At 69.5% G+C, this 57,671-nt stretch carries 49 protein-coding genes (1 of these 49 only partly in view); 17 read left to right on the forward strand and 32 right to left on the reverse strand.

Features of this window, described 5'->3' with window-relative positions:
* The 5 genes in view from IEY84_RS14470 to IEY84_RS14490 are tightly spaced (each overlapping or abutting the next) and all read right to left on the reverse strand, a layout consistent with a single transcriptional unit that may run on beyond the window.
* Positions 1-770, reverse strand: partial view of an ECF transporter S component gene (locus IEY84_RS14470; RefSeq protein ID WP_183546716.1) — the 5' portion only. Its footprint begins 46 nt before the window's first position; the window shows 770 of its 816 coding nt (coding positions 1-770); its start codon is at positions 768-770; the stop codon falls past the left edge of the window.
* Entirely contained in the window at positions 767-2,347 is a 1,581-nt protein-coding gene (locus IEY84_RS14475) for an ABC transporter ATP-binding protein (protein ID WP_183546718.1), read from the reverse strand. The genes IEY84_RS14470 and IEY84_RS14475 overlap by 4 nt, the downstream gene beginning before the upstream one ends.
* Positions 2,344-3,453 carry a CbiQ family ECF transporter T component gene (locus tag IEY84_RS14480; RefSeq protein WP_183546720.1) on the reverse strand — a complete coding sequence of 370 codons (1,110 nt, stop codon included), beginning with the start codon at positions 3,451-3,453 and terminating at the stop codon, positions 2,344-2,346. Before IEY84_RS14480 ends, IEY84_RS14475 begins: the two co-directional genes overlap by 4 nt.
* Positions 3,450-4,112 carry a hypothetical protein gene (locus IEY84_RS14485; RefSeq protein ID WP_183546722.1) on the reverse strand — a complete coding sequence of 221 codons (663 nt, stop codon included), beginning with the start codon at positions 4,110-4,112 and terminating at the stop codon, positions 3,450-3,452. Before IEY84_RS14485 ends, IEY84_RS14480 begins: the two co-directional genes overlap by 4 nt.
* Positions 4,106-5,179: a prenyltransferase/squalene oxidase repeat-containing protein gene (locus IEY84_RS14490; RefSeq protein ID WP_183546724.1), complete on the reverse strand. Its 1,074-nt coding sequence runs from the start codon at positions 5,177-5,179 to the stop codon at positions 4,106-4,108. The genes IEY84_RS14485 and IEY84_RS14490 overlap by 7 nt, the downstream gene beginning before the upstream one ends.
* A 253-nt stretch (positions 5,180-5,432) precedes the next feature.
* Between IEY84_RS14490 and IEY84_RS14495 the strand changes: the two genes are divergently transcribed.
* On the forward strand, positions 5,433-6,068 hold the full coding sequence (locus IEY84_RS14495) for a glycoside hydrolase family 19 protein (RefSeq protein ID WP_183546726.1): 636 nt from the start codon (positions 5,433-5,435) through the stop codon (positions 6,066-6,068).
* Positions 6,069-6,078: 10 nt separating this feature from the next.
* Here IEY84_RS14495 and IEY84_RS14500 read toward each other — a convergent pair whose 3' ends face one another.
* The 6 genes from IEY84_RS14500 to ligA form a co-directional block, all read right to left on the reverse strand.
* Positions 6,079-6,843, reverse strand: a complete 765-nt coding sequence (locus IEY84_RS14500) for an NYN domain-containing protein (RefSeq protein WP_229788686.1) — start codon at positions 6,841-6,843, stop codon at positions 6,079-6,081.
* Between the two features lie 131 nt (positions 6,844-6,974).
* Positions 6,975-8,483, reverse strand: a complete 1,509-nt coding sequence (gene gatB, locus IEY84_RS14505; RefSeq protein WP_183546728.1) for an Asp-tRNA(Asn)/Glu-tRNA(Gln) amidotransferase subunit GatB — start codon at positions 8,481-8,483, stop codon at positions 6,975-6,977.
* Entirely contained in the window at positions 8,480-9,976 is a 1,497-nt protein-coding gene (gene gatA, locus IEY84_RS14510; RefSeq protein ID WP_183546730.1) for an Asp-tRNA(Asn)/Glu-tRNA(Gln) amidotransferase subunit GatA, read from the reverse strand. The genes gatB and gatA overlap by 4 nt, the downstream gene beginning before the upstream one ends.
* 79 nt (positions 9,977-10,055) lie before the next feature.
* On the reverse strand, positions 10,056-10,355 hold the full coding sequence (gatC, locus tag IEY84_RS14515) for an Asp-tRNA(Asn)/Glu-tRNA(Gln) amidotransferase subunit GatC (RefSeq protein ID WP_183546732.1): 300 nt from the start codon (positions 10,353-10,355) through the stop codon (positions 10,056-10,058).
* 67 nt (positions 10,356-10,422) lie between these two features.
* Positions 10,423-12,708 (reverse strand): glycosyltransferase family 2 protein, encoded by a 2,286-nt coding sequence (locus IEY84_RS14520; protein ID WP_183546734.1) that lies wholly within the window; start codon positions 12,706-12,708, stop codon positions 10,423-10,425.
* A 112-nt stretch (positions 12,709-12,820) separates the two neighbouring features.
* A complete protein-coding gene (gene ligA, locus IEY84_RS14525; RefSeq protein WP_183546736.1) occupies positions 12,821-14,953 on the reverse strand; it encodes an NAD-dependent DNA ligase LigA in 2,133 nt (710 codons plus the stop codon).
* A 259-nt stretch (positions 14,954-15,212) separates the two neighbouring features.
* Here ligA and IEY84_RS14530 point away from each other — a divergent pair, with 259 nt between their 5' ends.
* Positions 15,213-16,787 (forward strand): hypothetical protein, encoded by a 1,575-nt coding sequence (locus tag IEY84_RS14530; RefSeq protein WP_183546738.1) that lies wholly within the window; start codon positions 15,213-15,215, stop codon positions 16,785-16,787.
* Positions 16,788-16,806: 19 nt separating this feature from the next.
* On the opposite strand, the gene IEY84_RS14535 is transcribed toward IEY84_RS14530, so the two are convergent.
* The 6 genes from IEY84_RS14535 to IEY84_RS14560 form a co-directional block, all read right to left on the reverse strand.
* Complete coding sequence (locus IEY84_RS14535; protein WP_183546741.1) at positions 16,807-17,913, reverse strand: hypothetical protein; 1,107 nt, start codon at positions 17,911-17,913, stop codon at positions 16,807-16,809.
* A 169-nt stretch (positions 17,914-18,082) separates the two neighbouring features.
* Complete coding sequence (locus IEY84_RS14540) at positions 18,083-19,102, reverse strand: uroporphyrinogen decarboxylase/cobalamine-independent methonine synthase family protein (RefSeq protein ID WP_183546743.1); 1,020 nt, start codon at positions 19,100-19,102, stop codon at positions 18,083-18,085.
* Positions 19,099-20,217 carry a tRNA 2-thiouridine(34) synthase MnmA gene (gene mnmA, locus IEY84_RS14545; RefSeq protein ID WP_183546745.1) on the reverse strand — a complete coding sequence of 373 codons (1,119 nt, stop codon included), beginning with the start codon at positions 20,215-20,217 and terminating at the stop codon, positions 19,099-19,101. The genes IEY84_RS14540 and mnmA overlap by 4 nt, the downstream gene beginning before the upstream one ends.
* Positions 20,214-21,398, reverse strand: coding sequence for a cysteine desulfurase family protein (locus tag IEY84_RS14550; protein ID WP_183546747.1), 1,185 nt, complete (start codon positions 21,396-21,398; stop codon positions 20,214-20,216). Before IEY84_RS14550 ends, mnmA begins: the two co-directional genes overlap by 4 nt.
* A 66-nt stretch (positions 21,399-21,464) precedes the next feature.
* A complete protein-coding gene (locus IEY84_RS14555; protein ID WP_183546749.1) occupies positions 21,465-22,649 on the reverse strand; it encodes a glycerate kinase family protein in 1,185 nt (394 codons plus the stop codon).
* 38 nt (positions 22,650-22,687) lie between these two features.
* On the reverse strand, positions 22,688-24,124 hold the full coding sequence (locus tag IEY84_RS14560; protein WP_183546750.1) for an SLC13 family permease: 1,437 nt from the start codon (positions 24,122-24,124) through the stop codon (positions 22,688-22,690).
* 161 nt (positions 24,125-24,285) lie between these two features.
* On the opposite strand from IEY84_RS14560, the gene ppk2 reads away from it, so the two are divergent.
* Entirely contained in the window at positions 24,286-25,176 is an 891-nt protein-coding gene (ppk2, locus tag IEY84_RS14565; protein WP_183546752.1) for a polyphosphate kinase 2, read from the forward strand.
* Positions 25,177-25,191: 15 nt separating this feature from the next.
* Here the strand turns inward: ppk2 and IEY84_RS14570 are convergent, their stop codons facing one another.
* The 6 genes from IEY84_RS14570 to obgE form a co-directional block, all read right to left on the reverse strand.
* Entirely contained in the window at positions 25,192-26,010 is an 819-nt protein-coding gene (locus IEY84_RS14570; protein WP_183546754.1) for a phosphotransferase enzyme family protein, read from the reverse strand.
* Between the two features lie 296 nt (positions 26,011-26,306).
* The gene (locus IEY84_RS14575) at positions 26,307-27,581 is read right to left on the reverse strand and encodes an HNH endonuclease signature motif containing protein (RefSeq protein WP_183546756.1); all 1,275 of its coding nucleotides are present in this window, start codon (positions 27,579-27,581) and stop codon (positions 26,307-26,309) included.
* Positions 27,582-28,621: 1,040 nt separating this feature from the next.
* Positions 28,622-29,131 carry a hypothetical protein gene (locus IEY84_RS14580; protein ID WP_183546758.1) on the reverse strand — a complete coding sequence of 170 codons (510 nt, stop codon included), beginning with the start codon at positions 29,129-29,131 and terminating at the stop codon, positions 28,622-28,624.
* A gap of 9 nt (positions 29,132-29,140) precedes the next feature.
* Positions 29,141-30,115, reverse strand: a complete 975-nt coding sequence (locus IEY84_RS14585; RefSeq protein WP_183546760.1) for an endonuclease/exonuclease/phosphatase family protein — start codon at positions 30,113-30,115, stop codon at positions 29,141-29,143.
* Positions 30,112-31,230 carry a glutamate 5-kinase gene (gene proB, locus IEY84_RS14590; RefSeq protein ID WP_183546762.1) on the reverse strand — a complete coding sequence of 373 codons (1,119 nt, stop codon included), beginning with the start codon at positions 31,228-31,230 and terminating at the stop codon, positions 30,112-30,114. Before proB ends, IEY84_RS14585 begins: the two co-directional genes overlap by 4 nt.
* Before the next feature lie 98 nt (positions 31,231-31,328).
* The gene (gene obgE / locus IEY84_RS14595) at positions 31,329-32,891 is read right to left on the reverse strand and encodes a GTPase ObgE (protein WP_183546764.1); all 1,563 of its coding nucleotides are present in this window, start codon (positions 32,889-32,891) and stop codon (positions 31,329-31,331) included.
* 149 nt (positions 32,892-33,040) lie between these two features.
* On the opposite strand from obgE, the gene IEY84_RS14600 reads away from it, so the two are divergent.
* A complete protein-coding gene (locus tag IEY84_RS14600) occupies positions 33,041-33,895 on the forward strand; it encodes an LLM class flavin-dependent oxidoreductase (RefSeq protein WP_229788689.1) in 855 nt (284 codons plus the stop codon).
* 153 nt (positions 33,896-34,048) lie between these two features.
* Here IEY84_RS14600 and rpmA read toward each other — a convergent pair whose 3' ends face one another.
* Together rpmA and rplU are read right to left on the reverse strand one after the other, a co-directional pair.
* On the reverse strand, positions 34,049-34,306 hold the full coding sequence (gene rpmA / locus IEY84_RS14605; RefSeq protein WP_183546768.1) for a 50S ribosomal protein L27: 258 nt from the start codon (positions 34,304-34,306) through the stop codon (positions 34,049-34,051).
* A gap of 35 nt (positions 34,307-34,341) precedes the next feature.
* The gene (rplU, locus tag IEY84_RS14610; RefSeq protein WP_183547129.1) at positions 34,342-34,644 is read right to left on the reverse strand and encodes a 50S ribosomal protein L21; all 303 of its coding nucleotides are present in this window, start codon (positions 34,642-34,644) and stop codon (positions 34,342-34,344) included.
* A gap of 287 nt (positions 34,645-34,931) precedes the next feature.
* Between rplU and IEY84_RS14615 the strand changes: the two genes are divergently transcribed.
* From IEY84_RS14615 to IEY84_RS14640, 6 genes are all read left to right on the forward strand, one after another.
* Positions 34,932-35,711 (forward strand): DeoR/GlpR family DNA-binding transcription regulator, encoded by a 780-nt coding sequence (locus IEY84_RS14615; protein ID WP_183546771.1) that lies wholly within the window; start codon positions 34,932-34,934, stop codon positions 35,709-35,711.
* Between the two features lie 121 nt (positions 35,712-35,832).
* Positions 35,833-37,209, forward strand: a complete 1,377-nt coding sequence (locus IEY84_RS14620) for an ABC transporter substrate-binding protein (RefSeq protein ID WP_183546773.1) — start codon at positions 35,833-35,835, stop codon at positions 37,207-37,209.
* On the forward strand, positions 37,209-38,159 hold the full coding sequence (locus IEY84_RS14625) for a carbohydrate ABC transporter permease (protein ID WP_183546775.1): 951 nt from the start codon (positions 37,209-37,211) through the stop codon (positions 38,157-38,159). The genes IEY84_RS14620 and IEY84_RS14625 overlap by 1 nt, the downstream gene beginning before the upstream one ends.
* Positions 38,159-38,995, forward strand: coding sequence for a carbohydrate ABC transporter permease (locus IEY84_RS14630; protein ID WP_183546777.1), 837 nt, complete (start codon positions 38,159-38,161; stop codon positions 38,993-38,995). Before IEY84_RS14625 ends, IEY84_RS14630 begins: the two co-directional genes overlap by 1 nt.
* Positions 38,992-40,485 carry a mannitol dehydrogenase family protein gene (locus tag IEY84_RS14635; protein WP_229788691.1) on the forward strand — a complete coding sequence of 498 codons (1,494 nt, stop codon included), beginning with the start codon at positions 38,992-38,994 and terminating at the stop codon, positions 40,483-40,485. Before IEY84_RS14630 ends, IEY84_RS14635 begins: the two co-directional genes overlap by 4 nt.
* A 124-nt stretch (positions 40,486-40,609) precedes the next feature.
* Positions 40,610-41,509 (forward strand): type IV toxin-antitoxin system AbiEi family antitoxin, encoded by a 900-nt coding sequence (locus IEY84_RS14640; RefSeq protein WP_183546779.1) that lies wholly within the window; start codon positions 40,610-40,612, stop codon positions 41,507-41,509.
* Between the two features lie 17 nt (positions 41,510-41,526).
* Here the strand turns inward: IEY84_RS14640 and IEY84_RS26735 are convergent, their stop codons facing one another.
* The 4 genes from IEY84_RS26735 to IEY84_RS14660 form a co-directional block, all read right to left on the reverse strand.
* Positions 41,527-41,613: a hypothetical protein gene (locus tag IEY84_RS26735; RefSeq protein ID WP_229788708.1), complete on the reverse strand. Its 87-nt coding sequence runs from the start codon at positions 41,611-41,613 to the stop codon at positions 41,527-41,529.
* 348 nt (positions 41,614-41,961) lie between these two features.
* A complete protein-coding gene (locus IEY84_RS14650) occupies positions 41,962-45,501 on the reverse strand; it encodes an Rne/Rng family ribonuclease (RefSeq protein WP_183546781.1) in 3,540 nt (1,179 codons plus the stop codon).
* Between the two features lie 412 nt (positions 45,502-45,913).
* The gene (locus tag IEY84_RS14655) at positions 45,914-47,110 is read right to left on the reverse strand and encodes a winged helix DNA-binding domain-containing protein (RefSeq protein ID WP_183546783.1); all 1,197 of its coding nucleotides are present in this window, start codon (positions 47,108-47,110) and stop codon (positions 45,914-45,916) included.
* A gap of 39 nt (positions 47,111-47,149) precedes the next feature.
* Complete coding sequence (locus tag IEY84_RS14660; RefSeq protein ID WP_373292316.1) at positions 47,150-47,890, reverse strand: TIGR03936 family radical SAM-associated protein; 741 nt, start codon at positions 47,888-47,890, stop codon at positions 47,150-47,152.
* Positions 47,891-47,978: 88 nt separating this feature from the next.
* Here IEY84_RS14660 and IEY84_RS14665 point away from each other — a divergent pair, with 88 nt between their 5' ends.
* From IEY84_RS14665 to IEY84_RS14690, 6 genes are all read left to right on the forward strand, one after another.
* Positions 47,979-48,959, forward strand: a complete 981-nt coding sequence (locus IEY84_RS14665) for an endonuclease/exonuclease/phosphatase family protein (protein WP_183546787.1) — start codon at positions 47,979-47,981, stop codon at positions 48,957-48,959.
* A 41-nt stretch (positions 48,960-49,000) separates the two neighbouring features.
* Complete coding sequence (locus IEY84_RS14670) at positions 49,001-49,423, forward strand: GNAT family N-acetyltransferase (protein WP_183546789.1); 423 nt, start codon at positions 49,001-49,003, stop codon at positions 49,421-49,423.
* 56 nt (positions 49,424-49,479) lie between these two features.
* On the forward strand, positions 49,480-49,863 hold the full coding sequence (locus IEY84_RS14675; protein WP_183546791.1) for a RidA family protein: 384 nt from the start codon (positions 49,480-49,482) through the stop codon (positions 49,861-49,863).
* Between the two features lie 224 nt (positions 49,864-50,087).
* Positions 50,088-50,318, forward strand: coding sequence for a CopG family transcriptional regulator (locus IEY84_RS14680; protein WP_183546792.1), 231 nt, complete (start codon positions 50,088-50,090; stop codon positions 50,316-50,318).
* A 35-nt stretch (positions 50,319-50,353) separates the two neighbouring features.
* Positions 50,354-50,746 carry a GNAT family N-acetyltransferase gene (locus IEY84_RS27070; RefSeq protein ID WP_373292317.1) on the forward strand — a complete coding sequence of 131 codons (393 nt, stop codon included), beginning with the start codon at positions 50,354-50,356 and terminating at the stop codon, positions 50,744-50,746.
* Between the two features lie 31 nt (positions 50,747-50,777).
* The gene (locus tag IEY84_RS14690) at positions 50,778-51,359 is read left to right on the forward strand and encodes a hypothetical protein (RefSeq protein WP_183546796.1); all 582 of its coding nucleotides are present in this window, start codon (positions 50,778-50,780) and stop codon (positions 51,357-51,359) included.
* Between the two features lie 161 nt (positions 51,360-51,520).
* Here the strand turns inward: IEY84_RS14690 and IEY84_RS14695 are convergent, their stop codons facing one another.
* Complete coding sequence (locus IEY84_RS14695) at positions 51,521-53,491, reverse strand: TIGR03960 family B12-binding radical SAM protein (RefSeq protein WP_183546798.1); 1,971 nt, start codon at positions 53,489-53,491, stop codon at positions 51,521-51,523.
* A gap of 118 nt (positions 53,492-53,609) precedes the next feature.
* Between IEY84_RS14695 and IEY84_RS14700 the strand changes: the two genes are divergently transcribed.
* Positions 53,610-54,278, forward strand: a complete 669-nt coding sequence (locus IEY84_RS14700) for a class I SAM-dependent methyltransferase (protein WP_229788693.1) — start codon at positions 53,610-53,612, stop codon at positions 54,276-54,278.
* Between the two features lie 56 nt (positions 54,279-54,334).
* On the opposite strand, the gene IEY84_RS14705 is transcribed toward IEY84_RS14700, so the two are convergent.
* Positions 54,335-55,552 (reverse strand): S8 family peptidase, encoded by a 1,218-nt coding sequence (locus IEY84_RS14705; RefSeq protein ID WP_221208934.1) that lies wholly within the window; start codon positions 55,550-55,552, stop codon positions 54,335-54,337.
* A gap of 344 nt (positions 55,553-55,896) precedes the next feature.
* Entirely contained in the window at positions 55,897-57,576 is a 1,680-nt protein-coding gene (locus tag IEY84_RS14710; protein WP_183546801.1) for a S8 family peptidase, read from the reverse strand.
* Between the last annotated feature and the right edge of the window lie 95 nt (positions 57,577-57,671).

Here is a 57,671-nt window from a genome sequence, read left to right on the forward strand (position 1 = left end):
TCGGCGGGGGTGATCATGGCGCGGCGAGCGGCTCGGCGCAGGGTGGCGAGGACGGCCGGGCCGAGGAGGGCGACGGCCACGGCGGTGGTGATCGCGCGCATCGTGTCCCAGCTGCTCGTCGAGGTGACCAGGGTGTAGCGCAGGAAGGTCGCCAGGTTCTCGCCCACCGCGGCACCGGGATCGTAGGAGAGGTTTCCGCTCCCTCCGGGCACCGTGACCCCGGTCAGCAGCGGCCAGCCCTGCAGGTTGAGGAGGAGCCCATAGGCGTACGAGGCGAAGATCCCGTACGCCGCCAGCATGGCGATCTCGCGGCGACCGCCCGCGCGTGGCAGGAGGCCGGCGCCCATCGCGACCCAGGCGGCGCCGAGCATCTGATAGGGCAGCCACGGCCCGACACCGGCGGTGACCAGGGCGGCGACGAACAGGCTCGTGCAGCCCAGGACGAAGCCGAAGGCGGGACCGAAGACGCGGCCGCCGAGGATCAGCATGAAGAAGACGAGCTCCACGCCGCCGGTCCCGGCGGAGACGGCGCGCAGGACGGCCTCGATCGCGCTGAGCACACCCAGGACCGCGATCATCCGGGTGTCGATCCCACCCGCCGAGAGCTCGCTCAGGAGCACCACCAGCATCAGCGGCAGCAAGGCCAGGAAGATGAACGGCGGCTGCACCCGCTCGTAGCCGTGGAGCAGCAGCGGCCAGGCGAACATCATCAGCCCGGCCACGGAGATGATCGCGAGCAGGGCGGCCGTACGAGGTGAGAACCGGATCATCGCTCCCCCACCGCCTCGATGATCTCGCGCACGTGCAGCCATCCCGGGCCGAAGACCTTGCTCACCTGGGGCGCGAACGCGGGCGACTCGGCGGTCACGCTGCGTACGTCCCCGGCGGAGACCACCTCGCCGTCCGCGAGCACGACCACGTCGTCGGCGGCCTCAGCGACGAACTCCACGTCGTGGGTCGCCACCAGGACGGCCTTGCCCGCCCGGGTGAGGTCACGAAGGATCTCGGAGAGGGCGTGCTTGGCGGCGTAGTCGAGGCCGCGGGTGGGCTCATCGAGGAGCACGACCGGCGGGTCGGTGCTCAGGATCAGGGAGAGGGCCAGCGCGAGACGCTGTCCCTCGGAGAGGTCGCGTGGGTGCTGGTCGTCGGGGATGCCCGGGACGAGGCTGTCCAGGATCTCCCGGGTCCGCGGCCCGCCCGCGTCGCACTCCTCGGCCACCGTCTCCAGGTAGAGCAGGTCGGCCGCGGTCTGGGGCAGCAGCCCGACGAGCTCGCGGCGGCGGTCGGGGTCCAGGGTCGCCGGGTCCTGGCCGTCGACGTCGACCGATCCGGTGAGCCGCTTCTGGGTCCCCTGCAGCGTCCACAGCAGCGTCGACTTGCCCGACCCGTTGCGGCCCATCAGCGCCGTCACCCGTCCTGCGGGCAGGTCGATCGAGACGTCGTGCAGGACCGGCGTACGTCCTCGGGTGACGGTGAGCGAGCGGGCGCTCAAGCCGCCTGTGTCGAGCGATGTATCGAGCATGTCGAGATGACCGACACGGTCAGCAAGCGCCACACCCCGCGCCCGCCGCCTCGCATCCCGCACGGTCAGCGGCAGCGGCGACCAGCCGAGCTCGCGACCGAGCTCGACGAGCGGCGGCACGATGGGTGAGGTCTCCAGGATGTCGGCGGGGTCGCCGACGGCGACGGAGCCGTCGCCGACGAGCAGCGCGATCCGGTCGGCGAACGGCACGACCCGTTCGAGGCGGTGCTCGGCGAGGACGACGGAGGTGCCGAGGTCGTGGACCAGCCGGGTGACGGTGGCCAGCACGTCCTCGGCTGCGGTCGGGTCGAGGGCGGAGGTCGGCTCGTCGAGCACGACGACCCGCGGATGGGTGGTCAGCACGGAGCCGATCGCGACGCGCTGCTGCTGCCCACCCGAGAGGGTACGCAGGGACCGCTGTCGCAAGTCGGCGATCCCGAGCAGGTCGAGGGTCTCCTCGACCCGGCGCCGCATGGTCGCCGGCGCGAGCCCGAGCTGCTCCATCCCGTAGGCGAGCTCCTCCTCGACCGTGTCCGTGACGAAGCCGGCGACCGGGTCCTGCCCGACATAGCCGATGATCCCGGCGCGCTCGCGCGGCGGCGTACGGATGATCGAGGTGCCGTCCAGCAACAGATCACCCTCCAGCGCACCGCCGGAGAAGCGCGGCACCAGACCGGCGAGGACGCCGAGCAGGGTCGACTTCCCGGAGCCGGTCGGGCCGGAGACGAGCAGCAGCTCGCCCTCCTCGATGGTGAGGTCGACGTCCTTGAGCACCTGCTCGGAAGAGTCCGGCGGGGTGAACGTGATCCTTCGCAGCTCGATCATGCCGCTGCCTCCTCCTGGACGAGTGATGCCGGAACCGGCGCGGCGACGGCCGGGACCAGTCCGATGAGCACACCGGCCAGCGCGATCAGCGTGACTCCCGGGACGGTGCTCACCCCCGGATAGGCGATCGGGACCTGCTCGCGGGCGATCCACCAGCCCACCGCCCCGACCGCGATCCCGCTCAGCGCCACCACGATTTCCGGCCAGCGCCACCTGTCGGGGCGGTAGACGGTCCGCGTCACCCGGCGGCCCGCGAGCCTCAGCCCGCCGGCCGCGGCCCCGACACCGAGCACCAGCATGGTGGCGGCCAGCCAGCCGGGCGTGGTGCCGTCCAGGATCGCGTAGACGCCGACACAGAGGCCGACGAGCGAGACCAGCATCAGCACCGAGGTGATCCGCCTGGTGGCGTCCGGGATCCCGGCCGTACGCCCGTAGCCTCGCGTGTCCATCCCTGCTGCCAGCGCCATCGACCGCTCCAGGGCGTCCTCGAGCACCGGGACGAGGAAGCGGCGCAATCGCTTGACCTTTCCGGTGGCACCGGCGCGCAGACGTTGTGCGGCGCGCACCCGCTGCACCGACTCGGCCAGCTGGGGCAGCACGGTCACCGCGACCACGACCGCGGTGCCGACCTCGTAGAGCGCCGGCGGCAGCGACCGCAGCAGACGCTTCGGGTTCGCCAGCGCGTTGGCTGCACCGACGCAGATCACGATCGCCCCGAGCCGCATCCCGTCGTAGAGGCCGGCCAGCAGCGCCTCGCGGGTGATCGGACCGAGCAGCCGGATCCCCAGCACCCAGTCCGGAAGCGGGACCTCCGGCAGATCGATGAGCACGTGCCCCGGCACAGCGCCGAGGAGCACCCGGAAGAGCACCCGGGTCGCGACGATGAACAGCGCGAGGCCGACGTAGAGCCGGAACGACCTAGCCCACGGATGCTCGCCGCGGCGCGCAGCGACCACGACCGACACCACTCCCACCAGGAGCAGGAGGAGCAGCGGGTTGGTGGTGAAGGAGGCGTACGCGGCCATGCCGATCGCCCACACCCACCAGGCGACCGGGTGCAGATCACGCGGCAGGCGCGCGACCGCCGCCCTACGGAGCGTCCTCATCGCCGACGCCACCACACGAGGCCGGCGACGGCGAACAGGACGAGGATGCCTGCCGGCGCGACCCAGACGGGCAGCGGTTTCGGGGCGGAGGTCGAGTCGGCGTCCGAGTCTGCCGAGTCTTCCCGAGATGACTCCGGCGACGGGCTCGAGGGCGCCCCCACAGCATCCCCAAGCACCGTCGCCGGAGCGGTAACGACATCGTCGTCTATCCACGTGAACGCAACACCCTGCCCGGAAGTCACGCTGATTTCGGTAACATTTCTGGAGGCGTAGCTCCAGGCTCCGGAGTCGTCGGTGATCCACAGCGACCAGTAGGCGTCGGCAGGCGGCATCTGGGCGCAGCCCGCCTCCTCCGGTCGGCCTTCGACGCGGCAGACGACGCTCGGCATCGAGGTCACGAAGGTGAGCGGATGCCCCGCCTTCTCGAAGGCGTCGGCGCCGGTGTCCCCTTCCTCAGGGTGGACGCAGGAGACCTCGGGTCCGCCGCCCAGCGCGTTGGGCTCGACGACGACGGTCACGCCCGCACACGTCTCTGCAGCGGAAGATGCGGCGGAAGATGTGGCGGCAGGTGCAGCGGTGGACGCTGCTGAGGACGAGATGGGTGCGGTGGCCCCGGCGAGGATCGCCAGGGCCACCGAGACGGAGCGCAGGATCAGCACGAGCTCTTCGCGGTCGCGTCCTTGGGCAGGAAGACCAGCGACGGCAGCGCCTGGGCGGTCGCGAGGCGGTACATCCCCTCGGACTCCTTCGTCAGCCCCTTGGTGTTGCCTTCGGTCAGCGCGGCGTCGTCGTAGGCCACCGCCCCGGCGTCGTCGCCGCAGGTCACGACGTGGTCGGCGACCCAGGACGCCGCCTTCTCGGCGGCTGCGGTCTCACCGGCACGCCCGAACGCCCATCCGGCCAGACCGGTGGTGTTGGAGTTCGCGATGTTGCCGGTGGCCGCCTTGAGCGAGCCGTCCTCGGCCTGGGTCTCCTTCAGCCACTCCGCGCCGGCCTGGACTGCCTTCTCCGCCTCCGGGGTGGCCACCGTGGAGAGGGCGATCAGCGCGAAGGCGGTGGCGTCGGCGTCCGGGACGGCCTTCGGGTCACCGTCGCAGGTCTGGTCGGCGGCCTTGGAGTCGGGCGTGAAGGTGACCCGGAACCAGCCCTCCTCGCACTGCTGCCCGGCCAGAAACTCAGCCGCGGCCGCGGCCTTCTTGCTCTCGGCGTTGCTCAGCGCCCACACCGCGTACGACTGACCGATGGTGTTGGAGTAGTCGGCGGCCTTCTTGTTCTTGGGGTTGAGCTTGTCGGCGATGCGGCCGTTCTCGTCGACCGTGCCCTCGAGCTGCTTCAGCAGGCCGGGGTCGGAGGCGTCGACGTTCTGCTGGAGGACGAGGGCCTTCGCGGTCGCGCCCGCCGAAGTCACCGTGCCGAACCCGGGCGAGGTGTAGGCCAACTTGTTCTTCATCACGGCCTCGGTGATCGTCGCGATCTCCTCGTCGTAGCCGCCGATCTCGGCCAGAGCGATCCCGATGTCAGCGCTGAGTCCGAAGTCGTCGGTGCCGTACTGCGCGTTGTGGGCCACACCCTCCGGCGCCTGGGCGACGAGCCAGTCGGCCACCGAGGTGGAGACCTTCGCGTCGTAAGTGCTCTTCTCCCCCTCCTCGATGGTCTCCTCGCCGCAGCCGGCGAGCGAGGTGAGGGCGAGGGCGGCGGCGATCCCGCCGAGGACGGTCTTCTTCATGGTTCCTTCCGCGCTGTCGTCGGGAAGGCCCAGGGCCGACCCGCTGCTTTCCACGACAGCGTCAGGTCAGTACGCGCCAGTCAGCAGGTGCTCCGGCTCGCTCAGGCCACCTCGGTGTCCTGGGCCTACGGTTGCGGGTCAGCGCCGGGATTCGACCGGCTTCCCCCACCACGGCGAGTGTTGATTGAGGGGGCCATCCTATGCCGCGGGCGCTCCGCTTGCGGGATCGCGGTGGAGCAGTCACTCTGTCCCCATGCGCCACAGGATTCTCGGCCTTGTCGCAGCATCGATCTCGGCCACCCTTCTCGTCCTCGCCCCGACCACCACGGCCCGGTCGGAACCAGCCCGGACATCGGTCACGTACGCCGATCTCGTCGCCATGTTCGGGGAGAAGGTCGGTGACCGACGCACCGTCGAGGCCGGGCTCCCGAACCTCAACCGCACGATGACCGACGCCCAGATAACCACCGCCTACCGGCAGTCGGCCTACCTGACCACGCTCGCCCACGAGAGCTCCTTCCGCCACGACGCCAAGGGCGGCGACAAGCGGAAGTACACCGGCCGCGGCTACATCCAGCTGACCGGCGAGGCCAACTACACCGACGCCGGCGCCTACTTCGGGGTCGACCTGCGCCGCCGCCCCGAGCTGGCCAGGTCACTCGACTACAGCGCGCCGATCTCGCGGTGGTACTGGACCGTCGCCCGCGACATCAACCCGCTCGCCGACGCCCTGGACATGGGCAGGGTCAACGCGGCGATCGGCTATCCCCCGAACAAGAAGGAGGACGCCGAGCGCTGCCGCGACTTCAAGGCCGCGCTGAAGCACCTCCACGGGTCGGTGCCCAAGGGCGTCAGATGCGCCCGCCCGGCCGCCGCTGAGACCCGTTAGAGGACGTACGTCACTTCTTGGTGCGCTTGTCGCTGACCGCGATCGCCGAGGTGCCCTCGTCCTTGAGCTCGAACAGGTCGATCGCCTTGATCAGCTTGGTCCAGGTGGCGTACCCGTAGTTGCGCGGGTCCTCGGAGGACTGGTTGCGGATGCGGGAGACCACGGTGCCGACCAGGGCCCAGCCGTCGTCGTCGGCGGCCGCGGCGATGGAGTTGCGCAGCAGCTGGATCAGCCTGGCGTTGCGCTTCAGCGCCTGCCCGTTGGTCGCCGACGATGACTGCTTGCGGGTGCGCGCGGTCCCGGGCTCGGCGTCGACCTCGGTCTCCTCCTCGGAGCCGCCGAGCTTCTCCACCACGGTGAACCGGGTGCAGGCGCTCTTGAACGGCGCCGGCGTCTTCTCCCGGCCGTAGCCGTAGACCGCGCGGCCCTTCTCCCGCAGGTAGTGCACCAGCGGCGTGAAGTCGGAGTCGGAGGAGACCAGTGCGAACGCGTCCGGGATCGCCGCGTGCAGCAGCTCGACGGCGTCGATCGCGAGCGCCATGTCGGAGGCGTTCTTGTGCGCGGTCAGGTCGAACTGCTGCATCGGCCTGATCGCGGCGTCGTGCAGCTCCTCGATCCAGCCCTTGAGCTCGGACTTGGTCCAGTTGCCGTAGGCCCGCCGGATCGTCACCTCGCCGTACTCGGCCAGGTCGTTCAAGATGTCATCGATCTTGGAAGCAGGCGCGTTGTCGGCGTCGATGAGCAGTGCGATGCGGAAAGGCTCGGTCACGGTCACGCCGGACAGTCTGCCAGTGCACCCCATCGCCGAGTCGGCTCATCCTGACCAAAACCAACGCCGAGTCGGCGCGTCATGACGCGCCGACTCGGCGGAGTTTGTCGTCAGAACGAGCCGACTCGGCGTCGGTCCTAGGCGAGCTTCTCGAGGATCAGCTCACGGACGCGCTTGGCGTCGGCCTTGCCACCGGTCGCCTTCATGACCGCGCCGATGAGCGCGCCGGCCGCGGCCTGGTTGCCGCCGCGGATCTTCTCGGCGACTGCGGGCTGGGCAGCGATGGCCTCGTCGACAGCGGAGCCGAGCGCGCCGTCGTCGGAGACGACGGCGAGGCCGCGGGCGTCGATGATCTCGGCAACCGTGCCCTCACCTGCGAGAAGACCCTCGAAGACCTGGCGGGCGAGCTTGTCGGTCAGCGACCCACCGTCGACCAGCTTCTGCACCTCGGCGACCTGCGCCGGGGTGACGCCGACCTCGGCGAGCTCGACGCCGCGGTCGTTGGCGCTGCGGGAGAGCTCGGCCATCCACCACTTACGGGCGGCCTGCGGCGAAGTCCCTTCGGCGACCGTCGCCTCGATCAGCGACAGAGCGCCGGCAGCCCAGACGTCGCGCATCTCCAGCTCGGAGTAGCCCCACTCGACCTGCAGGCGGGCCCGCTTGTCGGCGGTGCGCTCCGGCAGGCTCGCCCGCAGCTCCTCGACCCACTCGCGCGAGGGCGCGACCGGGACGAGGTCGGGCTCGGGGAAGTAGCGGTAGTCGTCGGCGTCCGACTTCGCCCGGCCCGCCGAGGTGGTGCCGGTGTCCTCGTGGAAGTGGCGGGTCTCCTGGAAGATCGCCTCCCCCGCGTCGAGGATCCCGGCGTGACGCGACATCTCGAAACGTACGGCCCGCTCGACCGAGCGCAGCGAGTTGACGTTCTTCGTCTCGGTGCGCGTCCCCAAGGTCCCGGAGCCCTTCGGGGACAGCGACAGGTTGACGTCGCAGCGCATCGAGCCCTGGTCCATGCGTACGTCGGAGACACCCAGGCCCAGCAGGATCTCGCGCAGCGCGGCGACGTAGGCCTTGGCCACCAGCGGTGCCTTGGCACCGGTGCCGAGGATCGGGCGGGTGACGATCTCGATCAGCGGGATGCCCGCACGGTTGTAGTCGACCAGCGAGTAGTCGGCGCCGTGGATGCGGCCGGTCGCGCCACCGATGTGGGTGGTCTTGCCGGTGTCCTCCTCCATGTGGGCGCGCTCGATGTCGACCCGGAAGATCTCCCCCTCGACCTCGACGTCGAGGTAGCCGTCGTAGACGATCGGCTCGTCGTACTGCGAGGTCTGGAAGTTCTTCGGCATGTCCGGGTAGAAGTAGTTCTTCCGGGCGAACCGGCACCACTCCGCGATCGACCCGTTGAGCGCGAGCCCGATCCGGATCGCGCTCTCCACCGCCTTGGCGTTCACGACCGGCATCGAGCCGGGCAGGCCGAGGCAGGTCGGGCAGACCTGGGAGTTGGGCTCGCCGCCGAACGTCGCCGGGCAGCCGCAGAACATCTTGGTGTTGGTGTTGAGCTCGACGTGCACCTCGAGCCCGAAGGCCGGGTCGTAGCGCTCCAGCACCTCGTCGAATCCGACCAGGCCCAAAGAATCAGGCACAGCGGTCATCGGGCCACCTCCAGCTTGTCGATCGAGAGCACCGGACCGATGGCGCCCTCGAGGGCGGCACCGACGCGGTAGAGACGGGCGTCCTCCAGGACCGGAGCCAGGAGCTGTACGCCGACGGGCAGCCCGTCCACGTCGGAGACGCCGGCCGGGATGGAGATGCCGGGGGTGCCGGCCAGGTTGGCCGGGATGGTGGCCAGGTCCTGCATGTACATCGCCAGCGGGTCGTCGAGCTTCGCGCCCAGCGGGAACGCCGTCGACGGGGACGTCGGCGAGACCAGCACGTCGACCTGCTCGAAGGCCTTCTTGAAGTCCTCGATGATCAGCGTGCGGATCTTCTGCGCCTGACCGTAGTAGGCGTCGTAGTAGCCGCTGCTCAGGGCGTAGGTGCCGAGGATGATGCGGCGCTTGACCTCGTCGCCGAAGCCGGCGTCACGGGACGCCTTCATGACGTCCTCTGCGCTCGGGTCGCCGTCGGGAGTCACGCGGAGGCCGTAACGCATCGCGTCGAACTTGGCCAGGTTGGAGGAGCACTCCGCCGGAAGGATCAGGTAGTAGGCCGCCATCGCGTGCTGGAAGCTCGGGGTGGAGACCTCGACGACGTCGGCACCCAGCTTGGTGAGGATGTCGACCGACTCGTTGAACTTGCGCATGACGTCCGGGGCCCAGCCCTCGCCCGCGAGCTCCTTGATGACACCGACCTTGACGCCCTTGAGGTCACCGGTCGCACCGGCACGGGCTGCGTCGACGAGCCCGGTCACCGGGGTGGTCGTGGACGTGGAGTCGAGCGGGTCGTGGCCGCCGATCAGCTCGTGCAGCAGGGCGCTGTCGAGGACCGTACGGGTCACCGGACCGACCTGGTCCAGCGAGTTGGCCAGGGCGACCAGGCCATAGCGGGACACCGAGCCGTAGGTCGGCTTCACCCCCACCGTGCCGGTGACCGCACCCGGCTGGCGGATCGAGCCGCCGGTGTCGGTGCCGAGCGCCAGCGGCGCCTCGAAGGCGGCGACGGCCGCAGCCGAACCACCACCGGAGCCGCCGGGGATCCGGTCGAGCTTCCACGGGTTCTTGGTCGGGCCGTACGCCGAGTGCTCGGTCGAGGAGCCCATCGCGAACTCGTCCATGTTGGTCTTGCCGAGGATCGGCAGGCCGGCGTCCTTGATCTTCTTGACCACGGTCGCGTCGTAGGGCGGGACCCAGCCTTCGAGCATCTTGGAGCCGCAGGTCGTCGGCAGACCGATGGTGGTCAGCACGTCCTTGACCGCGATCGGCACGCCGTCGAGCGCATGCAGCGCGTCCCCGTTGGCCCGGCGCGCGTCGGAAGCGGCGGCCTGGGACAGCGCGCCCTCGGCGTCGATGTGCAGGAAGGCGTGGACGTCGCCGTCGACCGCGGCGATCCGGTCGAGGTGGACCTGGGTCAGCTCGACCGAGGTGGTCTCACCGGCGGCGAGGGAGTCGGCCAGCTCGGCGGCCGTCTTCAGAATGAGCTCGCTCATCGCGCTACCTCCGTGGGAACAGGTGAAGCGTACGGAGGCAGCGCGATGACGGCCTCATGGTTCGCTCGCTGACGCTCGCTCACTGCTCGTCCCCCAGGATCCGCGGCACCGAGAATCGCTGCTCCTCGACGGCAGGCGCACCGGAGAGCGCCTGCTCCGGCGTCAGGCTCGGCGTCACGACGTCCTCACGGAAGACGTTGGTCATCGGAAGCGGGTGGGAGGTGGCAGGCACGTCGTCGCCGGCAAGCCCCTGGATCGAGGCGACGGACTCGAGGATCACCTGAAGCTGCGGGGCAAGGTGATCGAGCTCGGCGTCGCTGAGGTCGATGCGGGCGAGGTCGGCCAGGTGCGCGACCTCGTCGCGGGTGATTTCTGGCATGCGCACATCCTAGGTGTCAGCGGCCCCAACTCTCACCTCGGCTACAGCGAGGCGAAACAGATGTTGCTCACCGCACCTTGTCCGGCCGGCCACCGTTGGACGGCTTGTCGGTCGGCCTGCCCGGCGAATCGGGCTGGACGGACGCCGCCCGGGTTGGCGTGGCCCCACGACTGGGTTCCACAGACGGCGCCGGATCGCTCGTACGGGTTGGCTGGGGCGACGTCGACGCGACGGCTCTGCTCGGCGTCGTCTCTGGCCCCGGAGTCGGATCGCCGGCCAGGTCCTCGTCTGCGTCCGGGGCCGGGGTGGGCGCGGGCGAAGGCTTCTCCTGTTCGTCCTCCGCATCGGTCTTCGTCTTCTTCTCGAGCGCCCCGTGGACATCGCCGACCTCGGGCACCTCTGGACTGCCGACGGGTGCCGCGATGGCGACCAGGCCGGCGAGGATCACAGACGAGAAGGCGAGCACCAGCCCACCACGCCGGGCAGCCGGCGCCGCCGCGCTCCACGCCCAGATCCGCTCGCGGCGTCGGCGCAGGTCGGCAGGCAGATCGCTGCGAATCGCCGCCCAGCTGTTGATCGGAGCCAGTGCGTAGCCAACTCCCTGGAAGCCGAGCAGCGCCGCGATCGCCATGCCGGTCGCTCCGCCGCTCACGCCGACCAGGACCCCCAGCGTCAGGCAGACCATCGCGGCGAGCGTCTCCACCAGGTTGCCGCGCACCACGTCACGCAGCCGCGGTCTGCCCTTGATCTTCGGCGTACGCAGGAATGTGCCTTCGCGCGAGACGAGCCCGAGCCAGGAGGCTCGTGCGACGGTCACGCCGAGCGCCAGCCACAACCCGAACGCGCCCAGCGCGTCGCGCCAGGAGGCCCCGCTGCGCAGGCGGACCAGTGCGATCGAGCGGGCCGCCCCGAAGAACACCAGCGCAACGGTGGCGAACAGGAGGAGTCCCGAGAGGCGGCGAACGACCAACCCGTCACCGACCATCAGATCGAGAGCGCCGGAGAGCAGGAAGAGGGTGAACAGGGCTCCGGCGAGATCACCGAACCACTGCAGCCCGCCGACCAGATACGCCCAGCGCTGCGCCAGAGTCATCTGGTTGTCCTCGGTCCGACGCCCCGGCAACAGCGAGCGCCAGTGCATCCGCAGGATCTGGATGCCGCCGAAGCACCACCGGAACCGCTGCTTCTTGAGCGTCTCAAAGGTCAGCGGCATCACGCCGTGGCCGTAGGACCGGTCGACGTGCATACCGTTGTAGCCCATCTTCAGCAGCCGCAATGACAGCTCGGCGTCCTCGGTGATGCACCATTCGTCCCAGCCGCCGGACTCGACCAGGGCAGAGGCACGGATCAGCCCCATGGTGCCACCGAAGATGGCGCCGTTGCGTTCGTTGCGAGACACCTGGCTGACGTCGAAGAAGTAACCGTAGGAGTGATAGAGCCGGCGGAAGTACGCGGAGACGTCCCAGCCTCGATAGTCCTGCGGGGTCTGCACGAAGGCCACGGACTCGTCGGTGAACAGCGGTGCGTTGTGGGCGAGGAAGTCCGGAGCGACGTGGTAGTCGGCGTCGACGATCCCGACGACCTCGGTGCGCGGGTCCATCCGGGTCAGCGCGTGGTTGAGCGCCCCGGACTTGAAGCCCGGCCAGTTGGCCAGATGGATGAAGGTGACACCGTCGTACTGCTCGCAGAAGTCCTGCACCGGGCTCCACATCGCAGGATCATCGGTGTTGTTGTCGATGACCAGGATCTCGTACGCGCCGTAGTCCAGCTCGAGCATGCGTTGGAGCGTCTCGATGACCATCTCGGGCGGCTCGTTGTGGGTCGGAACATGCAGGCTCACGAACGGCCGGCCCCAGCCGGGATGGTGCTCGCCGCGGGTCGGCCACCCGCGCCAGCGCCGCCGGGCAAGCACGTCGACCATCTCCCACAGGTAACCCACGCCGATCAGGAAGACGAAGACCTCCAGCAGCCACAGCAGCCCCGACAGCGTCGTCGTCCAGGCGCCGGGGTGGACGGTGACGGTCCACAACCCGACATAGGCGAGGTAGAGCAGCCCGACGTCGATGGTCAGCGCCCAGGCGACCAGGCCGCGTACGTCCCAGTCCCGCGCCGCGGGAAGCCAGGTCAGCAGCGAGGCACCGAGAACGACGCCCCCGACCGCGGACTGTGCCACCCCGTGGCCGAGCAGCAGGCCGACGCCGAGCGCGACCGCCGCGGCGGAGCCCGCCGCGAGGATCGCCGTCGCAGAGGACAGCGACCCCAGCCGAGGCGTACGGATCGTGAACAGCAGGGCGGTCGCGGGAACCAGCAGGATCGCGGCAACCGCGAGAAGTGGGGGAAGAGCATCGAGCACGGCGCCACACTATGGGGGGTATCACCTCACCGCGTCCAGACCGCCCCCGCTGCGAGAGGTCTGTTCCTGACTCCTCGAGCTCCAGAACTGACGTCTCGGCGTCGAGAACTGACTACTCGGAGTCAGAAACTGACGTCTCGGCGGGGCCGTTCTCCAGGAGCTCCTTGAACGCTGCCTCTGTCAGGATTGGGAGACCTAGCTCCTCGGCCTTGGCCGCCTTGGAGCCGGCGTTGTCGCCTACCACGACGTAGTCGGTCTTCTTGGAGACCGAGCCGGCAGCCTTGCCGCCGCGGGCGATGATCGCCTCCTTGGCGCCGTCGCGAGAGAAGTCCTCCAGCGACCCGGTGACCACGATGGTCAGGCCCTCGAGGGTGCGGGCGACCGACTCGTCGCGCTCGTCCTCGAGGGAGACCCCGGCCGTACGCCACTTCTCGACGATCTCCTGGTGCCAGTCGACCTGGCGCCACTCGACGATGGCCTCGGCGATGATCCCGCCGACGCCCTCGGTGGCGGCGAGCTCCTCCTGGGAGGCGGCCCAGATGGCGTCGAGCGAGCCGAACTCGGTGGCCAGCGCCCGAGCCGCGGACGGGCCGACGTGACGGATCGACAGCGCGACCAGGACCCGCCACAGCAGGACCTGCTTGCGATCCTCCAGGTTGGCCAGCAGGCCCATGGCGTTGGCGTTGAGGACCCGGTCGCCGGCGCCGGCCTCCTTCTCGGCCTTCTTCGCCGCGCGGGTGAAGAAGGAAGTGGTCGCCAGTTTGGCCTCGTCGAGAGCGAAGATGTCGCCCTCGTTGGTGATCACCTCAGAGGCCAGCAGCGCGTCGGCCGCCTCGTAGCCCATCCCCTCGATGTCGAAGGCGCCCCGCCCGGAGGCGAAGAAGACCCGCTCCCGCACCTGGGCCGGGCAGCCGCGGTGGTTGGGGCAGCGCAGGTCCTTGTCGCCCTCCTTCTGCTCGGCGAGCGTGGTGCCACAGGCGGGGCACTCGGTGGGCATCACCCACTCGGGCAGGCCCTCGGGGCGCAGCGGGAGCACCGGTCCGAGGATCTCCGGGATCACGTCGCCCGCCTTGCGGAGGATGATCGTGTCGCCGGGGCGTACGTCCTTGCGCTTGACCTCGTGGGCGTTGTGCAGCGTCGCCCGCTCGACGGTCGACCCGGCGACCTTGGTGGGCTCCATGACACCGAAGGGCGTGACCCGGCCGGTGCGGCCGACGCCGACATCGATCGCGAGCAGCTTGGCGTTGACCTCCTCGGGCGGGTACTTGAACGCGATCGCCCAGCGCGGCGCGCGGGAGGTGGAGCCCAGCCGGCGCTGCAGCGAGATGTCGTCGACCTTGATCACGACGCCGTCGATCTCGTGCTCGGTGACGTCGTGGCGGTGCTCGCCGAAGTAGCTGATGAACTCCTCGACCTCGGCGAGGCTCTTGAGCACCTTGACCCGCTCGGAGGTCGGCAGGCCCCAGGCCTTCAGCGCGTCGTACGCATGTGACTGGGCGACCGGCTGGAAACCCTCCCGGGCGCCGATCCCGTGGCAGACCATGCCGAGCTCGCGGGTCGCGGTCACCCGCGGGTCCTTCTGCCGCAGCGACCCGGCCGCGGAGTTGCGCGGGTTGGCGAACATCGGCTTGCCCGCGTCGACCAGGGAGGCGTTGAGCTTGTCGAAGGCCTCGTTGGAGAGAAAGACCTCACCGCGCACCTCGACCAGGTCGGGCACCGGGAACTCGTCGGTGCCGGTCAGCCGGTGCGGGATCGACTTGATGGTGCGTACGTTGGGGGTGACGTCCTCACCCGTGCGACCGTCGCCGCGGGTCAGTGCCCGGACCAGGCGACCCTTCTCGTAGAGCAGGTTGATGGCCAGCCCGTCGACCTTGAGCTCGCACAGCAGCTCGGCCTGCGCGGCGCCGTCCTTGGCGATCCGGGCATGCCAGCCGGCGAGCTCGTCGAACGAGAAGGCATTGTCCAGCGACTCCATCCGCTGCAAGTGGTCGACCGCGGTGAACTCCGTCGAGAACGTGCCGCCGACCTTCTGGGTCGGCGAGTCGGGCGTACGCAGCTCGGGGAACTGCTCCTCGAGCTCGTTGATCCGCCGCCACAGCTGATCGAACTCGGCGTCGGAGAGCGTCGGGTCGTCGAGCACGTAGTAGCGGTAGCGAGCGTCCTCGATCTGCTCGGCGAGCTCCTGGTGCTCGTTCTTCTGCTCAGGCCCGGCCTCGGCGGTCACGTCATCGTTCACGGGGACCATCTTGCCTGGTCCCACCGACAACTTCCGACCTTGCCGGGCCGCAATGTGCACGACATACCCGCCCGGGCGTTTTCGGCGATTCACCAGCCCAAACGACACTCAACCCCCTCAATATCGACGCAACCCGTCAACACCTGGGTGACGCGGGTCACGATGCACGGTAAAGCGGGCTACCTTCCTCCCGCGTCGGCTGAGGCGGGCCGACACCTTGCCCCCAAGAGACCGCCTTGTGAGGTCTGCAGTGTTTTCTCGGCTCGCAGTGACGCTGTCGGCAGCGCTCGCCCTCCTGCTTACGCCTGTCAGCGCCGCTCCCGCGCTCGGCCTGGGTGGCTTCTTCTTCGACCCCGAGGTCGAGGTCTCGATCGTCTCCCAGTCCAAGAGTGGCGTGGTCCTCGACATCCGTGGCACCGACTACAGCGGTAGGAGGCCGGGCATCGAGATCGCGCTCAACCCGGTGGGCTACTACGGCTCCGGCACCCGGAACACGTTCGTCACGTCGGTGCTCTACAACCCCGACAACCCCGACGCCTGGACCTATCAGCTCACCCTCGACGCCGCCCAGGTCGCCCAGCTCGACCCCGGCACGAGCTACCAGATCATGACGATGCGCGGCGGAGGTCGCGACATCTACGACCCCTCCGGTTCGGCGCATGCGAACGTCCCGTTCGACTTCGACGCCCTGGCCGAGCCCGAGAGCTCGCCGACCCCCGAGGAGCCCTCGACCGGCACCGGGTCGGGTTCCGGGTCGGGTTCCGGGTCGGGTTCCGGGTCGGGTTCCGGGGCCGGTTCCGGCACGGGCTCCGGAACGGGTGCCGGCTCTGGTGCCGGCTCCGGGTCCGGCAGCGCCGGCAGCGGTACGTCCTCCGGTCGGGCCGGCGACGGCGACTCAGGTGACGGCGGCGGCTCCGAAGAGAAGCCGGAGAAGAAGGCTCCCAAGAAACCGTGGTCCGCACCTGAGGAGCCGCCGACGACGAAGGGCCTGGAGCTCACCGGGCTGGGCGAGGCCTCCGTCGACGCCGACGAGGTGATCCATGCCGAGGCCTCCGGGTTCGAGCCCAACGAGACCGGTATCAAGGTCGTCGTCTACTCGACCCCGCTGGTGCTCTCGACCGACGTCAAGGCCAACGGCCATGGCGTCGCGAAGTGGTCCGGCCGGCTGCCCAAGGACATCGGCCTGGGCGAGCACACCCTCACCTTCCAGGGGTCGGTCGACCGCGGCATCAGGTTCGTCGTGACCGGCACCCCCAGCGATGGCGAGTGCGTCCAGAGTGGCTGCGCCCCGGCGACGGAGGCCGTCGACAAGGCGGCCCCTGTCGAGGACGGCGGCGGCGTCGGCATGCTCACCTGGATCATCGTCGCCACCATGATCGTCCTGGCCCTGACGGCCAGTGCTGTCGCTCTGCTCACCGGCCGCCGCAAGCGCGACCGGGAGTGGGACGACCCGAGCTTCGCCCAGGCACCGCCGCGATATCCCTCGGAGCCTCGCCGGGCGTCGGAGCCCTACCCGGTTCACCCGCACCAGCCCCAGCACCAGCAGCACCAGCGCCGGTCCGGAGACGAGCTCCCGCTCCCCCGCCGACTACCCGCGGACCAGCAGCCGGTCCAGCGTCGGCAAGGGCCGCGCGATGCGGGACCACGCCGCCCCGAGGCCGAGCCCATCCAGCCAGGTCCGCGTCGGCCGAGCCACCGTCAGCCGCCTCCCCAGCACGTGGACCCGCAGCCCGTCGCAGCGCAGCAGCCCCCGCGTCGTCAGCCCCGTCCCCCGGAGTCGTTCGCTCCACCGAGCCAGCGACCAGGCCCGGCCTACGAGGGGCGGCGGGTCGCCGGACGCTGAGGCACAGCCAGGCGGACGATCAGGCGACCAGCGACTCGCCGCGGCGTACGCTCTCGGCCGAAGCCGTCGGCCACAGCGTCTCCAGCGCCGCCTCGAGCCCGGAGAGGACCGGGTCGAGATCGTCCTCCGGGAACGGCGCCGGCGCCTTCTCACGTACGACCGCACAGAACGCGTCGCGCTCGCCCTCCGCCTCGTGGCAGCGGACGGTCTCCGCCGATCCCTCGGTCCAGCCGTCGTAACCGTCGGTGTCGCCCTTCGAGCAGGTGAGCGTCTTGGGGCACTTCCGCTGCGCGGCGGGCAGGTTCGGCGCGTGGACGGCGGTGACGGTGCTGCCGTCGGGGCCAGTGCCGACGACACCGAAGGCGCCCTTGCCGTAGCTCGAGGCATCGGCCTTCACGAAGGAGTCGATGTCGGCGTACGCCTCGATCTCGAGGAGTCCTGCCGCGATCGCGCCGGCGGTCAGCGCCACCTCGCCGGCACCGTCAGCATCGTTGGCACCAGCCGACGGGAAGCCGCTGACCTGCGCCTTCGTCATCTTCGCGGTCGTCTTGGTGCCGAGACGCGGGTCGGTGACCAGGGCGACGAGGTCGTCCACGTCCACCTCGAGGTCGAGCTTGCGCGGGTCCTCGGTGATCTTCTCGCCCAGGTAGGCGGCCCGGCGCTCCTCGCCGTCGGCTTCGTGCGAGACCATCACCTGGCCGGGCGTGCCGTCGCCGGTGGCGAGGTCCCAGGCGACGGTGGCGGTCCCGCTCTCGGTCTTCACCTCGACGCACCCTGACATCCCGTCACGGCACCAGGTCGAGAGCAGGTCGTCGTCGACCGCGCCGGCCTTGACCTCGAGCGAGCGATCGCCCCACAGCAGCACGGTGCCGACCTCGTCGTGCTCGAAATAGCGGTCACCGCCGTCGAAGCCCTCTGGCTTCACGGGGGCATGCTGGAGCGTGATCGCCGCCAGCGCCTCGGGCGTCGCGGGAAGATCTCCGGGCTTCAGGTCAGCCGGGTCGATGCTCACCGACGGCGTCGGGCTGGGCTTCTCGGCGGCGCCGTCGTCTGCCTCGGTGGCGCTGCTCCCGCAACCTGCAAGCAGTAGAGCCGCCGCCAGCAGGGCCGTCCCTCGTCGTAGCATGAGGGAAATCTACGCTAGGGCCTGCTTGAGAACTCGGGAACGCCGGCCAGACGCCGCCCATCGCACGCCCTGGCGGCGTTGCCGCCTCTCGACAGACGCCCGGTATGCCTTCGAAGCGGGCGCCTTGCCAGGCCGCACGCTGGACGACGTCTGACTCGGCGCCGAGTTCTCAATCAGACCCTAGATGCCGCGCGCTCTCGCTGAGGATTCGCAACACCGTTCGAGCCCATCGCCAATCGGCACCGGCGAGGCCGCACGACGGCGTCAGCACGATGTCGTACGCAGCGTCCAGCCCGAGCATGTCGAGCCAGCGTTCCACGGTCTCGGTGACCGTCTTGTCGGTCAGCTCGGTGCCGACCGGCGCGAGCGCCGGAGCCACCCCGAGCGCGACCGTGTCGCCGGCCTCCAGCGCGGTGGCCAGATCATCGTGGTCAGCCGCGGTGAGCTGGGCCAGGTCGACGCTGAGCCCCTTCGCGCCGGCCTTGCGAAGTAGGTCCAGCGGTGTCCCGGCTGCGCACGCGTGCACCCACGGGATCGCGCCCTCCTCGGCGATCGCACCCAGCACCCACTCCAACGCCTGGGACGCCTCGGGGAGGTCGATGCTGCGGTGCTTGCCGAAGCCCGAGGCAGTCGGCACCTGGGCGGCGAGCACGGCGCTCAGCGCGGGCTCGTCGACCTGGACGACCAGGGTGTCCGCGCCGGGGAGGCGGCGGCGTACGTCACGGACGTGGGTGCGTACGCCCTCGGCCAGCGCCTGCGCCAGATCGCGCCGGGCGCCGTGGTCGGCCAGGATCTTGTCGCCGCGCGGTCGCTCGACGGTGGCGGCCAGGGTCCACGGCCCGGCGACCTGGATCTTGAACGCGCCGCCGCCCGAGGTGAGCGGGGAGTCCTGGACGAGCTCCTCGACGGTGTCGAGGTCCTGGGCGAGCAGGCTCCGAGCGCGACGATGGTCGACCCCGGCAGAGCCAGAGGTGCCGGTCAGTCGCCAGCCGGCGGGCTGGAGGTCGGCGTCGAGACCGTCGAGGACAGCCAGCGCCCGGCCGGTCATGTTCGCGATCGCGCCGCGGGCCGGCAGCTCGGGCAGGTGAGGAAGGTCGGTGAGCTCGCCGAGCACGACGCGGCAGGCCTCGGCGTAGTCGCTGTGCCCGTTGCCGTGGCCGGGCATCGAGCCGACTCCGGTCGCTCTCACGCGTGAACCACCCGGCGGGTCGCGGAGATGGTGACCGAGCCGACGACGCGAGTGCCGTCGTAGATCACCGCGGCCTGGCCGGGCGCGATGCCGTAGGCCGGGTCGAGCAGCTCGATCTCGACCTCCGCATCGGTGGTCGAGCCTGTCGAGACCACGCTCACTCGGGCACGATGCTCGTCGCCATGGGCGCGCAGCTGGACGGTGCCCTCCAACATGCCTTCGGGCGCGCGTCCGGCCCAGCGCGGCCGGATCCCGGAGAGCCCGTCTACGGCCAGATGCTCGCGCGGTCCGACGGTCACGGTCGCAGAGACGGGCTCGATGTCGAGCACGAAGCGAGGCTTCCCGTCGGGCGCGGGCTTGCCGAGGCGGAGACCCTTGCGCTGCCCGATCGTGTAGGCGTACGTCCCCTGGTGCTCGCCCAGGACGTCGCCGGACTCGTCGACGATCGGTCCGGACTGATTGGGGGCCCGGTCGCCCAGCTTCTCGCGCAGCCAGCCGGCGTTGTCGCCGTCGGCGACGAAGCAGATGTCGTGGGAATCGGGCTTGTCGGCGACGAGCAGGCCCCGGCGGGCCGCCTCCTCGCGGACGAGCGGCTTCGGGGTGTCGCCGAGCGGGAACAGCGAGTGGCGCAGCTGATCCTGGTCGAGCACCCCGAGGACGTAGGACTGGTCCTTGCCGCCGTCGACGGCACGATGCAGCTCGACCAGCCCGTCGGCGTCCTCGCGCAGGGTCGCGTAGTGACCGGTCGCGACCGCGTCGAACCCGAGCGCGAGCGCCCGGTCGAGCACGGCGGCGAACTTGATCTTCTCGTTGCAGCGCAGGCACGGGTTAGGGGTCCGACCCTCGGCGTACTCCGACATGAAGTCCTCCACCACATCCTCGTGGAAGCGGTCGGAGAGGTCCCAGACGTAGAACGGGATCCCGATCACGTCGGCGGCACGGCGGGCGTCGTTGGAGTCCTCGATCGTGCAGCACCCGCGCGCGCCGGAGCGGTAGGACGCCGGGTTGCGCGAGAGCGCCAGGTGGACGCCGGTGACGTCGTGACCGGCTTCCTTCGCGCGCGCGGCGGCGACGGCGGAGTCCACTCCCCCGGACATCGCGGCAACAACTCTCATCGCTGCAACCCCGCAGCCCGGCCGCGCTCGACCGCCGGCCCGATAGCCGCGACGAGCCGGTCCACGTCCTCGGGCGTGGTGGTGTGGCCGAGCGAGAAGCGCAGCGAGGAGCGCGCCTGCTCGTCGGTCTGCCCCATCGCGAGGAGGACATGAGAGGCCTGAGGTACGCCGGCCGAGCATGCCGCACCGGTGGAGCACTCGACCCCGGCGGCGTCGAGCAGCATCAGCAGCGAGTCACCCTCGCAGCCGGGGAACGCGATCTGGGCGTTGTTGGGCAGCCGGTCGTGACCCAGCGGCGGACCGTTCAGGTGGGTGTCCGGCACCGTGGCGAGCACCTGCTCGACCAGTCGGTCGCGCAGCTCACCGACCCGGATCGCGTACGCCTCCTGCTCCTTGACCGCGAGCTCGACGGCCGCCGCGAAACCGACGATGGCCGCGGTCGCGTGAGTGCCGCTGCGTACGTCTCGCTCCTGGCCGCCACCGTGGACCAGCGCGGTCAGCTCGAGCTCCCGGCGCACGACCAGTGCGCCCGCGCCGACCGGGCCACCGAGCTTGTGACCGGTCAAGGAGAGCGCGTCGACGCCGCTGGTCGCGAAGTCGACCGGCACCGCGCCTACCGCCTGGACGGCGTCGGTGTGGACGGGGATCCCGTGTTCGGCGGCGATCGCCGCGATCTCGGAGACCGGCTGAAGGGTGCCGACCTCGTTGTTGGCCCACATCACCGAGATGACCGCGACCGAGGCCGGGTCGCGCTCGATCGCCGCCTTCATCGCCGCGAGGTCGAGGCGGCCGGTCGCGTCGCAACCGACGAGCTCGATGTCAGCACCCTCGGTGTTCGCCAGCCAGTGCAGCGGGTCGAGCACGGCGTGGTGCTCGACGGTGGTGGACAGGATCCGGGTGCGCGCGGGGTCCTGCGCGCGGCGGGCCCAGAAGGCACCCTTGAGCGCCAGGTTGTCGGCCTCGGTGCCGCCGGAGGTGAAGACGACCTCACCCGGCCGGGACCCGAGCGCCGCGGCGATCCGTTCGCGGGACTCCTCCAGCACCCGGCGGGCTCGGCGTCCCGATGCGTGCAGCGAGCTCGCGTTGCCGACCAGCGCCAGCTCCGCAGTCATCGCCTCGATCGCCGCCGGGGCCATGGGCGTGGTGGCGGCGTGGTCCAGATAGACGGTCCGGGGGTTCATCGTCTACCAAGGGTACGGCGCACCCGGCCTCCCCCACGAACCGCGGGCACCACGGGTGGACCGCGCTCAGGCCGCGGCGATCGCGCAGCCGATCAGCACGGTCCGGATGAGCTGCTCGGTCGCGTCCTCGACCAGCTGGTAGCCCTGCGCCACCGCCGCCGACAGCGGCATCGGCACATTGAGGATGGAGGTGTACGAGCCGATGCCGACCTCGTGCACGCCGTCGGCACCCTCGCCCACACTGCCGGCCAGCGCGAGCACCGGCTTGCCCTGCAGCTTGGCGCGACGGGCGACCTCGGCCGGGATCTTGCCACGTGGGGTCTGGAAGTCGATCGCGCCCTCGGCGGTGATCACCAGGTCGGCCTCGGCGATCAGCGCGTCCAGGTCGACGTGGTCGAACATCACCTCGAACCGCGGCAGCAGCCTGGCCCCGAGGCCACCGGACAGCCCTGCCCCCAGCCCTCCCGACGCACCGGTCCCAGGTCCGGTACGCAGGTCGTGGCTGCGGCCGGGATGACCGTCGCGTTCGAGCACGCCGGCCCAGGTGCTCAGCGCCCGGTCGAGCTGCTCGACCTGGTCCGCGGTGGCGCCCTTCTGCGGCCCGAACACCCTGGCCACGCCCTCGGCGCCGGTCAGCACGTTGTGCGGGTTGCAGGCCACCAGGATCTCGACCCCGGCCAACCGGTCGTCGAGTCCGTCGAGGTCGAGGCGGGCAAGGCCGGCGAGCGCGGCACCGCCTCGCCCGATGTCCTTCCCGGAGGCGTCGAGGACGCGTGCGCCGAGGGCCTGCAGAGCACCGGCGCCACCGTCGCAGGTTCCGGAGTCGCCGCAACCGACCAGGATCCGCTCGGCACCCTGGTCCAGCGCGGCCAGGATCAGCTCGCCCACGCCGTACGTCGTCGTCGCGGCCGGGTCGCGATGACCGTGCGGGACCAGCGCGAGCCCCGCCACGGCGGCCATCTCGACCACCACGGTGCGCGGGCCCTCGCCACCGAGGACACCGATGTGGCTCGGCACGACGTCGCCGATCGGCCCCGTCGCAGGGACGGGCACGAGATGGCCACCGGTGGCTGCCGCGAGGGCCGCCGCCGAGCCTTCACCGCCGTCGACCAGCGGGGCGAGATCGATCCGGGCACCCGGGAGGGCACGGCGTACGCCTGCTCCGATCGCCTCGGCCACCTCGGCGGCCGAGAGGCTCTCCTTGAAACCGCTCGGTGCGATCAGGATGCGTTGCGGGACGGCGATGGTCATGTCGTTCTCCTCTAGTCGGTCGGGTCGGTCGGTTGGGGTCAGGTGAGCGGAAGTCCGAGGTGCGGCCAGACCCAGAGGGCGAAGGCGAGCACGAGCGCGGCATGCAGCGGCATCAGCACGCGGGAGAGCCGGAGCAGGTCGGACCGGTCGTAGGTGTCGATGCCGTCGACGCGGGCAAAGACCGAGACCGGCTTGGCCGACGCTGGGAGGGTGTGGCAGAAGCCGGCCGCAGCTGTCGAGGCGAACGCGGCGGCAGCAGGCGCGAGACCGGCCGCCGGGGCGAGCGCCACCACGATGGGGACGAGCACCGAGGACCGCGCCGAGCGGGACTGCACGACCAGGTGGAGCGCCGTCGAGAGGAGCACCACGACGGTCAGGAAGACGACGGGAGGAGCTGCGCTCAACGGCTCGAGCACCCGGCCGGCCAGCCAGGCGGCGGCGCCGGAGTCGATCAGTGCGGCACCGAGGGCGAGGGTGGCAGCGAGGAAGAGCAGCAGGCTCCAGGGCACCTCCTTCAGGGCGGGACCGATCGCGATGACGCCGTGACGCGGAGCCGCGACGGCGAGGGCCCCGAGCAGGGCTACGACGGCCGGTGAGATCCCGTGCAGCGGCTCGCTGACCCACAGCGCGACCGTCCCGGCGAGCACGACCAGGGCACGCAGCTGGACCGTGCTGAGCGGCCCGGTGGGTCTCGACAGGCTCGACCACCGTTCGTAGACGAAGTCGTCGGGCGTGATCCGGACCGCAGTGGCGCGGTCTTCGCGGGTGGTGAACATCCGCAGCAGGAGCTCGGCGGCCAGATGGGAGGAGACGACGGCCAGCGGCAACCCGAGCAGCAGCCAGCCGACGTACCCGATGCCGGTGCCTGTCGCCGCCGCCAGGATCTGGCTGGTCAGCAGGTGGGCGCCGGCGCCGAGCAGCGAGCCGACCGCCGAGAGCAGGATGACGGTCGGGAACAGCAGTGCCAGCGCCTTCACCAGCCGCGGACGAGCCGCCAGGACCGCGGCGAGGGCGACGAAGACCGGCACTGCCAGCACCGCCCTCGCGGAGGTGGAGGGAACGACGTACGCCGTCACCACCAGCCCCACGGTCAGCAGGTGGACGAGCTGGCGAGGGCTCCTGGCGCGTACGGCCAGGGCGACCGCTGCTCTGGTCGCCAGTCCGGTGCGGGCGATCCCTGCCGCCATCACGAACGCGCCCAGCATCAGCCAGATCAGCTCGCTGCCGAGGGCGGCGAAGAGTTCCTCGGCGGGCAGCACGCCGACGACGATCAGGGCGAGGACCGCTGCCAGCGAGACGTACGTGTCGTCGAGACCGCTTCCCATCCACGCCCACACGGCCGCGCCGAAGACGATCAGGGTCAGCAGGGCTGGCACGCTCGGCGGATCGGCGCTGCGGTGACCCGCATGCCAGGCGTACGTCCCGGCGACCGCGACCACCGCCGCCCCTGCGACGACCTGCGCGGTGCTGCTCATGCGGACGACCCCCGACGTGTCTGCGCCCGGGGCGTTCCCGAGGACACCGCTGACGATGTCGGTCGGTCGTGAGATCGTGATGATGAGCAGATGAGAGGGTTCTCATCAGACCGAGCCGTGGCGCTACCTCGCGTTCACCTCGGCTGCCTAGGTTTCGGGTCATGTCCCAGGGATTCCGCGAGTACATCGACAACCTGATCACCGAGGGCCACACGATCGGGGAGGACCACGACGACGACCCGGTCCTCCTGGACCCGGCCGGCAGGGCGGTCGACACCTGGCGCGAGAACTATCCCTATTCGGAGCGGATCGCCCGCGAGGTCTACGACGAGCAGAAGTACCTCCTCCAGGTCGAGCTGCTGAAGTTCCAGCGCTGGAACGACCGCGTCGGCGGCAAGCACGTGCTGCTCTTCGAAGGCCGGGACGCGGCCGGCAAGGGCGGCACGATCAAACGGTTCATGGAGCACCTCAACCCCCGCTACGCCCGCACGGTCGCGCTGTCCAAGCCGTCGGACCGCGAGTCGCAGCAGTGGTTCTTCCAGCGCTACGTCCAGCATCTGCCCACCGCCGGCGAGATGGTTCTCTTCGACCGGTCCTGGTACAACCGCGCCGGTGTCGAGCGGGTGATGGGCTTCGCCTCCGACGAGGAGTACGAGCAGTTCATGCACCAGGTGCCGCTCTTCGAGCAGATGCTCGTCGACTCCGGCATCACACTCACCAAGTTCTGGTTCTCGGTCGCCCGCTCGGAGCAGCGGACCCGCTTCATCATCCGCCAGATCGACCCGGTGCGACAGTGGAAGCTCTCCCCGATCGACGTGCAGTCGCTGGACAAGTGGGACTCCTACACCGCCGCCAAGGAGGAGATGTTCCGCCGCTCCGACACCGACTGGGCCCCCTGGACCACCATCAAGTCCAACGACAAGAAGCGCGCCCGGCTCAACGCGATGCGCCACTTCCTCGCCACCCACGACTATGACGACAAGGACCCCGACGTCGTCGGCTCCCCAGATCCCCTCATCGTCCAGCGGGGCATCGACGCCGTCGACGACTGACCTCGGCGCTCTCGGTCAGCCCGGCCAGTCCATTCGCCTCAGGATGTCCTCGATCGCGTCCTCGAGCGCATCGGCCTCGTCCTTCCCCAGCGGAAGAACCGACTCGTACGCCGCGACGAACGCCCCACGCACCCCGACCGGCGTCGGCGCCCAGTCGTGGTAACGGGTCCCGAGGAGGACCGCGGCCTGGGCGAGGTCATCGACCCGGCGACCGTACCGGACCTCCTCCAGGTCCAGCACCGCCGCGATCCTGCCGTCTGCCCAGAGGACGTTGGCCGACCTGAAGTCGCCGCCGACCAACTGCGTACGAGGCGTCTTCGGGTCGTCGGTGGGGACAGCACCCGGGTAGTCAGCCATCATGGCATGCATCGTCGCGAGCATCTCACCGGCCGCCTGCACCTGCGCGGGGTCGGTGATGTCCAACAGATCCCCGTCGATCACGTTCTGCAGACCGAGCGAGAACCCATCCACCTCGATCTGGACCCTGCCGTCCGTCGTCGGCCGCGGAGCCGAGACGGGCACCCCACGCTCATCGAGCCACGACGTGAGCCGCGCGATCGCCGCCAGGCGGGCGAACACCGGCTGACGCATCGACCACTTGGCGATCATCCGACGATCCTCGACCACGATCCACGCCAGACAGTTGGCGTCGCTGAGGACCAGCCGTTCGCAGGCATCCACCCGAAGCCCCCAGTGATCGGCGAGCACGCCCGCCACCCAGTCGACCGCTTCAGCCGCGGACCAGAAGCCGAACCGCTCCCCAAGCGCAGCGGCCGGATCCGCCGACTCCCACAGCATGCTGATCGGCAGCTCCACGTCCCGGGCGTCGGTCATGACGTGGAGTCAAGCACAGGGGTGTCGGTGATCGGGGCCTGTCACATGCTGATCATGCTTGTCTGCGGCTGCGGCGGGGTTGACGACACCTTGTGACTCGGTCACATGGGTCGGCCGATGCTGCGGACACCTGGGAGGGCAGGGACTCTCTCACCTCCGGGACATGCTGAAGGACCCGTGGGGATGAGGAGCGGTCTGTACGAGTTGGTGATCGCCGGAAGGCCTGGGACCTCGGGGCACGTGCAGGTGCCCGCGGCAGGCGGGATGGCCGTGCGGGGTGAGCTCACGCTGCGGGTTCAGGGCCGTCGGGTGAACCGGATGGTGCCGTCGGGCAGCCGCTCGTGCGTGTACCCGGGAGCATGGGCCAGGCGGTGATGGTGGGGACACAACAGGACCCCGTCGTTCAGGTCCGTTCTTCCGCCGACGGCCCAGGGGTTGAGATGGTGCGCATCGCACCATTCCGGGGGCATGTCGCAGCTCTCGGCCTGGCAGCACTTCTGCGTCAGCCGGAGTGCTTTGCGTTGGATGGGTTGGAAGAACCTGCTCTCCCTGCCGGCGTCGAGGACCACGCTGTCCCCGCCCAGCACCCAGGGGATGATGGTGGCGTTGCACGCCATCCGCCGGGCCTCGGCGGCGGTGATGGTGGTGCCGTTGGTCTCGTCGTAGCCCAGCGTGGCGATGCCGAGGTCCTTGCGGAGCTCCTCGAGCGAGATCACCACGTTGACGACGGTCGCGTCACCACCATGACGAGGCAACGTGCTGGGGTCGATGGTCTCGATCAACCTGGCGAACCCTTGCCCCATGAGCCGTTCCCACGGCGACAACGGGGCGCCTTTGACGACGAGCTGCTGCTTACGGGGTTGTGCCCACGCCTCGACCAGGGTCTTGAACCGCATCCCGATCGCGGTCGGCAGCACACCGTCGAACCCGATCGTCCCGTCGTGGTTGTCCCAGACCCGTAGCGCGGTCTTCTGCTGGGCCCGTTCCTCCTCGGCCAGGAGGGCTTTGGCCTCGGCCTCTTCGAACCGGACAGGGTCGACCTCGACCAGGATCCGTTTGCCCACGATCCGCAGCTCGTTGGCGGTCATCTCTGCGGCGTACTCGACCAGCAGCTTCTCCGCCAGGACCAGGTCCTCGCCGGTAGCGACCGGATCAGCATCGACCTTGTCGAGCGCACGAGTGATGACCCGGGCCTTGTCCTGGGAGACGACACCCTCAGCCAAGCCGGCAGCGACCAGCTCATACCGAGCCACGGCAGCAGCGAGCTTGATCTGGGCGCGGGCGGCACCTTTGTCGACAACCAGCTCGGCCCGCATCCAGGCCGAGGCGTCCTTGTCACCGGTCTCAGCAGCAATGTCACCCGAGGAAGCCAGGACCCGCAGCCTCAACGCGGCCTGCCGGGCTTGGAGTTTCTCGACCCGGGCCAGGAAGTCCTTCTTCTGCCTGGTGCGCCAATAGTCCGGGTCCATCGCAAGCAACCCAGCGAGGGAGGTTTCGATGGCGTCAAGAGCCGCTCCGATCGCATCAGCGGGGTTGGTGCCCCAGTGATCGATGCTGCTGTCCAGACTCATCGCCGCCCTCCCTTCCGAGCTGTTCGAAGGCGTGTCGTGATGGGTCTGATTCTACCCTTCATAAACCCGCGAATCCATCTATTTCCCCAGGTCAAACACGTTTTTCGCGGTTAGCGAACGAGCATCGGATCTGTGGACGTTAAGTGGCCCGAAGGGCCACCCTCCCACCTCCACGACAGCACCTTCCGAAGCATGATTCCGCTGCGCCACACCCGGGCCGCCGCCCCGATAGCCAGCCAAATATTTTCTCGACGGGCCCCGGTGTCAAGGACCGCGGTAGCGGCCGGCGTAGCCGGCGGCCGAAGGCCGTCCTTTACTCCGGGGTCCGTCGAGAAGACCGTAGAACTCGGGTCGGCGGCCCTGCCGGCCGAAGAAGAACCCTCCCGGCAGGGATGGTCTCGACAAGCTCGACCACCGGTGGCCAGACGATCCGGCAGAGAACCGTGTTGGTCTCGACACGCCTCCGCCTAGCGGCTCCGGCGGCTCGACCAGCGGGGCAAAAGAGGGTCTCAACCAGCATCAGACCTGTGGACGCTAAGTGGCCCGAAGGGCCACCCTCCCGTCCCCACGACAGCACCTTCCGAAGCATCATTCCGCTGCACCACACCCGGGCCGCCGCCCCGATAGCCAGCCAAATATTTTCTCGACGGACCCCGGAGTCAAGGACCGCGAAAGCGGCCGGCGAAGCCGGCGGCCGCAGGCCGTCCTTTACTCCGGGGCCCGTCGAGAAGACCGTAGAACTCGGGTCGGCGGCCCCGCCGGCCTCAGAAGAACCCTTCCGGCAGGGAGGGGTCGACAAGCTCGACCACGAAAGTGACCGTGTTGGTCTCGACACGCCTCCGCCTAGCGGCTCCGGCGGCTCGACCAGCGGGGCAAAAGAGGGTCTCAACCAGCGGGCAAGGAGATCTCGACCAGCGGGGCAAAAGGGGGTCTCGACCAGCGGGGCAAGGAGGCCGCGACAAGCCCGACCACCGAAACCCCAAGATCACTAGATCCGAGCCCGGCGCCGAGCAGCCGTTCGGCTACCTCAAAGCTCCGCCCTAGTCGTCGGTCTCCAGGATGTTGGCCGTCCACAGCCCGAGGACGAGCGGAAGGAGTACGCCCCAGTGCGGCTGTAGGTCGGCGAACCCCTCCGGCGAATCACCGATCACGATCAACCAGCACGACAGTGTCACGACCGCCCCGACACCCGCCGCGATCCCGGCGGCGACGCGGGCCGCGCCACCCCGTTGCACGGCCAGGACGATGGCGAGCACCGGCGCCGAGACCACGAACAGGAGCGCCACATAGAGCGCGATCGCGAGCCAGGCGTACGACGCGGGCAGACCGTCGGAGGCGTCCTGTGCGTCTGCGATCCACTGGATGGCTGCCCAGATGTTGAGCTGGCGGTCGAGGTCCGCATCGTCGTCCGCCAGCCGGACCACGGGAGCCGCGAGGGTGGCGACCACCAGCGCGAGCACACCGAGCAACTGCGTACGGCGCAACCGCGAAGCGGTCTCCTCGTTCCCGCGAAGCGCCGAGCGAATCAGACCGTCCGAGTTGTTCGTCACGGCCGCAGGCTACCCCTCCGGGGAGCCGAGGTAGGCGACCAACGCCAGGTGGTCCGACCCGGGCACCTCGACCGTCTCGGTCGCCAACGCGACCAGGGCGTCGCCGATCAGCACATGGTCGATCGCGGTCGCCGGGGGGAGCGGTATGCCGGCGAAGCCCTCAGTCGGCCAGGTGGGCTGCCAACCGGCGTTGCTCGCCCGGGCCGCGTCCTGCAGGTCCGCATCGTCGAGCAGCCGCCGGATCGTGTGGTGGTCGAGGGACGCGTTGAGATCACCCAGGATGAGGTCCGGCTTCTCCGCAGCCGCCTCCTCGATGATCGTCTCCTGCTCGGCGGGCCACTCCGCGAGCGTGGGCGGGGCGGGATGGGCGACGATGACCCGCCACTCCCCCACATCGGCCGCCCACGACCCCATCGACGTCTCGATCCGGCGTGCCTTGGTGATCGGGCGGTCGGCGAAGAGCATCGTGCCCGTGGTGCCGTCCGCCGCCTCACCCATCCGGTAGGGCAGCTGATCCCCCAGCGCGACCGACAGCTTCCCGAACGCCTCCCCGGTGATCTCCTGAAGCGCCAGCACGTCGACCTTGTCGGCGCGCACGGCATCCACCACCGCGTCGATGTCGCCCTGGCCCTCGAAGAGGTTGGTGGTCATCACGGTCAAGGGTTCACCGGCGCTGGTCGCCCGGGATCCGGCATGGAACGGCGCCTGCCAGGCGACGTGCACCGCGAGCAGCAGGGCTACGACCCCGGCGACGACGGCGAGCCTGATCCGACCACGCCCGGCCGCCATCCAGACCAGGACGAGGATCGCGACCAGGCACAAGGCGTACAGGACGAGGCCGAAGGGCGCGAACGCGGCCAGCCGGACCGCCCGCAGATCCGTGCTCGCCAGCGCCCGCGAGAGCGTGATCGCCAGCGCGGGGATCCCACAGAGGACCAGCACGCCCCAAGCCAACGCGAGCGGCACCCATCGCGCCCGGTTCACGATGACAGAACCACCAGGTCGTCGCGGTGGATGACCTCCCGAGCGTACGCAGCCCCCAGGTTGGCCTCGAGATAGCCGGAGGAGCGCCCGGCCAGCCGCGGGATCTCGTCGGCGTCGTAGTTCACCAGACCGCGGGCGACGGCCGCTCCCGAGGGATCGACGACATCGACCGGGTCACCGGCGTGGAACGCACCCGAGGAACCGGTGACCCCCGCGGCGAGCAGCGAGGCCCCGCGGCGACTGATCGCGGCGACCGCACCGGCGTCGACGGTGATCGAGCCGACCGGCTCGGTGGCGTGCTGCAGCCACAGCAGCCGAGCCGGGCGCCGCTTGCCGACGGCATGGAACAGGGTGCCGACCGCCTCTCCCGCGAGCGCGTCCCCTGCCTGCGCGGCAGAGGTCAGCACGACCGGGACGCCGTCGTCCACAGCGATCCGGGCCGCTTCCAGCTTGGTCACCATGCCACCGGTGCCGACACCGGCGGCACCGGCCTTGCCGATGGTCACCCCGGCGAGGTCGGCCAGCGAGGCGACCTCATCGATCCGGTTCGAGCCGGGCTGGGACGGCGGGGCGTCATAGAGCGCGTCGACGTCGCTGAGCAGCACCAGCAGGTCGGCCTTGACCAGATGGGCCACCAGCGCCGCGAGCCGGTCGTTGTCGCCGAATCGGATCTCGGAGGTGGCCACCGTGTCGTTCTCGTTGACGATCGGCAGCACACCCAGGTCGAGCAGCTTCGACAGCGTCGCGTCGGCGTTGCGGTAGTGCGCCCGCCGGTTCAGGTCGTCGACCGTGAGCAGCACCTGGCCGGCGATGATGCCGTGGCGGGCGAGCTCGTCGGTGTAGCGGTGCACCAGCAGTCCCTGGCCCACGCTCGCCGCTGCCTGCTGCTTGGCCAGCGCCCGCGGACGCTTGGCCAGCCCCAGTGGCGAGAGTCCGGCCGCGATCGCGCCCGAGGAGACCAGCACGACCTCCGTGCCGGTCGCCCGAGTCTTGGCGAGCACGTCGACCAAGGCACTCAACCGGTCTGGGTCGATACCGCCCGCGGCCGTGGTCAGGGAGGACGACCCGACCTTGACCACCACCCGGCGTGCCCCGGTCACGACCTCGCGCTGCACCGATCCCCCTCGTACGTCAGCCTGTGCTCCTGCTGCGCCGGATCCTACCGGCGCCGACGCCGATCGCCCCGCCGGTTTCCGCCGGTCGGGCGGAGCTGCTACTCCCCCGTGCGCTGACCCGAGTCAGCCGACGGGTCGTTCTCGGCCCAGTCGCTGTCCGGGTCGTCCTCGCCACCGATCTCGTACGACACCGGGCCGGCGCCGTCACGCAGCCGGCGAGCGACGTCGGCGCGGGCTTCGTACTCTTCCTTGGTCTCCATCCCGGCGTCGATCTCGCGACGGCGGGAGGCAGCGGGACGCTCCTCGTAGAAGCGCTGGTCCTCGCCGCGGCGGCCGAGCATCTCGGCACCGGTGTCGATCGAGGGGCGGAAGTCGAAGACGACTGCGTTCGCCGGGTCGCCGATGATGACGGTGTCGCCCTCCTGGGCGCCGAGCTCGACCAGGCGCGTCTCGACGCCGAGCCGGTTGAGGCGGTCGGCGAGATAGCCGACGGCCTCCTCGTTCTCGAAGTCGGTCTGCCGCACCCAGCGCTCGGGCTGCGGGCCGCGGACGAGGTATTCGCCGTTCTTCGACACCTTGACCGTGAAGCCGTTCTTGCCTTCCACGCCCTCCGGACGCAGCACGATCCGGGTCGGCGGCGTCACCGGGACTTCCTTGCGAGAGGCGGCGACGATCTCGGCCATCGCGTAGATCAGCTGCTGGGTGCCCTCACCGGAGGCGGCGGAGATCTCGAAGACCTTCATCCCCCGCTTCTCGAACTCGCCGATGGTCATCTCGGCGATCTCGCGACCGTCCGGGACGTCGACCTTGTTCAGTGCGACCAGCCGCGGCCGGTCCTCGAGGCCGCCGTGGCGGGAGAGCTCGTTCTCGATGACGTCGAGGTCGTCGATCGGGTTGCGTCCCGGCTCGATGCTCGCCGTGTCGATGACGTGGACGAGCGCGGCACACCGCTCGATGTGGCGCAGGAACTCGTGGCCGAGACCGCGGCCGTCGGCCGCACCCTCGATCAGGCCCGGCACGTCCGCGACGGTGAAGGTGATGTCGCCACCCTTCACGACGCCGAGGTTCGGCACCAGGGTGGTGAACGGGTAGTCGGCGATCTTGGGCCGAGCCCGCGAGATGGCCGCGATCAGCGAAGACTTGCCCGCGCTCGGGAAGCCGACCAGCCCGATGTCGGCGACGACCTTGAGCTCCAGGCCGATCTCACGCGCCTCGCCCGGCTCACCGAGGAGCGCGAAGCCGGGGGCTTTGCGCTTGGAGGAGGCCAGCGCCGCGTTGCCGAGTCCGCCCCGGCCGCCTTCGGCGATGACCAGCTCGGAGCCCGCCCCGACCAGGTCGGCGAGGACGTTGCCGTTCATGTCGGTCACCACGGTGCCGTCGGGGACGGAGAGCACCATGTCCTCGCCGTGGGCGCCGTTCTTGTGGTCACCGGCGCCCTGGCCGCCGTTAGGGGCCTTGCGCTTGGGGCTGTGGTGGTAGTCGATCAGCGTGGTCACGTCGGGGTCGACGCGCAGGATGATCGACCCGCCCGGACCTCCGTTGCCGCCGTCGGGACCGCCCAGCGGCTTGAACTTCTCGCGGTGCACCGACGCCACCCCGTGTCCGCCGCGACCGGCCTCGACGTGGAGGGTGACACGGTCGACAAAGGTGGGTACAGCCATGGCTCCAGCCTACCGACGGCACGCTCTGGAGTTGCTATCCGCGATCGGCCGACCCGCGGGCCTGCCGAGTCGGCGCATCTTGACGCCTTGGGGCGAAGCGAAGCGAGCGAGGCGTCAAGATGCGCCGCCTCGGCACTAAGTTGAGTCCCATGCGAGTAGGAACAGTGATGTGGCCGATCGAGGACTGGCCCGCGATGGGCGAGCGATGGGCACAGGCCGAGCAGCTCGGCTTCGAGACGGCGTGGGTCTATGACCATCTGGCCTGGCGTGGGCACAGCCCGTGGGAGGAGGCGTTCACGTCGATGGCCGCGGCCGCGGCCCTCACCTCGACGATCCGGCTCGGGACGCTGGTGACCACCCCCAACTTCCGTACGCCGATCCCGACCGCCGCGGCGATCCGCAGCCTCGACCGCATCTCCGGTGGGCGCATCACGATCGGCATCGGTGCCGGCGGTGACGACCACACCTCCGACGGCGACGTGCTCGGGCGGGAGTTCACGCCCCGCGAGCGCGCCGACCGGTTCGCGGAGTGGACCCGCACGGTCGACCGGTTGCTGCGGGAGTCACCGGTCACGATCGACGGCGAGCACTGGCAGACCCGCGAGGTCACCGTCTCCCCGGGCCAGGTCCAGCAGCCTCGTACGCCGCTGTGGCTGGCCGGCAACGGCCCCCGCGGCATCCGGCTCACCGCCGAGGTCGGAGACGGCTGGATCGCCAACCCGCGTGGCGAGGACCCGAGGGCGTACGTCGCCCAACGGCTCGAGATGCTCCGGGAGGCCTGTGAGCAGGCCGGTCGGGACTATGCCGCGATGCCGAAGCTGTTCATGTCCGGTTTCACCGACGAGCCGTGGACCGAGTCGGCCGACGCGTTCGAGGACCTCGCCGGTTCCTACGCCGAGATCGGGATCACCGACATCGCGATCCACTGGCCCCGGGCCGGAACCCAGTGGGAGGTCTCGCGGCAGGTCTTCGAGGCGATCGCCCAGCGCGCGGCGTACCTGTGACCCTGAAATAGCCGAAAGGCCCTCTCCCTGAGGAGAGGGCCCTTTCGGAAACTGTGTGGGTCTCGACCCGCAGTCGCGGCTTCGCAAGCTCAGCCGCGCGCTCGCTCGACCCCATCGCGTTTGGCCGGCGCAAGCGCCGGCCAAGGCTCAGGCTCAGGCGTCAGCCGGAACGATGTTGATCACGCGGCGGCCGCGGCGCTTGCCGAACTCGACCGCACCCGGCTGCAGGGCGAACAGGGTGTCGTCGCCGCCACGACCGACGTTGGTGCCGGGGTGGAAGTGGGTGCCACGCTGGCGGACGATGATCTCGCCGGCGCCGACGACCTGGCCGCCGAAGCGCTTCACGCCGAGGCGCTGGGCGTTGGAGTCGCGACCGTTCTTGGTGCTTGCCGCACCCTTCTTGTGTGCCATCTTCTCAGTCCTTAAGTGTCTCTAGAACGCCGGAATCAGGCGTTGATCGCGGTGACCTTGACCTGGGTGTACTTCTGACGGTGACCCTGGCGCTTCTTGTAGCCGGTCTTGTTCTTGTACTTCTGGATGATGATCTTCGGGCCCTTGGAGGCACCGACGATCTCAGCAGCGACCGAAGCCTTGTCGAGGCCGGTCGTGGTGACGTTCTCACCGTCGACGAGCATGACCACGGGCAGCGAGATCGCAGCACCGGCCTCGCCGTCGAGGCGGTCGATCTCGATGACGTCGCCGACAACGACCTTCTGCTGCTTGCTGCCAGCCTTCACGATCGCGTACACCGCGGTCTCCTTCATTGCTCCGAACTCAAAGTCTTGTGTCGCCCCGCGGCAAAGCAGACCGGACCCCGAAGCGATAGGTGCCAGCAGATGCCTGCAGGAACGGCGCACTGCGCACGCCGAGATTCAATCTTACGTACGCGGCCAGGTAGCCGCAAAACGCCGCGACACCGTCCGCCCGGACGACGTCGGGGACATTGTGCACCCGAAGGCCCAGATTCGACCAACCGGGCGCCCGGTTCGGTGTCGCGCGCTGTGAACCGGGCACAATTCCGGGCATGATGGCGCCCATGACCTCGACCGAGGAGTCGCACTCGCGCCAGCGGCAGGAGGAGATCCTCGCCCGCGCGCGCTCGACAGGGCGGGTGTCCGTCACTGATCTCGCACCCGATCTCGGGGTGAGCGTCGAGACGATCCGGCGCGATCTCAAGGTGCTCGCCGACCGCGGCGTGGTGGAACGGGTCTACGGCGGCGCGGTCGCTCTGGAGAGCGGCAGCTTCGAGACCTCGCTCGAGTTCCGCGCAGGCCGGGACATCGACGAGAAGCACCGGATCGCCCGGGCGGCCCTCCAGCACCGCCACGGCGCGGAGACGATCTACATCGACGAGGGCACGATGCCGCAGTTCCTGGCCGAGGAGCTCTTCGGTCAGGGGCCGGCGACGATCATCACCCCCTCGCTCCCGGTGGCCTCGCGGCTCTCTGCGGACCCGGAGCTCACCGTGATCGTCCTGGGTGGCCGCGTCCGCACCATCACCCGGGGCGTCGTGGACCAGTGGGCCACCCGGATGCTGGCCGACCTGGTGATCGACCTGGCCTACATCGGCGCCAACGGGATCTCCCGCGAGCAGGGGCTCACCACCCAGGACCCTTCGGTGGCCGCGGTCAAGCGCGCCGCCATCGAACGCTCCCGCCGCCGGATCTTCTTCGGCGCCCACACCAAGTTCGGGGCCTCCAGCCTGTGCCGGTTCGCGGGCGTACGCGACTTCGAGGTGCTCATCACCGGCACCGAGCTGCCGGCCACCGAGGCTCGCCGGTTCGCCGTCCTCGGGCCCCGCGTCGTCCGCGCCTGAGAGACGGCCTGAGAACGGGCAACAACCGGGCGCTCCGGGCGCATCGACCGGGCTAGGGGTTCCGGCCGATTCTGGGACATCGTGGTCGGTGACGACAGTCACACTGCGAGGAGGCAGATCTATGCGGGCACGGCGACGGACCCCCGCAGCGCTGACGGCACTCTCACTGGCCACCGTGTTGTTGACGGCCTGTGGGACGGGCGGGCTCGGCGCCGGCGGAACGAGCGCGGGTGAGCACAGCATCACGGTGCTGATGGTCAACAACCCCCAGATGCTCGAGCTCCAGGAGCTCACCGCGGAGCACTTCACGAAGGAGACCGGGATCGAGGTGAACTTCGTGGTCAAGGTCGAGCAGGACATGCGCGACACCGCGAGCACCGAGTTCGCCAACCAGTCCGGGATCTACGACGTGGCGACGCTGTCCAACTTCGAGATCCCCTACTACGCCGAGGCCGGCTGGATCTCGGACATGGAGAGCATCGCCGACGATCCGGAGTTCGACCAGGACGACATCCTCCCGCCGATGACGGAGGCGCTCTCGGCCAACGGCAAGGTCTATGGTCAGCCGTTCTACGGCGAGTCCTCGTTCCTGATGTACCGCAAGGATCTCTTCGAGAAGCACGGCCTCGAGATGCCGGCCAACCCGACCTGGGACCAGGTCGCGGGCTTCGCCGCCAAGATCAACGAGGCCGAGGCCGACATGCGCGGCATCTGCCTGCGTGGCCTGGCCGGCTGGGGCGACAACCTCGCCTCGATCACCACGGTGGTCAACACCATGGGCGGCACCTGGTTCGACGAGGACTGGAATGCCCAGGTCAACAAGGGCGGCTTCAAGAAGGCGGCCAACTTCTACGTCGACCTGGTCCGCGAGCACGGCGAGGCCGGCGCCGCGACCTTCAGCTTCCCGCAGTGCCTCAACGCCATGCAGCAGGGCAAGGTCGCGATGTGGTACGACGCCACCTCGGGTGCCGGGTCGCTGGAAGCACCCGAGTCGCCGGTCAAGGGCAAGGTCGGCTACGTCGCCGCCCCGCACGACCAGACAGAGAACGCAGGCTGGCTCTACACCTGGGCGTGGGCGATCCAGAAGGCCTCGCGCCACCAGGAGGACGCCAAGGAGTTCGTCGCCTGGGCCTCCAGCAAGGAGTACGAGCAGCTGGTGATGGCCGACACCGAGAACGACACCGGCGGTCCGACCAACGTACCGGCGGGCAAGCGGGCCTCGACCTATGAGAACCCCGAGTACCTCGAGGTCGCCGGCTCCTTCGCGACCCCGACCGTGAACGCGATCAAGAACGCCCAGGCCGACGACCCCGGGGTCCAGAAACGGCCCTACACCGGGATCCAGTTCGTCGGTGTCCCCAGCTTCACCGACTTCGGCACCGAGTGCGCCAAGCAGCTCTCGAGCGCCATCTCGGGCTCGAAGACCACCGACGCGGCCCTCGACCGGTGCCAGTCCCTCGCCCAGGAGTACGGCGACGTCCAGAAGGAGAAGCAGTGATGGCCTCTGTGACCGCACCACCTCCCACCGCGACGGAGCCGGCGGCGGGGCGGCCGCCTGAGGCGTACAAGAAGTGGGGTCGTGAGTCCTGGAAGCTGCGCGCACCGTTGCTGCCGGCGCTGATCTTCCTGATCGTGGTGACACAGCTGCCGTTCGTGGCGACGCTGGTGATGTCGTTCATGAGCTGGAGCGCCCAGCCCGACGCCCCGGAGCGCAGCTTCGCCGGCCTCGACAACTTCAAGACCGTGTTCACGACGCCGGCCTACCGTACGGCCGTCCTGAATACGATCGAGATGACCGTGGTCGTCGTCGGGGTCAGCGCCGTGCTCGCCCTCGGGATCGCGATGCTGCTCAACCACGCCTTCATCGGCCGCGGTCTGGTCCGCACGATGATGATCGCGCCGTTCCTGATCGTGCCGATCGCAGCCGCGGTCTTCTGGGGCAACGGCATCCTGATGACCGGGTTCGGCCTGGTCGACGGTGTGCTCGGTCAGCTCGGGGTGCCAGGTGCTCAGGACATCGCGTTCCTCACCGACCATCCCAAGCTCGCCATCGAGATCGAGCTGATCTGGCAGTGGACGCCGTTCATGATGCTGATCCTGCTCGCCGGCCTGCAGTCGCAGGACCCTGAGGTGCTGGAGGCGGCGAGCATCGACGGCTGCAGCGGGTGGCAGACGTTCGTGCACATGACGCTCCCCCACGTACGCCGCTATCTCGAGCTCTCGATCGTGCTCGGCACGATCTTCATCGTCCAGAACTTCGACTCGGTCCTGGGCATGACCGGCGGGCTGAACTCCACCAACGTCCCGTTCGCGGTCTACGAGACGTTCTACTCGGCCAAGGACTACGGGGTCGCTTCGGCCCTGGGCGTCGTCGTGGTCATCGGATCGCTGATCATCGCGACCTTCGCGCTGCGCGTCGTGTCGTCCCTGCTCGAGGAGGAGAACTGATGCGCACATGGAACCGGCGACGGGTGGCGAAGATCGCCATCCCGCTCGCGGCCTGGCTGATCGGCATCGTCTTCGTGATCCCGATCCTCTACATGGTGCTCACCTCGCTGCACCACCCACAGGACGCCCAGACCTATCCGCCGAGCTGGGGTGCGCCGCTGACGCTGGAGAACTACGCCGGCCTGTTCACCTCGGCGAGCCCGATCACACCGGCACTCATCAACTCGGTGATCACCAGCGTGCTCTCGACGCTGCTCGTGCTCGCCCTGGCGATCCCCGCGGCGTACGCCCTGGCGATCAGGCCGGTGAAGAAGTGGTCGGACGTCATGTTCTTCTTCCTCTCGACCAAGATGCTGCCGATGGTCGCGGGCATCCTGCCGCTCTACCTGTTCACGACGAAGGTGATCAACATGCCCGACAACGTGATCATCCTGATCCTGATCTACACCGCGATGAACCTTCCGATCGCGGTCTGGATGATGCGCTCGTTCCTGGTCGAGGTGCCACCCGCGATCATCGAGGCGGCCTCGATCGACGGCGCCAGCACGTTCCGCATCCTGACCCGCATCGTGGCCCCGATCGCCATGCCCGGGGTCGCCGCCACCTCGCTGATCTGCTTCATCTTCGCCTGGAACGAGCAGCTCTACGCCAAGGTGCTCACCTCGGTCGCGGCACAGACGGGCCCGGTCTACGTGAACACCCTGATCCAGACCGAGCACGCCTACCTGGCCGAGCTCGCCGCCGGCGCGACGCTGATCTCGCTGCCGGTGCTGATCGCCGGCTTCGCTGCCCAGGACAAGCTCGTCCAAGGCCTCTCCCTGGGGGCGGTCAAGTGAGCGGGCATCAGCGGGTACGCCAGCCGCGGCTGGCGACAGACAGGCTCGGCGAGCTCGCCGGCTCCGTTGCGGTCCCCACGTACGACCGGACGGCCGTCACCCCGGGGATCGTGCATCTCGGGGTCGGTGGCTTCCACCGCGCCCACCAGGCGCGCTACGTCGACGACCTGCTGGCCTCGGGCGTCAGCGACTGGGGCATCGTCGGCGTGGGGCTGATGCCCCAGGACGTACGCATGCGGGATGCTCTCGCCGCCCAGGACCACCTCTACACGCTCGTCGAGCGTGCCCCGGACGGGGACGTCCGGGGTCGGGTGATCGGCTCGATCATCGACTACCTCTTCGCGCCCGACTCCCCCACGGCCGTGCTGGACCTGCTCACCGACCCACGGATCCGGATCGTGTCGTTGACCATCACCGAGGGCGGCTACCACGTCAACCAGGCGACCGGCCGCTTCGACGCCTCCGACCCCGGCATCCAGGCGGACCTGCGGCCGGGTGCGGTGCCGTCGACGGCCTTCGGGTACGTCGTGGAGGCGTTGGCGCGTCGTCGTGCCGCCGGGGTGGCACCGTTCACGGTGATGTCGTGCGACAACATCGCCGGAAACGGCGAGGTCGCCCGCGCGATGCTGTCCTCGTTCGCACGGTTGCGCGACCCGGCGCTCGGAGCCTGGATCGAGTCCGAGGTGGCCTTCCCGAGCTCGATGGTCGACCGGATCACCCCGGCCACCACCGATGTCGACATCGAGGAGGTCGGCTGGCGGTTCGGGATCGCGGACGCCTGGCCGGTGGTCAGCGAGCCGTTCACCCAGTGGGTGCTCGAGGACCACTTCCCCCGAGGCCGACCACCGTTCGAGCAGGCCGGCGTCGAGATGGTGCCGGACGTCGAGCCGTACGAGCTGATGAAGCTGCGGCTCCTCAACGCCAGCCACCAGGCCCTGTGCTACCTCGGCTATCTCTCCGGCTACCGCTACGCCCACGAGGTCTGCGCCGATCCGCTTTTCGTCGACTTCCTGCTCGGCTACATGTCACAGGAGGGCACCCCGACGCTGCCTCCGGTGCCTGGCGTGGATCTGGCGGCCTACCAGCAGGAGCTGGTCTCCCGCTTCGCCAACCCTCACATCCGCGACACCCTGGCCCGGCTGTGTGCCGAGAGCTCCGACCGGATCCCCAAATGGCTCGTACCCGTCATCTCGGCTCAGCTCGCCTCCGGCGGCTCGGTGCGCCGTTCGGCGCTCGTCGTCGCTTCCTGGGCCCGCTACGCCGAGGGGGTCGACGAGCAGGGATCCCCCATCGACATCGTCGACCGGCGCCGGGCCGAGGTGATGAGCCGTGCGATGGCCCATCGCGAGGATCCCCTCGCCTTCCTCCGCGACCCCGACCTCTTCGGCGACCTCGTCGACTCCCCTGAGTTCACCGAGCCGTACGCCGAGGCGCTGGCGTCGTTGCACGCGGTCGGGGCGCGGAAGACCCTCGAGTCCTGGGAGACCTGACACACAGTTCGTGTGGTCTGGGCAGGGCGGCGCCGAATTGGGGTTGAACCGTGTGCATCGATGCACCAGGTTGATCCCATCCCGGGCAACCGACCTGCCCAGACGCCGAACCTCGAGGTGAACCGTGTGCGCCGCGCCCGCCCTGACAGATGTCCTCCGCGTACGCGGCGGGGCCACCACCCGCAAGGAGCTGCTCGACCTGGGCCTCCGCAACGAGCTCGACACGGCTCTGTCTGCCGGGCAAGCCGTCGCGCTCACCGGTGCCCGCGTGGCACTTCCCGGGCTCCCCGACGACAAGTCGGCGGCACTCGCAATCGGAGGTGTCGTCTCCGGTCTCAGCGCCGCGCGTGTGTGGGGCTGGTCACTCAAGCACGAGCCCACCAAGATCGAGGTGACCGTGCCGCGCAACAGCTCGCGCAAGGCGCGACCAGGTGTGGTCGTACGCCGCCGCGATCTGCCCAGCGACGCCGTCGGCCCAGGCGCGATCACTTCCCGCGCCCGGACCGTCGCGGACTGCGCCCGGCAGCTCCCGTTCGACGAGGCGCTGTGCATCGCCGACTCCGCGCTGCGGGACGGCTTGGTCACTGGCCTGACCCGCCGCGACCTGATCGCCGAGGCAGAGGCCCTGCCTCGGACCGGGCGACAGCGTGCGTTGGACGTCATCGCCGTCGCCGACCAGCGGGCAGCGAACGCATTCGAGTCGGTGACGCGGGCGATCGTGCTGCCGATCGCAGGGCTCTCGGTCACGCCCCAGGGCGACCTGGGCTTCAGCGATGCCGGCGCAGAGCAATACGGAGACCTCGTCGATGCCCGCCTACAGCTTCTCATCGAGTGCGAGTCGTGGGCCTACCACTCCGGCGAAGAACCGTTCCGGCGCGACATCCGCCGCTACACCGACCTCGTCGCGCGTGGCTGGACCGTCCTCCGCTTCGTCTGGGAGGACGTCATGCAGAGACCGGAGTACGTACGCAGGCAGGTCGAACGGGTCGTCACCCGGCTCAGCACGACGGCACGGCTGCGGTAAACCTGCATCACACCACGTCAAGCAAGTCGTCGACCGACTTCGAACCTCTGCACCCGGGCGATACTCCTCCCGGGAGGTACCTCACGCAGATGCTGGGTCAGCATCTTCTCGCTGACGCCGGGCAGGCCGCGGCTCAGCTCGGCGAGGCGGCGTACGCCATGGGTCCGAGGTCCCACAGGATCAGCCCGTTCCACTTGCACGTGGAGTCAACCGTCGCGCCGTTGAGCGGTGATACCCGAGCGCATCGGGCGAACCCGTGTGTATCAACGCACACATGGCGCGCCTCTCCTCTATGAGCCGCTCCGCAGAAAGAGGCCCTGCGACCCGAACTGTGTGCATCGGCCACAAGACCGGTCGTGGTCTTGAGCCCGTGGCCTGAGAAACCCGAGTGGCGAAGCACAGCACGATGCCCCGGCGTCCGCTGGAGCGGACACCGGGGCATCGTGGTTGGGTCAGCTGTCCTCAGACTGCGTGGTGTCGCGGCTCGCGCCGCCACGGGTGCGGGTCACGACCTTCGGCGCCGGGGCCGAGGTGGTGCCGTTGCTGATGACCGGCGCCTCGGACTTGGTCGCGGTCATCACCGTGCCCTCGCCGGTGCTCACGACCTCGCGGCGGGCTCCGCGGCGCTGCCGGGTGACCACCTTCGGCTTGGAGTCGATGGGCTCGGCCTTCACCGGCTCCACCTCGACTGCCTCGGGCTCGGTCGTCTCGGGCTCGACCGGAGCCACGGGGGCAGGCTTCTCTTCAGAGACCGGCTCAGCGGCGACCGGCTCAGCGGGCGCCGGCTCCGACGCCACCGGCTCCGGCTTCGGCTCCTTGACGGACGAGCTGCCGACGACGGCAGCCAGGACCGGGCGACCGGTCGTGGCGGCGCGGCGGGTGCGCGTACGGGTGGTGACCTTGGGAGGCTCCGGGTCCGCAGCGGGCTCGACCGGGGTCTCAGCCGGCGCCTCAGCCTTGGTCTCGGTCGTGGGCTCGGCCGGAGCCGAGGCCTTGGACCGGCGAGAACGCGAGCGCGTGGTGACCTTCGGCGCCTCGACCTCCTCGGGCGTGGCCTCGACGGGCTCGGCGGTCTCGACGGGCTCGACAGTCTCGGCGGTCTCGGCCACCGTGGGCTCGGCCGGCTTCGAGGCCTTGGACCGGCGAGAACGCGAACGGGTCGTGACCTTCGGCGCCTCCGGGTCGACGACCGGGGCAGGCTCGGCGGCCTCCGCCTCGGGCGCAGGCTCGGCCACCGGGGCGGCATCGGTGTGCGCGACCATGGCGGCGAACTCGGCAGGCGACGGCGTCTTGGCGGACTCCTCGACAGTCTCGCTGCCGGTCTCGTCCTTGCCCTTGCCCTTGCCGCCACGACCACCGCGACGGCGCGAGCGCGGCTCGTCGGGCGCGACGCCGGACGACTTGCCGGCCTCGACCGGGTGCTCGTGGATCACGAGACCGCGCCCGGCGCAGGCGTCACAGTTCTCGGAGAACGCCTCGAGCAGACCGGTGCCGATCCGCTTACGAGTCATCTGCACCAGGCCCAGCGAGGTGACCTCGGCGACCTGGTGACGGGTACGGTCGCGGCCCAGGCACTCGACCAGGCGACGGAGCACCAGGTCACGGTTGGACTCGAGGACCATGTCGATGAAGTCGACGACAATGATGCCGCCGATATCGCGCAGCCGGAGCTGGCGCACCATCTCCTCGGCCGCCTCGAGGTTGTTCTTGGTGACCGTCTCCTCGAGGTTGCCGCCGGAGCCGGTGAACTTGCCGGTGTTGACGTCGACGACGGTCATCGCCTCGGTGCGGTCGATGATCAGCGAGCCACCCGATGGCAGCCAGACCTTGCGGTCCAGGCCCTTCGCGATCTGCTCGTCGATCCGGTACGCGGCGAAGGCGTCGACCTCGCCGTCGTACTTCTCCACCCGCTCCTCGAGGTCGGGAGCCACCGACTGGACGTAGTCCTTGACGGTCTCCCACGACGAGTCGCCGGCGATGACGAGCTTGGCGAAGTCCTCGGTGAAGAGGTCGCGGACGACCTTCAAGGTCAAGTCGGGCTCGCCGTAGAGAAGCTGCGGCGCATTGCCGCCCGCCTTCTTCTCGATGTCTTCCCAGCGGGCCTTGAGGCGCTCGACGTCGCGGGTCAGCTCGTCCTCGGCGGCGCCCTCCGCGGCGGTGCGTACGATCACGCCGGCCGTGTCGGGGACGATCTCCTTCAGGAGGGTCTTGAGGCGGTTGCGCTCGGTGTCGGGCAGCTTGCGGGAGATGCCAGAGGTGGTGCCGTCGGGCACGTAGACCAGGAATCGGCCGGCCAGCGAGATCTGCGAGGTCAGGCGGGCGCCCTTGTGGCCGATCGGATCCTTCGTCACCTGGACGAGCACCTTCTGGCCGGAGGTCAGCACCGACTCGATCTTGCGGGGCTGGCCCTCCTTCCAGCCGAGCGAGGCCCAGTTGACCTCACCGGCGTAGAGGACGGCGTTGCGGCCCTTGCCGATGTCGATGAAGGCGGCCTCCATCGAGGGAAGCACGTTCTGGACGCGGCCGAGGTAGACGTTGCCGATCAGGCTGGTCTGCGACTCGCGGGCGACGTAGTGCTCCACGAGCACCTTGTCCTCGAGCACCGCGATCTGGGTGAGGTCCTCGCGCTCACGGATCACCATGACCCGCTCGACCGACTCACGGCGGGCCAGGAACTCGGCCTCGCTCACGATCGGGGCGCGACGACGACCGGCCTCGCGGCCCTCGCGGCGGCGCTGCTTCTTGGCCTCGAGACGGGTCGAGCCCGCCAGCGCGGTGATCTGGTCGTCGCCGGTGCGGCTCTGACGGACCCGGGTGACGGTGTTCTCCGGATCGTCCCCGGCGTCACCGGAAGCCTCGCCGGCCCGACGACGACGGCGACGACGACGGGAGGTGCCGCCCTCGCCCTGCTGCTCGGCGTCGGAGTCCTTACCGGACTCTTCGTTGTCGGTCTCGGAGTCCTCGGACTTGCTGTCGGAGTCGGCGTCGGGACCGTCGTCACCGTTGGCACCCTTGCGACGGCGACGGCCGCCACGGCGACGACGGCGACGGCCGTTGCCGCCACCCTCACCATCGTCGGCGGAGCTCTCGTCGGACTCGGTCTCGGCCTCGGTGTCAGACCCGGTGTCTGTGTCGGTGGCGGTCTCGGACTCGGCGGCAGGCTCGGCCTGCTCCTCGTCTGCGGACTTCTCCTCGGCCGGCGCTGCGCTGCGGCCGTTGCGCCTGCGGGAGCGGGCCGGAGCCTTCTCCGTGGCGGGCTCGACGGCGACCTCAGCGGCGACCTCAGCGGCGGGCTCAGCAGCCGGCTCGGCGGTCTGCTGCTCGTCCACCGCGGGCGTCTCGGCGGCCTGGACAGGCTCCGCGACGGGCTTCGGCTCGGCCGTCTTACGGGTGCGGCGCCGGGTGGTCGTCTTCGTCGGCGGCTGGAACAACACCGCGGGAGCCACCGGACCGGCCTGCTCGGCCTCGGTCGCCTCGTCGGTCTCGTCGGTCTCGTCGGCCACAGGGGCCCCGACGGGCTCGACGACCGGAGCGGCCTTCTTGGCGGTGGACTTCTTCGCGGCTGCCTTCTTGGCAGTGGTCTTCTTCGCCGCGGTCTTCTTGGCCGGAGCCTCGGCGGGAGTCTCGGGGGTCTCGGTCGCCGGGGCAGCGGCCTCGGCGGCGGTCTCGACCTCGGCCGGCGCCGGAGCGGCGACCTTCTTGGTCGTACGCTTGCGGGTCGTCTTCTTCGCCGCGGTCTTCTTCGCCGGCGCCTCAGCGTTCTCGGCGGTCTCAGCGGCCTCGTCGGCGGGAGCCTCGACGGCCTCCGCCGGAGCAGCGGCCTTCTTGGTGGTGCGCTTGCGCGTGGTCTTCTTCGCCGCGGTCTTCTTCGCCGGAGCAGTCTCGCCGGTCGCTTCCGCGTCGGTCGTGGGGGTGGTGGGGGTGTCGGACACCGGAGCCTGCGCCGATTCAGCGCCGTTCTCGGGGTTCTCGACAGTGGTCTCGTCGGCCATGCCGTTCTCCTCATCCAGCACCTTCACAGGTGCCGGATAGTCAGGTGCCGGGAAACGGGCGCTGCGCAGTATCGATCTTTGTTCCACGTAGCAGCCGCGTCGCGGCGCAAAGCTTGTCAGGGCGGCGGCATCCTCCGCAGCGGTGCGTCACAAGCGGCGGTTCGTCACCTGCCGCGGTCGCTCGGCCGTCCGGGACCTTCCCGGGCGAGTCGCTCTCACTGACCTGCTAGGCCTGCGTCGCGGTCTGGTGACGCCCTACCTCCTGCGTGCCGGAGTGCGGCCCCGGAGGACCCACGCCGGCGAGGCGTCGTCGGACTTTTCATTCCTCGGGTCGGGCCCGAATGAATGAGCAGTCGTCTCGGAGTATCGCATACACCCTGTCGACAGACCGATATCCGGACATCAACAAGGCTCAGGGAAGCACGGCTTCTTTCATCTGGCGCGACTTGTAGACATTCACGATCAGAACGCCGTCGAGCCACTCGGTGAGCCGCTCGGCCTCGACCGCCAACGCCTTCCGCCCGGCATCGCCGATGTCGTGGCGGACGATCGGCTGCACCCGGCCGTCCTCGGCCTGCGCCCACGCCCCCACGATCCGGCCGTCCCACCAGGCGGTGTTGCCGGCGTTGCCGTTGGAGTCGAAGAGGTACGCCACATCCTCCGCGTCCAGATAGAACCCGCGTTCCTTCCAGCCCATGACGGTGGGGTCGAGAGTGGGCAACAGCGCGGCCCACGGCTCGACCTCGGGCTCGGGCGAGGTGGCGATCGGATCCTCCGGGAGCACCCATCCGGTGCCTCCGCCCTCGAGCCCGACCTGCACGGCCCCGACCGCGGCGAGCGCGGCGCGTGTCGCCGACTTCGTGGAGCCGAGCCACCAGACCAGGTCGGTCTCGGTGCCCGGACCGAAGGTCCCCAGCCAGCTGCGTACGAGGGTTGCGTACCCCTCCGCGGCAGGAGACGGAGCGGGCATCTCACCCAACCACGTCTCCGCCAGAGTCCAGGTCGGCTTGTTCAGCCGCCAGTGGCCGATGTTGTTCGCCCGCATCAGTCGCCCCTGCGCGGCGAGAGTGCCGATCACCCAGCGCCCGATCGCGAACTCGCCACCCCACTTCTTGTCCGGCGCTCCCATCCGGAACCGGAGGTCGAGCTCCGGCACCAGCTCACGCAGCTGCGCCGTCGTCCGCGGCACTCCGTCTGCGAGCGCCGCCAGGGTCGCCGCGTACGCCTTCTCGATCCAGCCGTCCTGGTCCGCCTCGATGCCACCCGCGGTCAGCCACTTGTGGAGGTTCTTCTCCTCCTGAGCCGCCACCCGGGCCGAGGCGCTGCCCCAGGCCGCCGGGACCAGGTCACGCGGAAAGGCGAAGAGCGTACGCCGCATCGCCAGCTGCTTGACCAGCGACCGCTCCTCGTAGAGCGCCCGCTCGACGTCCTCGACCCGGAGGTCGTGCACCCGCGCGTGCAGCGCGAGGTGGACCGTGGCCGCCTCGGTCGCGTGCCAGGCGGTCATCGCCTGCGTCGCGGCGGCCACGTCGGCGTACCTGAGGGCGGGGGCGAGCCCGTGCCGGCGGGCCAGCCTCGCCCGGCGTTCGCGGTCGGTGACCGTTCTCATCGGCACAGCTCTCGTCGGCACAGCCTCATCGAAGGCAGGTTAGTGGAGCGGGTCGGCGATCGTGCCGGATTCCTCGTCGAAGACGCCCTGGGTGAGCCGGGTCAGCAGCGGGAGCCCGCCGTGCTCGGGGCCGACCTTCAGCCCGCCGATGCGTTCCAGGCCGGTGACCACGTCGTCGGGACGTACGGCCGGGGTGCCGTGCTTGAGCAGGAGCTCCAGCCGCGATCCGCCCTCTCGCGGCGCTGCGGCGAGGCGTACGACCGCGGCCCGGGCGTCGAACTCACGCAGTCCCTTCTTGGTCATCCGGGACACGATGACCTCCTCGGCACCGACGAACGCCTCGACCGCAGCGGCGGCGTCCTCCGGCGACGTCGGCAGGTCGATGATCCACTCGCTGCCGGTGAGCAGGTCGGCCAGCGCGCCCTTGGGCGAGCCGGCCGTGTCGACGACGTCGATCAGGTCGAGGCCGTCGGGCATGACCTCGTCCAGTGCAGCCTTCGTCGCGGCCGGGTCGACGACCTCGCGCAGCCCCAGCTCGACGTACTCGGCCTCGCTCGCCGCGCCCGTCGGCGCCGCGCCGGCGTAGGAGATCCGTGGGTGCGGGTTGAACCCCGACGAGTAGGCCACCGGGATCCGGGCCCTGGCGACCGCGCGCTCGAAGGCGCGACTGAAGTCGCGGTGGCTGGTGAACCGGAGCCGGCCGCGCTTGGCGTAGCGGATGCGGAGACGCTGGACCGGTGGGGCCTGCTGTTCGGGCTGTTGACGCACGGAGTCGATTATGGCTGCCCTGGGGCGCGATGACCCACACGGCGAACGGGCGGCCAACTGGCGGTAACGGTTTGCGGGCGAAAAATGGGAGACTCGCGCGGTGAGCCACCACAGAAGCAGGCAGTTCTCGGTACGCCTCAAAGAGCTGTTGCCGATCCTCGCTGTTGTCCTCACCGTCGGCGCGATCGCCGCCCTGACCGTTCTCGCGCCCCGGCTGGGCGACTCGAAGCAGGCCTCCGCCGATGCCTCCCCCTCACCGAGCGTCGAGCCGGTCGAGGCCAGCCCGTCGTCCGAGCCGGAGCCGCTGCCGAAGTTCAAGACGCTCGAGGCGCCGCCCGTGATCAACAGGATCCCGAAGAAGCCGAAGATCGACCCGTGCGCGGTCCCGCGCAACCTGACCGTGATGACCTTCAACATCAAGGGCGGCAAGGTCTCCCCGGGCGAGCTCGGCGGCATCGCTGGCGTGATCCGCGACGCCGGCGCCGACATCGTGCTCCTCCAGGAGGTCGACCAGAATCGCCGCCGGTCGGGCAACGTCGACCAGCCGGCGGTCATCGCCTCGCAGCTGGGGATGCAGTCCGTCTTCGGCGCCAACGCCTACATCACCGACCGCGGCGGCTACGGCACCGCTATCCTGTCCCGCTTCCCCATCGACGGCTACGACAACACCCACCTGCCCAACAGCGGCGGCAAGGAGCAGCGCGGACTGCTGCGGGCGAACATCATCGTCGAGGGCCAGCGGCTGGTCGTCTTCAACACCCACCTCGACCACACCTCGGACTCGCTCCGACAGGCGCAGATCGGTGCGGTGATGGCCAAGGTGAACGCCTACGACGGAGCCAAGCTGCTGGGCGGCGACCTCAACGCCGGTTCCGGCTCCGGGGTCCTGGGCACTGCGCTGGCCTCGTTGTCCGACGCCGGCGCCTCCCTCGGCGCCAGCCACGACGGTGGCGGCCGCGTCGACTACCTGCTGCCCAACTCCTGGCTCGCCGCCGGCGACGGTGACGTCGACCCCACCGGTCTGTCCGACCACCACGCCGTCACCATCGACTTCTCCATGCGCGGCGCCGCGGACTGCTGAGCCCGACCCGGGCCAGGTGTTGGCGTGAGAGACTTCCGGCCGTGATCGAGCTTCGTCCGGCGACAGTTGCCGACGTCCCAGCAATCCTCGAGCTGTGGGAGGTGGCGGCGGAGAACGACTCGCGTCCGGCTGACTCCTCGACCAAGGTGGCGTCGCTGATCGCACGCGACCCCGACGCCTGCACGGTCGCGGTGACCCCGGACGGCCGGGTCGTCGGCTCGCTGATCTCCGGCTGGGACGGCTGGCGCGCCCACCTCTATCGGCTGGCGGTCCACCCCGACGTACGCCGCCAGGGGCTTGCCCGCCGGCTCCTGGCCCACGCCGAGGACCGGCTCGTCGCCCTGGGCGCGAGCCGGGTCGACGCGATGGTCCTGGAGGGCAATGAGCTGGGGCAGTCGCTGTGGAAGGGCTCGGGCTACGAGTCTCAGGAGGACTGGCGCCGCTGGGTCCGCCCCGTCGGCTGAGGCCGCCGTCGAAGTAATCATTCGCGCGTCTGCACAGCCAGGTCTACCTTCGCCCAATGGATTTCGTGACCCCCGACGACCTTCCCGCCCCTGCCGGCTACAGCCACCTGGTGATCACCGATCCCGGCGCCAGACTGGTGGTGATCTCCGGGCAGGTGGGCGTCTCCGCCGACGGGGCCGTTGCCTACGGCTGGGAGGCCCAGACCCGGCAGACCTTCACCAACCTCGGCGTCGCACTGGCTGCGGCTGGCGCCACCTGGGCAGCCCTGGTCAAGCTGACCTACTTCGTCGTCTCCACCACGGACCTGCCGATGATCCGGCGCGTACGCGACGAGTTCGTCGACGTCGAGCATCCGCCCGCCAGCTCGTTGGTCCAGGTCTCCGGCCTCTTCCGCCCCGATGTGCTCATCGAGATCGAAGCGACCGCCGCGATCAGCTGAGCGGTCACCCAGATCGGGTACGCCGATCCATCCCGGGACGCCGGTCGGCCGAGCTACGGCCGCCACATTCCCGCAAGTGAGCGCTAATGGTCGCTGAAGTCACACCGATCGCTGCTATTTCGATGCACATGTGGAAAAGTGACAGTCCGGCTCGTGTCGTTCGGTTGTCCGATCGGCCGATACGAGGCAGGCGTCGCTCGCCAAGACCTACCGGAGTGACCGAGATGAGTTCTGAGATGGCCCCTGACGAGGAGTACGAGTTCTACGCCGACCCGGCCAACCAGGAGCCAGCCGGTCGTCCCCGCGGCCGCGAAGCGCGGCTCACCTCCCCGATTCCCGTACGCTTCCCCACCGACGGCCTCGCCGAGGCCAAGCGCCGCGCCGACGCCGATGACCGATCGGTCTCCTCCTGGATCCGACGCGCAGCCGAGCACGAGCTCGGTCGCTCCGCCTGAGGTGTTCAGTCCAGACCTTGACTGGACCGACGAGCTTGAGTCGATCCTCCCCGCAGCCCGCAGCCTGCAGCCCCGGCACCGTCATCCCGCGCTACGTCACGCAGGCTGACACCCGGATGTGCGGTTGGCTGGACGGCACGGCTCTCGTGGTCGCGGCCGGGTTGATGGTCAGCGACAGATCCGTTGAGATCGGCCACATCGCAACACGGCACGATCGACGACGGCAGGGCTACGCCGCTCGACTCATCCGATCAGTCGCGTCCGAGGTGGCGCCGCTCCCCCTGTTTGCCGAAACGGATGACGACGCCGTCGACTTCTATCGCCGGGTCGGATTCACCGTAACCGTCGTCGACTCTCCATGGCCGACGAACCGTTATCGCTGTGTGCTTGAATCGGACACGCAGCCTCGTGCACAGCCACCTTACTAAGAATGTCGGCGCCCCCGGCAACAATCGTCTCGTGAACACCGAGCAGCCGGATTTCGTTCTCCACGCGTGGGTTGATGAGTCGATCCATGTCGACGCCGGCTTCTATCTGTTAGCCGCAAGTATCGCCGATCCGCGGGAGTGCGACGCCCATCGCGATGCTGTGCGAGCCGCTGCACCCTCAGTACGCCGGCGGATTCATTGGCGCGAGGAAGAGCACAAGGATCGTCTCCGCATCGCGGAGGCTTTCAGCTATCTTGACGTGGCGCACACGATCGTCGTTGCCAGCCCGATCGATGCCAAGAAGCAGGAACGAGCCCGGCGTAAGTGCCTGGAACGTCTCCTTCACGAACTCGAAACCCTCGGCGTGACCCGCGCGAAGTTCGAGTCCCGCACCCAGCCACTCAATCGGCGCGACACCAGGATGGTTGATTCCATGCGTGGCGCCGGAGCGCTCACAGGCAAGCTGCGCGTCGAGTTCGAAGACCCGAATCTCGAGCCGATGCTCTGGATCCCCGATGCAGTCGCTGGCGCCGTCGGGGCAGACCGACTCGGCGTACCTGGATACCGTCAGGCGCTGTCAGTCGCCATCGACGCCATCGAGCTCGACCTCTAGCCAAAAGCGCGAAACCCGGGTCCCGTACTGCGGCGGTATCCCGGGTTCACTTCCCCACACCCCAGCGGGGGGAGGCTCAGCACTACCTTACACCTTCAGCCCTGACCGCCATACTGAGCGGGTTGGCCGCAGGTGAATCTGCGATCGGCCGGGCCGAACGATCACACCACGCTGAGCGGGAGCAGCTTCTGACCCGTGGGGCCGATCTGGATCTCGGTGTTGAGCTCCGGGCACACGCCACAGTCGTAACAAGGCGTCCAGCGGCAGTCCTCGACCTCGATGTCCTCGCCGTTGGCGACAGCGAGGGCGTCCTCCCAGTCGGCCCAGAGCCAGTCCTTGTCGAGACCGGAGTCGAGGTGGTCCCAGGGGAGGATCTCGTCGTACTCACGCTCGCGGGTGGTGTACCAGTCGAGGTCGACGCCGGTGCCTGCCAGGCCCTTCTCGGCGGCGGTCATCCAGCGGTCGTAGGAGAAGTGCTCGCTCCAGCCGTCGAAGCGGCCGCCGTCGCGCCAGACCTCCTCGATGATCCGGCCGACTCGGCGGTCGCCCCGCGAGAGCAGGCCCTCGACGATGCCGGGCTTGCCGTCGTGGTAGCGGAAACCGATCGCCCGGCCGAACTTCTTGTCGGAGCGGACCGTGTCGCGCAGCTTCTGCAGGCGCGAGTCGGTGGTCTCGTGGTCGAGCTGGGAGGCCCACTGGAAGGGGGTGTGCGGCTTGGGTACGAAGCCGCCGATCGAGACGGTGCAGCGGATGTCGTTGCGGCCCGACACCTCGCGGCCCTTCGCGATGACCTTCTTCGCCAGCTCGGCGATCTGGAGGACGTCCTCGTCGGTCTCGGTCGGGAGGCCGCACATGAAGTAGAGCTTCACCTGACGCCAGCCGTGGCTGTAGGCGGCACCGACGGTGCGGATCAGGTCCTCCTCGGTGACCATCTTGTTGATCACCTTGCGCATCCGCTCGGAGCCACCCTCGGGCGCGAAGGTCAGGCCGGAGCGACGGCCGTTGCGGGAGAACTCGTTGGCGAGGGTGATGTTGAAGGCGTCGACGCGCGTCGAGGGCAGCGAGAGCGAGACGTTGGTGCCCTCGTAGCGGTCGGCCAGGCCGGTCGCGACGTCACCGATCTCGGTGTGGTCGGCAGAGCTCAGCGAGAGCAGCCCGACCTCCTCGAAACCGGACTTCCGGATCCCGTTCTCGACCATGTCACCGATGGTGGTGATCGAGCGCTCGCGCACCGGTCGGGTGATCATCCCGGCCTGGCAGAAGCGGCAGCCGCGGGTGCAGCCTCGGAAGATCTCCACCGAGAACCGCTCGTGGACGGTCTCTGCTAGCGGCACCAAGGGATTGCGCGGGTAGGGCCAGGCGTCGAGGTCCATCAGGGTGTGCTTGCGCACCCGCCACGGGATGTCGGGGCGGTTGGGGACCACGGCCTCGATCTGGCCGTCGGCGGCGTAGTTCACGTCGTAGAACTTCGGGACGTAGACGGCCCCCGAGACGGCGAGTCGCCGCAGCACCTCGTCGCGGCCACCGGGGCGACCGTCCTGCTTCCACTCGCGCACGACCTCGGAGATCTTGAGGACGACCTCCTCACCGTCACCGAGCACGGCGGCGTCGAGGAAGTCGGCGATCGGCTCCGGGTTGAACGCGGCGTGGCCGCCGGCGAGAACGATCGGGTCGTCGTCGCCGCGGTCGACCGCGTGCAGCGGGATCTGCGCCAGCGACAGCGCGTTGAGCATGTTGGTGTAGCCGAGCTCGGTCGAGAACGAGAGCCCGAACAGGTCGAACGCCTTCACCGGACGGTGCGCGTCGACGGTGAACTGCGGGATCGGCCCCTGCTCGTCGCCCTCGCGCATGATCTTCTCGAGGTCCGGCCACACGGCGTAGGTGCGCTCCGCAGCGATCCAGTCACGCTCGTTGAGCACCTCGTAGAGGATCTGGACACCCTGGTTGGGCAGGCCGACCTCGTAGGCGTCGGGGTACATCAGCGCCCAACGGACATCGACGTCGTTCCACTCCTTGACGGTCGAGTTGAGCTCGCCGCCGACGTACTGGATCGGCTTGGAGACCAGCGCGAGGCGCGGCTCCAGCCGAGGGAACACGGATTCAGGAACGAGGTCGCTCTGGGCGACGGTCACGATGGGCACCTCAAAGCTCGGGAACGATCAACCCCAAGGGTACGCCGCCCCCTGACTCCCCCACCAAACCTCGCGTCGTCGGGTGATCTCCCCCGCCTCAGCAGGTAAGAATGTCGCCATGGCATTGCGAACGTGGGCAGAACAGTTCGCCGGAGGCGCCGTGCCGGAGGCGATGGCAGCGCTCAACGCGCGTCACCCCTGGAGTCACAACGACCACTTCCACAGCTGGATCCTGGCGAACCTTCCGGCCGGGCGACGCACCGCGCTGGACGTGGGCTGCGGCCAGGGCGGGCTGCTGGCCGCGCTGGCGTCGCGGTTCACCGCCGTCCACGGGACCGATCGCGACGGCGCCATGAGGGGCCGGGCCGCTACCCGTTGCGCCGGCCTGCCGAACGTCTTCATTCATGACGGCACCTGGATCGACGGGCCGGTCGACCTGGTCACGATGGTCGCGGTCCTGCATCATCTCGACGTCGCCGACGCCCTTGAGCGGGTGCGCAGCATCCTCGAACCCGGTGGACGGTTCCTGGCGATCGGGCTCGCCCCACCTCAGGACGTCACCGACCATCTGTGGGATCTCGCCTCGATCGTGACGAACCCGGCGATCGGCTACGTGAAGCATCCCTGGCCCAGTGTCGATGGGGCCTCGGGGCCGGTCGTCCCGGTCAAGGATCCGACGATGTCGTTCGCTGAGCTGCGGGAGATCCTCGCCGACGTCATGCCTGGCGCCGCCATCCGACACCGCCTCGGCTTCCGGCACACCATCGCCTGGACCAAGCCGTCGTAGCAGATGTAAATGAGGTGTGGGGCCGTCCCCTCCCGGACGGCCCCACCAGTCTCAGTTCAGAACAGTGTGGTGAGCAGCAGGTTCGGGGAACCGGTGCCCGGGTTGGTGACCAGGTCGGGGGTGGCCGCGCCGGTCAGGCCCGTGGCGACGTCGGCCGGGGTGGCCGAGGGGTTCGCCTCGAGGAAGAGCGCGGCCGCTCCGGCGACATGCGGGGTCGCCATCGACGTACCGGAGATGGTGTTGGTCGCACCGTCGTTCCAGGCCGAGGTGATGTCGACGCCGGGGGCGAAGAGGTCGAGGCACTCGCCGGTGTTGGAGAAGTCGGCGGTGGCGTCGCTGTCATCGGTGGCACCGACGGTGATCGCCTCGGGAACTGCTGCGGGCGAGGAACCGCAGGCGTCGGCGCTCTCGTTGCCGGCAGCGACGGCGTAGGTGACGCCGTCTGCGATCGAGGCCTGGACGGCCGCGTCGAGAGCGGGGTCGTTGCCGCCTCCGAGCGACATGTTGGCGACGGCCGGGCCGTCGGTGTGGTTCTCGGTGACCCACTCGATGCCCGCGACGACGCCCTCGGTGGTGCCGGAGCCCTGGTCGTCGAGGACGCGGACCGGAACGATCGTGGCCTCCTTGGCCACGCCGTAGGTGGTCCCGGCGACGGTGCCCGCGACGTGCGTGCCGTGGCCGTTGCCGTCGGCCGGGTCGGTGTCCCCGTCGATCGCGTCGAAGCCCTCACCGATCCGGCCGCTGAACTCCGAGTGGTCGGTCGCGACACCGGTGTCGATGATGTAGGCGGTCACGCCCGCACCGGTCTGCTCGTAGTGGTAGTTCTTGTCGAGCGGCAGCGCTGCCTGGTCGATCCGGTCGAGGCCCCAGGTCGGGTCGGCCTGGTCACCCTGGGTGGTGTAGCGGTGGTTGGCCTGCACGTAGGCGACGTCCGGGTTGTCGCGGACCTCGGCGAGCGCGTCCTTGTCGAGCGAGGCCGAGAAGCCGTTGAACGCGGTGTTGAAGACCTCTCGTACGTCGCCGCCGGCCTCGCGGGCGTCGCCTCGGACCGACTTGGCCTCGGACTTCGCCACGTCGCTGCGGCCCTGCTTCTTCATCACGACGATGTACTGACCCTCGATTGCGGTCGAGGCGTTCGCGCCGCGCAGTGGTGCCGGACCGTCCGCGGCGCCGGCCGGGCCGGTGAAGGCGATCGCCGAGGCTGCTGCTCCCACAGCTACGGCGGTGACGACTGCCGGCGCCTTGAAGGCCCGGTTCTTGATGGTTCGGTTCACGAACTGACTCCCGTCATCGTGCGGCCCGATCGGGCCACAACCATTCATTGCACCGGACTTGGGAACCCCCTGTAGGTGGTCCCACGTGCAGCCCTCACACGCGCCGGCTGAACGCCCTGCGCCCTCCCTACGGCCGCAACCCGAAGCGTTCGGGCAACCACGTAACCACGTTACGTAGTGCCCGTAACGACCCAACTCTTCGCATTGCAGCAACGTGCAGGCAGCGAAGGTGAACACCTGTAAACAGCGTGGAAACAGGGCATAAAAGCGTGCCCAAAACCAGCACTCCGGGCCGCCCGCGTTACGCGAGCGACCCGGCTGAGCCGATGACGGAACTGTTCAGATCAGGCGATCGAGGTGTCGTCGATCAGGAAGCTGGTCCCGAGCGAGGAGTCCTCGGTGCCGGTGAACGTCAGCGTGACGGTGCTACCTGCGTAGGCCCCGAGGGAGAACGACTTCAATGTGTACGAGGAGGTCTCGTTCAGGTTGGAGTAGGTCGCCAGGGTCGTCGAGCCGATCTTGACGGTCAGCTTGTCGTACGCCGTCGTCGTGGTGGTCTCGCTGGAGATCACCCGAAGGTAGAACGACAGCGTCTTACCCGTTGCGGGCAGCGTCACCGACTGCGAGAGCGTGTCGGTGCGGGTGGAGCCATAGCCGTTCAGCCATGCCTTGTAGGAGCCCGATCGCGCCGGGGCATCGGTCGAGTTGTCGATGACGCCCGAGGAGGTGCTCCAGCCGGTCGCACCCGACTCGAAGCCCGGGTTGGCCAGCAGGTTGCCGGTGGGCGGCGGGTCCGTCGGGTCGGTGCCACCGCTCCACAGCGAGTAGAGGAGGCGGTTGGGCGAACCGGTGCCGGGCGAGGTGACCACGCCGGTCGTGGCGTTGGAGACGATCGCCGAGGCTACGGACGAAGCAGACGCCGACGGGTTCGCCTGCAGGTAGAGCGCAGCCACGCCGGCGACGTGCGGGGTCGCCATCGACGTACCGGAGATCGTGTTGGTCGCGGTGTTGGAGGTGTGCCAGGCCGAGGTGATCGACGAGCCCGGAGCGAACAGGTCGAGGCACGAGCCGATGTTGGAGAAGCTGGAGCGGGCGTCGCTGTTGGTCGTCGACCCGACGGTCAGCGCCGCAGCGACCCGGGACGGCGACCCGTTGCAGGCGTTCGCCCCGGAGTCGTTGCCCGCTGCCACGGCATAGGTGACGCCGTCTGCGATCGAGCTCGAGACCGCGGAGTCGAGGGTCGTGGAGACCCCACCACCGAGCGACATGTTGGCGACGGCGGGACCGGAGGTGTGGTTGGAGGTCACCCAGTTCACCCCCGCGATCACGCCGGCGGTCGTGCCGGATCCGGCGGCGTCGAGCACGCGGACGGGAACGAGCGTGACGCCCTTGGCGACTCCGTAGGTCGACCCGCCGACGGTGCCGGCCACGTGCGTGCCGTGGCCGTTCTCGTCCTCGGTGCTGGAGCCGATGGCGGTGTAGCCCGAGGTCACCCGACCGCCGAAGTCGGCGTGCCCGGAGCGGATGCCGGTGTCGAGGATGTACGCCTTCACCCCAGAGCCGGTGTAGTCGTAGTGGTAGTTCGAGTTCAGCGGCAGGTTGCGCTGGTCGATGCGGTTGAGGCCCCAGGTGGGGTTGGCCTGGTCACCGCTGGTCTTCACGACCTGGTTGGCCTCGACATAGTCGACGTCGGGGTCGTTGCGGAGCGCGTCGAGCGCGTCGGCGTCGAGCGTGGCGGAGAAGCCGGTGATCGCCTTGTCGTAGGCGTACTTCACCGAGCCGCCCTTCTTCTTGGCGAGCGCACGGGCGTCGGCCGCGTTGGCCTTCGCGTCCGCACCCTTGCCCTTCATCACCACGATGTAGGAGTTGTCGATGACGGTCGACTTCTCGGCACCGATCAGCGGTGCCGGGCTGTCGGCGGCGGCCGGGCCGGACATGGCCAGGATGGTGGTAGCCGCACCGACGGCGGTCACCGTCGCGGCAGCCAGCGCGCAGAGGCGCTGGGTTCTGTGGGGTCGGTTCATGATCTTGCTGCTCCCGTCGTCAAGCAGCCTCGGGTTGAGGCTGCAAGGGGTCACACGGATGCCCTGTAGGGCAACCGGGAGGGAACGTAATCGAG

Source organism: Nocardioides albus (assembly GCF_014648255.1).
Lineage (GTDB): Bacteria > Actinomycetota > Actinomycetes > Propionibacteriales > Nocardioidaceae > Nocardioides > Nocardioides albus.

Bases quoted from the DNA above. Each gene is read 5' to 3' on its own strand.
- IEY84_RS14495 (WP_183546726.1), top strand. From the start codon at position 5,433: ATGCGCCACAGGATTCTCGGCCTTGTCGCAGCATCGATCTCGGCCACC.
- IEY84_RS14560 (WP_183546750.1), bottom strand. From the start codon at position 24,124: ATGAGCAGCACCGCGCAGGTCGTCGCAGGGGCGGCGGTGGTCGCGGTC.
- IEY84_RS14680 (WP_183546792.1), top strand. From the start codon at position 50,088: ATGAGTTCTGAGATGGCCCCTGACGAGGAGTACGAGTTCTACGCCGAC.
- IEY84_RS14575 (WP_183546756.1), bottom strand. From the start codon at position 27,581: ATGAGTCTGGACAGCAGCATCGATCACTGGGGCACCAACCCCGCTGAT.
- gatA (WP_183546730.1), bottom strand. From the start codon at position 9,976: ATGAGCGAGCTCATTCTGAAGACGGCCGCCGAGCTGGCCGACTCCCTC.
- IEY84_RS14630 (WP_183546777.1), top strand. From the start codon at position 38,159: ATGCGCACATGGAACCGGCGACGGGTGGCGAAGATCGCCATCCCGCTC.
- IEY84_RS14535 (WP_183546741.1), bottom strand. From the start codon at position 17,913: ATGCTACGACGAGGGACGGCCCTGCTGGCGGCGGCTCTACTGCTTGCA.
- IEY84_RS14550 (WP_183546747.1), bottom strand. From the start codon at position 21,398: ATGAACCCCCGGACCGTCTATCTGGACCACGCCGCCACCACGCCCATG.
- gatB (WP_183546728.1), bottom strand. From the start codon at position 8,483: ATGACCGCTGTGCCTGATTCTTTGGGCCTGGTCGGATTCGACGAGGTG.
- IEY84_RS14600 (WP_229788689.1), top strand. From the start codon at position 33,041: ATGCGAGTAGGAACAGTGATGTGGCCGATCGAGGACTGGCCCGCGATG.
- rpmA (WP_183546768.1), bottom strand. From the start codon at position 34,306: ATGGCACACAAGAAGGGTGCGGCAAGCACCAAGAACGGTCGCGACTCC.
- IEY84_RS14555 (WP_183546749.1), bottom strand. From the start codon at position 22,649: ATGACCATCGCCGTCCCGCAACGCATCCTGATCGCACCGAGCGGTTTC.
- ligA (WP_183546736.1), bottom strand. From the start codon at position 14,953: ATGGTCCCCGTGAACGATGACGTGACCGCCGAGGCCGGGCCTGAGCAG.
- IEY84_RS14490 (WP_183546724.1), bottom strand. From the start codon at position 5,179: ATGAAGAAGACCGTCCTCGGCGGGATCGCCGCCGCCCTCGCCCTCACC.
- gatC (WP_183546732.1), bottom strand. From the start codon at position 10,355: ATGCCAGAAATCACCCGCGACGAGGTCGCGCACCTGGCCGACCTCGCC.
- IEY84_RS14675 (WP_183546791.1), top strand. From the start codon at position 49,480: ATGGATTTCGTGACCCCCGACGACCTTCCCGCCCCTGCCGGCTACAGC.
- ppk2 (WP_183546752.1), top strand. From the start codon at position 24,286: ATGTCCCAGGGATTCCGCGAGTACATCGACAACCTGATCACCGAGGGC.
- obgE (WP_183546764.1), bottom strand. From the start codon at position 32,891: ATGGCTGTACCCACCTTTGTCGACCGTGTCACCCTCCACGTCGAGGCC.
- IEY84_RS14620 (WP_183546773.1), top strand. From the start codon at position 35,833: ATGCGGGCACGGCGACGGACCCCCGCAGCGCTGACGGCACTCTCACTG.
- IEY84_RS14655 (WP_183546783.1), bottom strand. From the start codon at position 47,110: ATGAGAACGGTCACCGACCGCGAACGCCGGGCGAGGCTGGCCCGCCGG.
- IEY84_RS14570 (WP_183546754.1), bottom strand. From the start codon at position 26,010: ATGACCGACGCCCGGGACGTGGAGCTGCCGATCAGCATGCTGTGGGAG.
- IEY84_RS14625 (WP_183546775.1), top strand. From the start codon at position 37,209: ATGGCCTCTGTGACCGCACCACCTCCCACCGCGACGGAGCCGGCGGCG.
- IEY84_RS26735 (WP_229788708.1), bottom strand. From the start codon at position 41,613: ATGCTGACCCAGCATCTGCGTGAGGTACCTCCCGGGAGGAGTATCGCC.
- mnmA (WP_183546745.1), bottom strand. From the start codon at position 20,217: ATGAGAGTTGTTGCCGCGATGTCCGGGGGAGTGGACTCCGCCGTCGCC.
- IEY84_RS14615 (WP_183546771.1), top strand. From the start codon at position 34,932: ATGACCTCGACCGAGGAGTCGCACTCGCGCCAGCGGCAGGAGGAGATC.
- IEY84_RS14700 (WP_229788693.1), top strand. From the start codon at position 53,610: ATGGCATTGCGAACGTGGGCAGAACAGTTCGCCGGAGGCGCCGTGCCG.
- IEY84_RS14475 (WP_183546718.1), bottom strand. From the start codon at position 2,347: ATGATCGAGCTGCGAAGGATCACGTTCACCCCGCCGGACTCTTCCGAG.
- IEY84_RS14710 (WP_183546801.1), bottom strand. From the start codon at position 57,576: ATGAACCGACCCCACAGAACCCAGCGCCTCTGCGCGCTGGCTGCCGCG.
- IEY84_RS14650 (WP_183546781.1), bottom strand. From the start codon at position 45,501: ATGGCCGACGAGACCACTGTCGAGAACCCCGAGAACGGCGCTGAATCG.
- IEY84_RS14480 (WP_183546720.1), bottom strand. From the start codon at position 3,453: ATGAGGACGCTCCGTAGGGCGGCGGTCGCGCGCCTGCCGCGTGATCTG.